Origin of the sequence: Vibrio sp. Vb1755 (genome assembly GCF_033338635.1) — a bacterium.
Lineage (GTDB): Bacteria > Pseudomonadota > Gammaproteobacteria > Enterobacterales > Vibrionaceae > Vibrio > Vibrio alginolyticus.
The window spans coordinates 57,672-115,342 of sequence record NZ_JAWOTA010000010.1 but is presented as its reverse complement, the minus strand read 5'-3'; the positions used below and the strand labels follow the sequence as shown (position 1 = coordinate 115,342).

At 45.6% G+C, this 57,671-nt stretch carries 54 protein-coding genes and 1 riboswitch (2 of these 55 cut by a window edge); of the genes, 26 read left to right on the top strand and 28 right to left on the bottom strand.

Annotated elements, in window-relative coordinates:
- Positions 1-1,024: the 5' portion of a 2',3'-cyclic-nucleotide 2'-phosphodiesterase gene (gene cpdB / locus R7E00_RS11540; protein WP_262606265.1), read on the bottom strand. 938 nt of this gene lie to the left of the window's left edge; the window shows 1,024 of its 1,962 coding nt (coding positions 1-1,024); it begins with the start codon at positions 1,022-1,024; its stop codon lies beyond the left edge, outside the window.
- A gap of 275 nt (positions 1,025-1,299) precedes the next feature.
- On the opposite strand from cpdB, the gene cobA reads away from it, so the two are divergent.
- The 5 genes from cobA (at position 1,300) to cysC (ending at position 7,210) form a co-directional block, all read left to right on the top strand.
- The gene (cobA, locus tag R7E00_RS11535; protein ID WP_031780800.1) at positions 1,300-2,175 is read left to right on the top strand and encodes a uroporphyrinogen-III C-methyltransferase; all 876 of its coding nucleotides are present in this window, start codon (positions 1,300-1,302) and stop codon (positions 2,173-2,175) included.
- A gap of 59 nt (positions 2,176-2,234) precedes the next feature.
- The gene (gene cysD, locus R7E00_RS11530; RefSeq protein WP_005379592.1) at positions 2,235-3,143 is read left to right on the top strand and encodes a sulfate adenylyltransferase subunit CysD; all 909 of its coding nucleotides are present in this window, start codon (positions 2,235-2,237) and stop codon (positions 3,141-3,143) included.
- An 18-nt stretch (positions 3,144-3,161) separates the two neighbouring features.
- The gene (gene cysN / locus R7E00_RS11525) at positions 3,162-4,592 is read left to right on the top strand and encodes a sulfate adenylyltransferase subunit CysN (protein WP_017633444.1); all 1,431 of its coding nucleotides are present in this window, start codon (positions 3,162-3,164) and stop codon (positions 4,590-4,592) included.
- 251 nt (positions 4,593-4,843) lie between these two features.
- Positions 4,844-6,568, top strand: a complete 1,725-nt coding sequence (locus R7E00_RS11520; protein WP_005379596.1) for an SLC13 family permease — start codon at positions 4,844-4,846, stop codon at positions 6,566-6,568.
- A 24-nt stretch (positions 6,569-6,592) separates the two neighbouring features.
- The gene (cysC, locus tag R7E00_RS11515; protein WP_005379598.1) at positions 6,593-7,210 is read left to right on the top strand and encodes an adenylyl-sulfate kinase; all 618 of its coding nucleotides are present in this window, start codon (positions 6,593-6,595) and stop codon (positions 7,208-7,210) included.
- 89 nt (positions 7,211-7,299) lie between these two features.
- Here the strand turns inward: cysC and R7E00_RS11510 are convergent, their stop codons facing one another.
- The 7 genes from R7E00_RS11510 to R7E00_RS11480 form a co-directional block, all read right to left on the bottom strand.
- On the bottom strand, positions 7,300-8,205 hold the full coding sequence (locus R7E00_RS11510; RefSeq protein ID WP_064353580.1) for a TIGR03899 family protein: 906 nt from the start codon (positions 8,203-8,205) through the stop codon (positions 7,300-7,302).
- A 322-nt stretch (positions 8,206-8,527) separates the two neighbouring features.
- Positions 8,528-9,022, bottom strand: a complete 495-nt coding sequence (locus tag R7E00_RS11505; protein ID WP_005379600.1) for a DUF3299 domain-containing protein — start codon at positions 9,020-9,022, stop codon at positions 8,528-8,530.
- A gap of 4 nt (positions 9,023-9,026) precedes the next feature.
- A complete protein-coding gene (locus R7E00_RS11500) occupies positions 9,027-10,286 on the bottom strand; it encodes an ABC transporter permease (RefSeq protein WP_017820287.1) in 1,260 nt (419 codons plus the stop codon).
- Positions 10,283-11,011, bottom strand: a complete 729-nt coding sequence (locus tag R7E00_RS11495) for an ABC transporter ATP-binding protein (protein WP_017820286.1) — start codon at positions 11,009-11,011, stop codon at positions 10,283-10,285. The genes R7E00_RS11500 and R7E00_RS11495 overlap by 4 nt, the downstream gene beginning before the upstream one ends.
- 52 nt (positions 11,012-11,063) lie before the next feature.
- A complete protein-coding gene (gene zrgA / locus R7E00_RS11490) occupies positions 11,064-11,717 on the bottom strand; it encodes a zinc uptake protein ZrgA (protein ID WP_151514464.1) in 654 nt (217 codons plus the stop codon).
- A 133-nt stretch (positions 11,718-11,850) separates the two neighbouring features.
- Positions 11,851-12,150, bottom strand: a complete 300-nt coding sequence (locus tag R7E00_RS11485) for a DUF2607 family protein (RefSeq protein ID WP_005379608.1) — start codon at positions 12,148-12,150, stop codon at positions 11,851-11,853.
- A gap of 226 nt (positions 12,151-12,376) precedes the next feature.
- Positions 12,377-12,928, bottom strand: coding sequence for a YtfJ family protein (locus R7E00_RS11480; protein ID WP_005383122.1), 552 nt, complete (start codon positions 12,926-12,928; stop codon positions 12,377-12,379).
- A 215-nt stretch (positions 12,929-13,143) separates the two neighbouring features.
- On the opposite strand from R7E00_RS11480, the gene R7E00_RS11475 reads away from it, so the two are divergent.
- Positions 13,144-13,344 carry a DUF1107 domain-containing protein gene (locus tag R7E00_RS11475; protein WP_005379612.1) on the top strand — a complete coding sequence of 67 codons (201 nt, stop codon included), beginning with the start codon at positions 13,144-13,146 and terminating at the stop codon, positions 13,342-13,344.
- Between the two features lie 70 nt (positions 13,345-13,414).
- On the opposite strand, the gene msrA is transcribed toward R7E00_RS11475, so the two are convergent.
- Complete coding sequence (gene msrA, locus R7E00_RS11470; RefSeq protein ID WP_005379620.1) at positions 13,415-14,053, bottom strand: peptide-methionine (S)-S-oxide reductase MsrA; 639 nt, start codon at positions 14,051-14,053, stop codon at positions 13,415-13,417.
- A 167-nt stretch (positions 14,054-14,220) separates the two neighbouring features.
- On the opposite strand from msrA, the gene R7E00_RS11465 reads away from it, so the two are divergent.
- The 4 genes from R7E00_RS11465 to R7E00_RS11450 are packed head-to-tail and all read left to right on the top strand — an operon-like array spanning position 14,221 to position 20,498.
- Positions 14,221-15,933, top strand: coding sequence for an autotransporter assembly complex protein TamA (locus tag R7E00_RS11465; protein WP_064353584.1), 1,713 nt, complete (start codon positions 14,221-14,223; stop codon positions 15,931-15,933).
- A complete protein-coding gene (locus R7E00_RS11460; RefSeq protein WP_064353585.1) occupies positions 15,930-19,694 on the top strand; it encodes a translocation/assembly module TamB domain-containing protein in 3,765 nt (1,254 codons plus the stop codon). Before R7E00_RS11465 ends, R7E00_RS11460 begins: the two co-directional genes overlap by 4 nt.
- Before the next feature lie 44 nt (positions 19,695-19,738).
- On the top strand, positions 19,739-20,086 hold the full coding sequence (locus tag R7E00_RS11455; protein ID WP_005379626.1) for a gamma-glutamylcyclotransferase: 348 nt from the start codon (positions 19,739-19,741) through the stop codon (positions 20,084-20,086).
- A gap of 49 nt (positions 20,087-20,135) precedes the next feature.
- Positions 20,136-20,498, top strand: coding sequence for a DUF2799 domain-containing protein (locus R7E00_RS11450; RefSeq protein ID WP_042522443.1), 363 nt, complete (start codon positions 20,136-20,138; stop codon positions 20,496-20,498).
- Between the two features lie 73 nt (positions 20,499-20,571).
- Here the strand turns inward: R7E00_RS11450 and ppa are convergent, their stop codons facing one another.
- Both ppa and fbp read right to left on the bottom strand, forming a co-directional pair.
- Entirely contained in the window at positions 20,572-21,102 is a 531-nt protein-coding gene (ppa, locus tag R7E00_RS11445) for an inorganic diphosphatase (RefSeq protein ID WP_005379635.1), read from the bottom strand.
- 127 nt (positions 21,103-21,229) lie between these two features.
- The gene (gene fbp / locus R7E00_RS11440; protein WP_005383114.1) at positions 21,230-22,246 is read right to left on the bottom strand and encodes a class 1 fructose-bisphosphatase; all 1,017 of its coding nucleotides are present in this window, start codon (positions 22,244-22,246) and stop codon (positions 21,230-21,232) included.
- A 312-nt stretch (positions 22,247-22,558) separates the two neighbouring features.
- Between fbp and mpl the strand changes: the two genes are divergently transcribed.
- From mpl to thiQ, 5 genes are all read left to right on the top strand, one after another.
- On the top strand, positions 22,559-23,917 hold the full coding sequence (gene mpl, locus R7E00_RS11435; protein WP_053303335.1) for a UDP-N-acetylmuramate:L-alanyl-gamma-D-glutamyl-meso-diaminopimelate ligase: 1,359 nt from the start codon (positions 22,559-22,561) through the stop codon (positions 23,915-23,917).
- A 5-nt stretch (positions 23,918-23,922) separates the two neighbouring features.
- Positions 23,923-24,561 (top strand): flavin prenyltransferase UbiX, encoded by a 639-nt coding sequence (locus tag R7E00_RS11430; protein WP_005379640.1) that lies wholly within the window; start codon positions 23,923-23,925, stop codon positions 24,559-24,561.
- Between the two features lie 37 nt (positions 24,562-24,598).
- Positions 24,599-24,735, top strand: a riboswitch (TPP riboswitch).
- Positions 24,736-24,807: 72 nt separating this feature from the next.
- Positions 24,808-25,800 carry a thiamine ABC transporter substrate binding subunit gene (thiB, locus tag R7E00_RS11425; RefSeq protein WP_130544794.1) on the top strand — a complete coding sequence of 331 codons (993 nt, stop codon included), beginning with the start codon at positions 24,808-24,810 and terminating at the stop codon, positions 25,798-25,800.
- Positions 25,801-25,841: 41 nt separating this feature from the next.
- Positions 25,842-27,428, top strand: a complete 1,587-nt coding sequence (thiP, locus tag R7E00_RS11420) for a thiamine/thiamine pyrophosphate ABC transporter permease ThiP (protein ID WP_213907989.1) — start codon at positions 25,842-25,844, stop codon at positions 27,426-27,428.
- Positions 27,428-28,132: a thiamine ABC transporter ATP-binding protein gene (thiQ, locus tag R7E00_RS11415; RefSeq protein ID WP_262606264.1), complete on the top strand. Its 705-nt coding sequence runs from the start codon at positions 27,428-27,430 to the stop codon at positions 28,130-28,132. Before thiP ends, thiQ begins: the two co-directional genes overlap by 1 nt.
- A gap of 18 nt (positions 28,133-28,150) precedes the next feature.
- Here the strand turns inward: thiQ and R7E00_RS11410 are convergent, their stop codons facing one another.
- Positions 28,151-29,098 carry a LysR family transcriptional regulator gene (locus R7E00_RS11410; RefSeq protein ID WP_005379650.1) on the bottom strand — a complete coding sequence of 316 codons (948 nt, stop codon included), beginning with the start codon at positions 29,096-29,098 and terminating at the stop codon, positions 28,151-28,153.
- Between the two features lie 92 nt (positions 29,099-29,190).
- Here R7E00_RS11410 and R7E00_RS11405 point away from each other — a divergent pair, with 92 nt between their 5' ends.
- Positions 29,191-30,267: an alkene reductase gene (locus tag R7E00_RS11405; protein ID WP_054579269.1), complete on the top strand. Its 1,077-nt coding sequence runs from the start codon at positions 29,191-29,193 to the stop codon at positions 30,265-30,267.
- Between the two features lie 63 nt (positions 30,268-30,330).
- Here R7E00_RS11405 and R7E00_RS11400 read toward each other — a convergent pair whose 3' ends face one another.
- The 4 genes from R7E00_RS11400 to argR form a co-directional block, all read right to left on the bottom strand.
- A complete protein-coding gene (locus R7E00_RS11400; protein WP_005379654.1) occupies positions 30,331-30,768 on the bottom strand; it encodes a universal stress protein in 438 nt (145 codons plus the stop codon).
- 45 nt (positions 30,769-30,813) lie between these two features.
- Positions 30,814-33,393, bottom strand: coding sequence for a TRAP transporter permease (locus R7E00_RS11395; RefSeq protein WP_017820274.1), 2,580 nt, complete (start codon positions 33,391-33,393; stop codon positions 30,814-30,816).
- 291 nt (positions 33,394-33,684) lie between these two features.
- Entirely contained in the window at positions 33,685-34,653 is a 969-nt protein-coding gene (locus R7E00_RS11390) for a TAXI family TRAP transporter solute-binding subunit (RefSeq protein ID WP_005379657.1), read from the bottom strand.
- Positions 34,654-35,058: 405 nt separating this feature from the next.
- Positions 35,059-35,529, bottom strand: a complete 471-nt coding sequence (gene argR / locus R7E00_RS11385; protein WP_005379659.1) for a transcriptional regulator ArgR — start codon at positions 35,527-35,529, stop codon at positions 35,059-35,061.
- A 359-nt stretch (positions 35,530-35,888) separates the two neighbouring features.
- Between argR and mdh the strand changes: the two genes are divergently transcribed.
- Both mdh and R7E00_RS11375 read left to right on the top strand, forming a co-directional pair.
- The gene (gene mdh / locus R7E00_RS11380; protein WP_005379660.1) at positions 35,889-36,824 is read left to right on the top strand and encodes a malate dehydrogenase; all 936 of its coding nucleotides are present in this window, start codon (positions 35,889-35,891) and stop codon (positions 36,822-36,824) included.
- 113 nt (positions 36,825-36,937) lie between these two features.
- Positions 36,938-37,129: a hypothetical protein gene (locus R7E00_RS11375; protein ID WP_170960411.1), complete on the top strand. Its 192-nt coding sequence runs from the start codon at positions 36,938-36,940 to the stop codon at positions 37,127-37,129.
- Positions 37,130-37,223: 94 nt separating this feature from the next.
- On the opposite strand, the gene ispB is transcribed toward R7E00_RS11375, so the two are convergent.
- Positions 37,224-38,195, bottom strand: a complete 972-nt coding sequence (gene ispB / locus R7E00_RS11370; protein WP_047101929.1) for an octaprenyl diphosphate synthase — start codon at positions 38,193-38,195, stop codon at positions 37,224-37,226.
- Between the two features lie 256 nt (positions 38,196-38,451).
- On the opposite strand from ispB, the gene rplU reads away from it, so the two are divergent.
- From rplU to folA, 6 genes are all read left to right on the top strand, one after another.
- Positions 38,452-38,763 (top strand): 50S ribosomal protein L21, encoded by a 312-nt coding sequence (rplU, locus tag R7E00_RS11365; RefSeq protein WP_005383096.1) that lies wholly within the window; start codon positions 38,452-38,454, stop codon positions 38,761-38,763.
- A gap of 20 nt (positions 38,764-38,783) precedes the next feature.
- The gene (rpmA, locus tag R7E00_RS11360) at positions 38,784-39,041 is read left to right on the top strand and encodes a 50S ribosomal protein L27 (RefSeq protein ID WP_005383095.1); all 258 of its coding nucleotides are present in this window, start codon (positions 38,784-38,786) and stop codon (positions 39,039-39,041) included.
- 212 nt (positions 39,042-39,253) lie between these two features.
- Positions 39,254-40,429 (top strand): Obg family GTPase CgtA, encoded by a 1,176-nt coding sequence (cgtA, locus tag R7E00_RS11355; RefSeq protein WP_005383091.1) that lies wholly within the window; start codon positions 39,254-39,256, stop codon positions 40,427-40,429.
- Positions 40,430-40,625: 196 nt separating this feature from the next.
- Entirely contained in the window at positions 40,626-41,426 is an 801-nt protein-coding gene (locus R7E00_RS11350) for a threonine/serine exporter family protein (RefSeq protein ID WP_005379664.1), read from the top strand.
- Positions 41,426-41,899 (top strand): threonine/serine exporter family protein, encoded by a 474-nt coding sequence (locus R7E00_RS11345; protein WP_005379665.1) that lies wholly within the window; start codon positions 41,426-41,428, stop codon positions 41,897-41,899. The genes R7E00_RS11350 and R7E00_RS11345 overlap by 1 nt, the downstream gene beginning before the upstream one ends.
- A 9-nt stretch (positions 41,900-41,908) precedes the next feature.
- Positions 41,909-42,388: a type 3 dihydrofolate reductase gene (gene folA / locus R7E00_RS11340; RefSeq protein WP_005379666.1), complete on the top strand. Its 480-nt coding sequence runs from the start codon at positions 41,909-41,911 to the stop codon at positions 42,386-42,388.
- A 269-nt stretch (positions 42,389-42,657) separates the two neighbouring features.
- Here folA and apaH read toward each other — a convergent pair whose 3' ends face one another.
- The 6 genes from apaH to lptD form a co-directional block, all read right to left on the bottom strand.
- On the bottom strand, positions 42,658-43,464 hold the full coding sequence (gene apaH, locus R7E00_RS11335) for a bis(5'-nucleosyl)-tetraphosphatase (symmetrical) ApaH (protein ID WP_005379667.1): 807 nt from the start codon (positions 43,462-43,464) through the stop codon (positions 42,658-42,660).
- 15 nt (positions 43,465-43,479) lie between these two features.
- Complete coding sequence (apaG, locus tag R7E00_RS11330) at positions 43,480-43,860, bottom strand: Co2+/Mg2+ efflux protein ApaG (RefSeq protein ID WP_005379668.1); 381 nt, start codon at positions 43,858-43,860, stop codon at positions 43,480-43,482.
- A 75-nt stretch (positions 43,861-43,935) separates the two neighbouring features.
- Entirely contained in the window at positions 43,936-44,745 is an 810-nt protein-coding gene (rsmA, locus tag R7E00_RS11325; protein WP_005379669.1) for a 16S rRNA (adenine(1518)-N(6)/adenine(1519)-N(6))-dimethyltransferase RsmA, read from the bottom strand.
- Positions 44,742-45,740, bottom strand: coding sequence for a 4-hydroxythreonine-4-phosphate dehydrogenase PdxA (gene pdxA, locus R7E00_RS11320; RefSeq protein WP_005383085.1), 999 nt, complete (start codon positions 45,738-45,740; stop codon positions 44,742-44,744). The genes rsmA and pdxA overlap by 4 nt, the downstream gene beginning before the upstream one ends.
- Complete coding sequence (gene surA, locus R7E00_RS11315; RefSeq protein ID WP_005379672.1) at positions 45,730-47,013, bottom strand: peptidylprolyl isomerase SurA; 1,284 nt, start codon at positions 47,011-47,013, stop codon at positions 45,730-45,732. The genes pdxA and surA overlap by 11 nt, the downstream gene beginning before the upstream one ends.
- A gap of 59 nt (positions 47,014-47,072) precedes the next feature.
- Positions 47,073-49,418: an LPS assembly protein LptD gene (gene lptD, locus R7E00_RS11310; protein ID WP_258482089.1), complete on the bottom strand. Its 2,346-nt coding sequence runs from the start codon at positions 49,416-49,418 to the stop codon at positions 47,073-47,075.
- Between the two features lie 266 nt (positions 49,419-49,684).
- Here lptD and djlA point away from each other — a divergent pair, with 266 nt between their 5' ends.
- Complete coding sequence (djlA, locus tag R7E00_RS11305; RefSeq protein ID WP_203345702.1) at positions 49,685-50,539, top strand: co-chaperone DjlA; 855 nt, start codon at positions 49,685-49,687, stop codon at positions 50,537-50,539.
- 140 nt (positions 50,540-50,679) lie between these two features.
- Here djlA and R7E00_RS11300 read toward each other — a convergent pair whose 3' ends face one another.
- From R7E00_RS11300 to leuA, 5 genes are all read right to left on the bottom strand, one after another.
- Positions 50,680-51,462 carry a DUF547 domain-containing protein gene (locus R7E00_RS11300; protein ID WP_005383074.1) on the bottom strand — a complete coding sequence of 261 codons (783 nt, stop codon included), beginning with the start codon at positions 51,460-51,462 and terminating at the stop codon, positions 50,680-50,682.
- A 335-nt stretch (positions 51,463-51,797) separates the two neighbouring features.
- Positions 51,798-52,400 (bottom strand): 3-isopropylmalate dehydratase small subunit, encoded by a 603-nt coding sequence (gene leuD, locus R7E00_RS11295; protein ID WP_005383071.1) that lies wholly within the window; start codon positions 52,398-52,400, stop codon positions 51,798-51,800.
- Positions 52,401-52,411: 11 nt separating this feature from the next.
- Complete coding sequence (leuC, locus tag R7E00_RS11290) at positions 52,412-53,812, bottom strand: 3-isopropylmalate dehydratase large subunit (protein WP_005383069.1); 1,401 nt, start codon at positions 53,810-53,812, stop codon at positions 52,412-52,414.
- A gap of 194 nt (positions 53,813-54,006) precedes the next feature.
- Positions 54,007-55,098, bottom strand: coding sequence for a 3-isopropylmalate dehydrogenase (gene leuB / locus R7E00_RS11285; RefSeq protein WP_017820268.1), 1,092 nt, complete (start codon positions 55,096-55,098; stop codon positions 54,007-54,009).
- 82 nt (positions 55,099-55,180) lie between these two features.
- Positions 55,181-56,728: a 2-isopropylmalate synthase gene (leuA, locus tag R7E00_RS11280; protein WP_005379685.1), complete on the bottom strand. Its 1,548-nt coding sequence runs from the start codon at positions 56,726-56,728 to the stop codon at positions 55,181-55,183.
- A 517-nt stretch (positions 56,729-57,245) separates the two neighbouring features.
- On the opposite strand from leuA, the gene R7E00_RS11275 reads away from it, so the two are divergent.
- Positions 57,246-57,671, top strand: the 5' portion of a protein-coding gene (locus R7E00_RS11275; RefSeq protein WP_054574255.1) for an SH3 domain-containing protein. 372 nt of this gene lie beyond the right edge of the window; 426 of the gene's 798 nt are visible here — the first part of the coding sequence; its start codon is at positions 57,246-57,248; its stop codon lies off the right edge, out of view.

Sequence of the window (57,671 nt, the reverse complement as noted above, 5' to 3'; positions counted from 1 at the left end):
CTGCATCGGCTTTAGCTAATGACTTCTTATTTACTTTATCGAAGATAGGGCGTGCTTCTGCTTGGCCTTCGACGACTTGCCATCTGCCGTCTTTCTCTTTCAGCATCAAATCCATCACACCTACGTGACTTCCCCAGCGGCCCGGCATCACGGACGTTACACCATTGATGGTCCCTTTATTTATATCAACACCAGGTAGGTTTGCGAAGTCTTTCCCTGGGAAGACGGCGTGAGAGTGACCAAAAGCAATCGCATCAATACCTTCAACTTCTGTGAGGTAGTAAACAGAGTTTTCAGCGCCTAGTTTGTATGGATCAGTAGAAATGCCCGAGTGTGGAATCGCCACAATCACGTCTGCGCCTTCTTTCTTCATTTGAGGAATCAGTTTCTCTGCTGTTTCCTTAATGTCTTTAGCAAAGACTTTGCCTTCTAAGTTCTTCTTATCCCACACCATAATTTGTGGTGGTACAAAGCCGATGTAACCCACTTTTATTTGATGCGCTTCGCCGTTTGTGTCTTTAAATGTGTGAGTTTTGATGAGGTAAGGCTTGAAGTAATGCTCACCGGTTTGTTTATCAAATACGTTTGCATTGATGTAAGGGAAGTTTGCACCCTTCAACGTCGTTTGTAGGAAATCTAAGCCATAGTTGAACTCATGATTGCCAATGTTGCCCACATCGTAGTCTAGCTGGTTCATCGCTTTGTAGACTGGGTGCACGTCGCCAGGATTAATCCCCTTTGCCGCCATGTAATCGCCCATTGGGCTGCCCTGAATTAAATCACCGTTATCTACTAGTACCGTGTTTTCTGTCTCGGACTTAGCTTGTTTCACTATTGTCGCTGCGCGACTTAAACCGATTTGCTGTGATGGTTGGTCTTTGTAGTAATCGTAATCCATCACGTTGGTGTGAATGTCGGTGGTTTCGATAATACGAAGCTTGATGGTATCGGCCATTGTTGGGCCAGCAAGCGTTAGCATGCCACTTAATACTGCGAGGGAAATAGGATGAACTGCCACTTTCATTTGGTGCTCCAATTCAATGATAAGGGGAAATCGTACTGCGTAATGTATCAAACACGGATGCAACTCGATGATAAAGATACAGAAAACTGTGAACATTAATCAGTTTACTGAACCTTATTCATATTAACCGCCGACTTTTTCACGCTTTTGAATGAGACCAAACAAAAACTTCTTAGCAGATTTTTGAATAAAAAATGAAATTTTAGAATTTCAGGTAATATAAACGCCCCGCCATAATGCTTGCATAACGATATCAATGGACGATGAGCAAGCACATGGCAACGAACGATTCAGTCACTTCTTTTCCTAAACCAAAGCCCCGGTTAGTTTCTGACAACCCAGTCGCTGGTGTTACTCGTTTTGCAAAGCAATCGCTACAGCCTGGTGAAGTCGCCTTAGTAGGTGCAGGACCAGGCGATCCTGAACTTCTGACGGTGAAAGCACTGAACTGCTTGCAGCAAGCTGACGTGGTTTTGTACGACTACTTGGTGTCTGAAGAAATCATGGCATTGATTCCAAGCGATACGATTTTGGTGTGCGTTGGGAAGCGAGCTGGGCATCACAGTGTGCCGCAGGAGAAGACGAATCAGCTTTTGGTGGATTTTGCCAAGCAGGGCTACAAAGTAGTGCGCATTAAAGGTGGGGATCCGTTTGTATTTGGTCGTGGTGGTGAAGAGTTAGAAGTGCTTGCTGATGCCGGCGTTCGTTTTCAAGTTGTCCCTGGCATTACCGCAGCAGCTGGCGCAACCGCTTATGCTGGTATTCCACTGACTCATCGTGATTATGCGCAATCGGCCATCTTTGTGACTGGCCACTTGAAAGAAGAAAGTGATGAGATGGATTGGTCCACGTTGGCGCGTGGGAATCAGACTTTAGTGATCTACATGGGGCTGATGAAATCACACTATATTCAGAATCAACTCATTAAGCATGGCCGTTCAGCGTCGACTCCGATTGCCATTATTGAGCGTGGCACGCAGATTCAACAAAAAGTATTTACGGGAGAACTCTCCCAACTCTCTGATTTATCGAAGGAAGCACAATCGCCATCTTTGATTGTTGTCGGAGAGGTAGTGCGGCTGTCTCAAAAGTTAGACTGGTTTTTGTCTAGTACTGAATTCAACAAAAGTGCTATTGCCAACTCCATATAATTTCAGACCAAAGATTAGAGACGTAATGCGCCTTCAAGCTTAAAAAGGAAATACAAAACATGGACCAACAACGTTTAACTCACCTTAAACAACTCGAAGCGGAGAGTATCCACATCATCCGTGAAGTTGCGGCTGAGTTTGATAACCCAGTCATGATGTATTCGATTGGTAAAGACTCATCAGTGATGCTGCACCTTGCGCGTAAAGCTTTTTACCCAGGTAAGATTCCATTTCCATTGCTGCATGTTGACACCGATTGGAAGTTCCGCGAGATGATTGAATTTCGTGATCGCACCGCGGCCAAATACGGTTTTGAGCTTTTGGTACATAAGAATCCAGAAGGTCTAGCCATGGGCTGTAGTCCGTTTGTTCATGGTTCTTCTAAGCACACTGACATCATGAAGACTCAAGGCTTAAAACAAGCGCTGAACAAGTACGGTTTTGATGCGGCCTTTGGTGGTGCGCGCCGCGACGAAGAGAAATCACGGGCGAAAGAGCGCGTGTATTCATTCCGCGATAAGAACCATACATGGGATCCTAAAAACCAACGTCCTGAGCTATGGAAGACGTACAACGGCCAGGTCAATAAGGGTGAGAGCATTCGTGTATTCCCGCTGTCTAACTGGACTGAGCTTGATATCTGGCAATACATCTATTTAGAAAACATCGAGATCGTGCCGCTTTACCTCGCGGACAAACGCCCAGTTGTTGAACGCGATGGCATGCTGATCATGGTTGATGATGATCGTATGGAGCTTCAACCGGGTGAAGTGATTGAAGAGAAGAGTGTGCGCTTCCGTACCCTTGGTTGTTATCCATTGACTGGGGCCATCGAGTCTGAAGCAAACACTTTAACTGGCATTATCGAAGAGATGCTGGTGGCAACGTCGAGTGAGCGCCAAGGCCGAGCGATCGACCACGATCAGTCAGGATCGATGGAGCTTAAGAAACGTCAAGGTTACTTCTAAAGGATCTAAGGAAAGATAATGAACAGTGCAGTTGAAGCTCAATTAGCCGAGCTTGGTATCGAAGGCTATTTAACACAACACCAGTACAAGTCGTTACTTAGATTCTTGACTTGTGGCTCGGTGGATGACGGTAAAAGTACATTAATCGGTCGCTTACTCCATGACTCAAAACAAATTTATGAAGATCAGCTAGCGGCAGTGCACTCAGACAGCCAACGTGTGGGTACCACGGGTGAAAAGCCTGACCTTGCGTTGTTGGTCGATGGCTTACAAGCTGAGCGTGAGCAGGGGATCACGATTGATGTGGCTTACCGCTATTTCTCGACGCAGAAACGTAAATTCATCATTGCAGATACTCCTGGACACGAGCAGTACACACGTAACATGGCTACAGGTGCATCGACATGTGACTTAGCTGTGATTCTGGTTGATGCACGTAAGGGCATTCTCGATCAAACTCGTCGTCACTCTTTCATTTCCAACCTGTTGGGCTTGAAGCACTTTGTTGTGGCGATCAACAAGATGGACTTAGTGGATTACTCCCAAGAGCGCTTTGAAGAGATCCGCGATGAGTATCTGAAGTTCTCTGAGAATCTGACAGGGGATATTGATATTCAAATCATCCCGATCTCAGCGCTTGAAGGGGACAATGTGGTGGATAAAGGCCAAAACCTGACTTGGTTTAAAGGCCCATCATTGCTTGAGCTTCTTGAAACGGTCGATGTGGATCAAGAAAAAGGCGCGGGTGAATTCCGCTTCCCTGTGCAATACGTTAATCGTCCTAACCTCGATTTCCGTGGTTTTGCGGGGACCATTTCTTCTGGTTCGATCAAAGTCGGTGATGCCATTAAAGCATTGCCATCGGGTAAAACGTCAACTGTGGCACGTATTGTGACCTTTGATGGTGATATCGAAGAAGCTCGTGCCGGATTAGCTGTCACTCTGACGCTAAGCGATGAGATCGATATTAGCCGTGGCGATTTGATTGTTCTAGATAATGCTCAAGTGGAAACCACAAACCATTTGCTTGCCGATGTGGTGTGGATGACAGAGCAACCCCTGCAACCGGGTCGTGACTATGACATCAAAATCGCAGGTAAGAAAACCGTAGGTCATGTTGAAGCGATTCGTCATCAATATGACATTAATAATCTCTCGACTCATAGCTCGGCAGAGCTGCCATTGAATGGTATTGGTTTGTGTGAATGGTCTCTTAATGAGTCAGTCGCGCTGGACAATTATCAAGACTGTGCAGATACCGGTGGCTTTATCATTATCGATCGTCTGACGAACGTGACGGTTGGTGCCGGCATGGTTAAAGAGAGCCTCGCCGTAGTTGAGCGCGATTTGACGGACATCTCTGCGTTTGAAGTTGAGCTTAATGCGCTTGTCCGTAAACACTTCCCACACTGGGAAGCAAAAGACGTCAGCCAGTTTCTGAAAAAGTAACTGGCTCACCCAAGTACGATAATTTCAGACACTGTCTGCTGTTGTACTTGGGGCGTCGCTACCTAACTGAATTGCGAAATGTCGTTAGGTATTCTCCTAATACCAGAATGCTTCGGTGGAGCCCAAGAAAACCGAGCATTCTGATGTTCTTTTCGCTTGCGCTGATTTTTGTCTGTTTACTCGTTTGTCGGTGTCTCATGGATAAATGAGTCGTTGTTGTGCCCTTTGGGGCTATTTGGTAAGGAAAGGCTATGTGGGAACAAGGGTTTGTGTTAGCGATTTTGCTTGGCATTATCACTTGCTTGCTTGTCACGAAAATTAAGCCTAGTTACGTCTTTGCGGGTGCCGCTTTTATTGCATTCATGGCTGGGATGATGGATTCAGCCACTATCGCATCCAATTTTACCAACTCTTCATTGTTAACCCTGGTTCTATTGATTCTTGCATCCTGTGCTCTAGAAAAAACACTGCTGATCAGTTGGGTGAGCCGAAGTATCTCTGAGGGCCAGTTAGGCAGCGTGATTGCTAAGCTCGGTGTATCGACAGCCTTGCTCTCTTCATTTACGAATAATACCGCTGTGGTTGTCTCATTGATTGGGGCGATTAAGCGTAATCAGCAGCATGCACCTTCGAAATTACTTATTCCCTTGTCTTATGCCGCCATTTTTGGTGGCACGTTAACTTTGATTGGTACGTCGACTAACTTAATCATCAACAGCTTTGTCGAAGACGCAGGCTTACCGAGCCTGAGCTTTTTTACACCTACGATGATAGGTTTGGCTGTGCTGGTGGGAGGGATGCTGATTCTTATCCCGCTTAGCTACTTGCTACCGAATTATGATGATCAAAACCAAGAAGATTTACCTTACTTTCTTGAGTCTCGCGTTGAGCCAGGCTCACCGCTAGTTGGGCGTACGATCAGCGAGAATAATTTACGTGCGCTGCGCAAACTGTTTCTTGCAGAAGTGGTGCGCGATGGTGTTACTGTTTCTTCTGTGGGACCGGATTTTGTGCTCAATGCAAAAGACCGTCTGTTATTTTGTGGCGATGTTGAGAGCGTCGCTACCCTGCAAGAAATTCCGGGCCTCAAGTTGTTTGGTCAGCAGCACTTAAATGGGCAAAACTTTATCGAAGTTGTGGTGAGCTCGTCGGCGACATTTTGCTACAAAACCCTCAAAGAGAGCCGATTCCGCGACCGATTCGATGCCGTTGTTGTGGCGATTCGCCGAGGCCACGAACGCCTAGAAGGTGGCTTGGGTAGTATTACCTTAGCGCCAGGAGACACGTTAGTTCTGGTTCCAGGAAAGCGTTTTGAGTCTGAACGCCGAGCTCATCGTAAAGAGTTTGTTTTAGTGCATGACTTGGACTCTAGCGCTCGGCTTGATACGAATAAGTCTTCTATTGTATTACTGGGCTTTGCAGCCGTAATTGGATGCGCTCTATTAGAGTTAGTACCGATTATTAAAGGTCTAGCTGCGTACCTTATCGCGCTTATTGCGTTTGGTATTGTGCAGATTTCAGAACTGCGCCGCCGTTTTCCGATCGATATCGTCGTGATTGTCGGTTCCGCTTTGTCTATTGCTCAACTGATGATCTCTTCTGGATTGTCAGAAAGAATGGGAGTGATGTTTATTGAAGCGTTTAATGGCTGGGGAGTATTTGGTGCCTTGGTGGCGACTTATATCATGACATTGGTACTCACTGAATTGGTGACAAACAATGCCGCGGCTGCGCTTTCTTTTCCTATCGGCTATAGCATGGCGGTGGGTTATGGCGTGGATCCGATGCCATTCATCATGGCGGTTTTGTTCGGCGCGAGTGCGAGCTTTATCTCTCCCTACGGTTACCAAACTAACCTGCTGGTGTACAGCGTAGGAAATTACAAATTGACCGACTACGTGAGAATTGGAGTGCCAATTTCGATTGTGTACTCTGTATTAGTACTTACTTTGATCCCGGTCTTTTTCCCGTTTTAATTCCGATATTTACAAGGATATGTTATGACTGCCGAAACGACGGTAAAAGATGAAAACATTGTTTGGCACCAGCATTCGGTTGATAAACAGTTTCGTGCTGAATTAAAGAAGCAAAAACCTGCCGTATTGTGGTTCACTGGTTTATCTGGAGCGGGTAAATCAACCGTAGCGGGGGCGTTGGAAAATCGCCTTGCAGCATTGGGTTACCACACCTATTTATTGGATGGTGACAATGTACGGCATGGTTTGTGTAGCGATTTAGGTTTTTCTGAACAGGACCGTCGCGAGAACATTCGTCGCATTGGTGAACTGGCGAAGTTGATGGCAGATGCGGGTTTAATTGTTCTGTCGGCGTTTATTTCACCGCATCGTGCAGAGCGGAAGTTAGTGCGCGATTTATTGCCAGAAGGCGAGTTTATCGAAGTGTATGTCAATGCATCTCTAGAGGTTTGCGAAGGTCGAGATCCTAAGGGTTTATACCGTAAAGCCCGTGCGGGAGAGATTCCTAATTTCACTGGTATTGATTCGGAATATCAAGCGCCAGAGAACCCTGAAATCGATTTGCCCGCGGGAGAAAAGAGTGTCGATGAGCTGGTAGATTTGTGCTTAATCGATCTTAAACAACGCGGTGTGATCCGATAAAAAAGCATTTAGATCATAGGTGACCTAAAGCTCTTTGAGCTGCTTGAGAAGTATTTGGATCATAGGTGATCAAATGCTTCTCAAGCTGGCTAGACGGTATGATGAACCGTACTTTTAGCTTCACTATGGACACTAAATCTATGATTTAACAGTGCAAGCATTTGATCGTAGTATTCGGCATGTGGTTTGTTTCCGAGCAAGGTACAGAGCTCATTACCTGTGGGTGTGAAGCGGTAATATAAAAGGCGGACACCTTTGCTGTTTACGTTCAGTGACAAGTTTTTACCTTGGTAGGTGAGGGCCAACGGTGTCTCGATACTAATTTCGCCAGATTCAAGTTCGGCACTGTGCAGCAGCCCTAATTCAATTAAGAGCAACAAGCTTGAATACGGCAGTTGAAAACTTCCCATATTTAGGCTGTTGGCGACGTCTCGCTTGCCGAAGCTAAATATTCCTCCTTGCGCTTTGTAACCAATCAGCAGTTTTCTGCTGTGATCCCCTCCAAAACTGCACGCTAAAGAGGCGGCTCTTTGCAGAGTTTGTGCTTCCTTTGGTGACATGTCTTTGAGGGTTTTCAACGCTTTCATGGACGTTGAACCCGGATTGGTCACTTCACGCTTCATCACTTGAGCCCATAGCTTTTGCATCGCGCTGTTATGGATGTCTTGAGCCATCTCAAAAAATCGATGCAACCAATCTTGGTCTGGCTCTCCCGCTGTCTCATCTCGGCATGAACTGTGCGCTAATTTTAAAATCTGTTCTAAGTTTTTTTGTCGCTGTTCTTGGCGTCTTTGCTCTCGCAATTGGGCTCTTTCAAACGCAGATTTGGCTGGCGGTTCGGTTTGCAGTAAGGCGTCAAGACCGTGTATTTGGGCAATGGTTTTTACCTTACTAGCACTGTCTTTTATGTAGCCTTGTTTCTTTTCTTGTTGCGTATTTTTTTTTGTGTCTGACTGATGTTCGATGACAACAGGTTGCTTTGTCGGGTCTGCCATTCGTTTTCCTACCAAGAACTGCGCGGTTCGCACGTTTAAATTTACACCTTATCTGACCAAGCGACCAGACAGGAGTTCTCAGTTTTTGAACGAATAGGGCTATTCAAAATGATAATGAGTTGTTAAAATTGTTATCGTTATTTTGGAGGGGCTATGAAGTTCTCAGAAGCAGGTAAACTCAAAAAGCACCTGTCGATAGCGTTTCTTTTGGTTATTTATGTGGGCGTATTAGCGTATTTATCTCGTTATATCGTGTAGCACAAAGCTAAAAAAGGCGCCAGTGTGACGCCTTAGGTGTAGCGAGGCTTATCGACGACTTAAATTACATATCGTCGTAGGCTTCTATTTCTGAACCCTCAATAACGTAAGCCGTTTCTGCCAGTTCGTGGTTTATCGTCTCGGTTTTCAACGTTCCAACCACATATATAACATCCCACAACTCTTGAACAGGCGCGCCTTTCGGAAACTTCACGTAAATGATCTGGTTTGGAGGCGGTGGTGGCACGTGAATACAAGCTCCAAAATATGGCACCAATAAAAATTCGGTGACGGTATCGGCATCACCTTCAAGTGGGATAACAAACCCCGGAATTTTAACTTGGCTTCCGTTCAGTTCTGGTCGAACGTTACCAATCTTGGACTGCTGGGCTGCACCACCACTGTGATCAGATGCGGGCATGCCTATACTGTCGAACAATTTACGCTCTTTTTCTGGAACAAGGTCAATCCAGTCAAGCTTCAATGGTTCTTCGCTGGCCATAACAGGCGCTGTGAATGCGACGACCAGCAAGCAACTTGCGAGTATTTTTTTCCACATTTTATTAAATCCTTATTGTCATTCCGTCACTCAGTGACTGTCGGTAGGCGCGGAGTGCGGGAATGAAACCAATCACAATACCAGCGCATTGTACGAAACCTAATAGCATCCACTCATAAGTAGATAAGATGCTTAAGGTGAGATGTATTCCATAGTGCTGTTGGATGATCGGCTGCGCGATAGCAAGAATGGCATACAGCCCAGTAACGCCAGTAATAATACCAGCAGCAGTAAGCAAGCTGGCTTCACTAATTAAGAGTGAGAAAACATGACGAGGCCTTGCTCCCATGGCACGCAAAATCGCCATTTCACGGCGGCGTTCCTGTAGGCTAGTTAATAGACTGCTTAACATACCTAACAACCCTGCGATCACGACAAAACCAGATACTGCCATTAGGGCTTGCTCTGCAACCGACATCATTCCCCATAACTCATGCAACGCAACGCCGGGCATAATGGCGCTGAGCGGCTCTTTGGGGTAGGTGTTAATTTGTCTTTGCAGGGCGAAAGTTTGAATACGAGATTTCAAACCAACGAGCATAGCGGTAATTTGTTTGGGCTGAAAGTCTCTGTTTTTGAGATCTTGTGCCTTGGGTGTCGGGCCCAAACGCGCACCACTTTCCCATCCGACGTGAATGGCTTCGATGGCTTCCAATGATACATGGACAGTTTTGTCGACTGGTGTTCCTGTAGGTGCAAGGATACCGACAACTTTAAATGGCAGATTGTCATGACGGCTAAAGCCAACGTCGCTAATGCCGTGGGCAATGATGATTTCGCTACCGATATCATAACCAAGTTGTTTAGCGACATCAGAACCTAGCACGGTTTCAAATAAACCATGGAATTCTCTACCCTTGCTAAATGTTAGTGGTTGCTTACTTCCAAACTTGTAATGCTCAAAGTAACTGTGATTGGTTCCCATAACTCGGAAGCCTTTATGCGAGTCGCCAAGCGAGATTGGAATAGCCCAATCGACTGAACGATGATTGGCAAACTCTTGGTAGCTTTTCCAATCGATGTTGTTGGTCGCATTACCAATACGAAACACAGAATAGAGCAATAGGTTCACTTGCCCAGAGCGTCCACCAATAATGAGGTCAGTGCCTGAAATTGTATTAGCGAAGCTATCCTTGGCTTGAGTTCGGATACGCTCGACGCCCAAGAGGAGTACCACTGAAATCGCAACGGTCATGATGGTTAGAATTGCCGTCGCTTTGCGGTTCATCAAGCTTTTCCAGGCGAGCTTTACAACAGCACTCATGATATGGCTCCTAGGCTAGATACTTGATTAATGTCGGGTAGATTGAGCGTGCGATCGAATAAGGGTTCGAGTGTTGGGTCGTGGCTAACGAATACCAGTGTGGCATTGGCTTGATTCGCTTGCTCCATAAGGAGCTCAATAAATGCTTTGCGATTGTCATAGTCTAAAGCTGAGGTTGGTTCGTCAGCGATCACTAACTCTGGATGTCCTATCAGAGCTCGAGCCGCAGCCACACGTTGTTGTTGACCAATACTCAATTCAGAGACAGGGCGTGTATGAAGCTCGTTTGGCAGGTGCAGTCGTTCTAGTAGGGCCTGAGCCTGTTCATTTAACGTTTGAGATGAGGCACCTAAATGGGCACGGTCACGTCGTATTTTACTGAACTGACATGGCAATAATACGTTTTCAAGTACGTTAAGGTACGGCAATAAATTGAACTGTTGAAAGATGTAGCCAATATGATTGGCGCGAAAGCGGTCTCTCTGACTGGCACTTAAACTAGCAAGGTCAGTATCGAGTACAGATAGAGAGCCTGAAGTTAATGTGTTAATCCCCGTCAACAAAGCGAGCAAGGTCGATTTACCGCAGCCACTTGGACCTTTGATAAACACATGCTCGCCTTGTGTAATGTGTAATTTAGGGATGTGGATGGTTGCGTTGATTGAACCGGGCCAGAAAAATTGGGCATCCTCTAGCTCGACAACATTTGGTGTGGTTTCAGTCATATTAAATCACCAAAGCTTTGGCGTGTAAGTAGGTACTTACACGCCACTCGTGTTATTTGATTACGATTTGGGTGTTATCTTTGCTTAATTTAATTGCTGATTGCATGGTATCAGTGAATATATTGACGCTGATGGACTCTGTAGTTGGGAACTGGTTAAACCAATCGGTTTGGATTTGGCTAAGCTGATTAACTTGTTCGCAACTGAAGCGATATTGCACCGAAAATTCACCGTGACCGCCATGATCGTGCGCCTCATCATGATCGTCATGGTGGTCATGTTTATCATGATGTTCATTATGATCATAGTGTTCGTGCCCTTCATGATCGTGATGTGCATGGTCATCATGGTCGTGCTCACTATGATCATGTTCCTCATGAGTTTCGCTTAGGTTGTGGCTCACGTAAGCTTCTTCAACATTACAATCAGCTTGTGAGTTAATAGCGAACAATGCGTTGCTGTCTTCGAGTGTAGCGACGGCTTGTTTAAGCGCTTGCTCTTGTTGCGCGTTTTCTGGAGCATGTTCGAAACCCACAACATCAGCTCCAGGAGCTGTAATCTCTACTAACAGATCTTTGCCATCTTGGGCGATATTAAACTCGACGTGACCATGCACATGAGCACCATGCTGGCGGTATTCGTTTGCATTCGCTGCTGTCGATAAAGTGAGGCCAATAGCAAGGGCTAAAACGTGTTTTGATGACATTGTATTTTTCCTAATTTTACTGGCATTAACCAAAGGCGGTATTGCTCAGATTCGAGTTTCACTAAGTTATTGTTCCTGACACACTAGGTGCGGAAATGAACTCAATAATTTTGAGTGTGGAATAGTTTGGAAATTAAGCAAAATAAGGAGGGGCACGAGCAGCGCCAAGAACTTCTTCGCCGTACACGAGATGCAAAAAAACATGATGATGCTGGGCGCGCGTAAAAGTCGGTGTAGAGAGGGTAGGTTGTACCTTTGCTATACCGTGCTGAACACCAGAAAATAATTGGCAATGATGATGGGTATGATGGTCGGGCGTCAGATCGACTTGATGAAGTACAACCGCAAAGTTCCAAGCGATCAGCAACGCAACACTGAAAAATAAAGCAGTGCGATACCAATATCTTAGTGTTTTTTGCTGGTGGTGGTACATCTGAGCTCCTCTTACCGACTGTTATAATATAACACCCATAATGAATAAAAGTTCACTCTTTTGTTGGCTAGCAGAAAAATTTAACTCCACACATGCGTGCCGAAAAATATTGGTAATACTCTCTGTGGAAGTGTCGCACTTATAAAGAGCAGAGTTATCACTGCCCATGCTTCTAATCAAATTCATATAGCTCCTTACAACAAGAATAAGGAGCCATTCAATGAAGCTAGATGTTCTGTTTAATAAGCTCAATGACTTTTGTTATCTCATCTTGCTCAAGTGCGCCCTCTTTGACAAACAGAACTTTGCCCGTTTTGTCTTGAACAATAATGGCCGAGCTTTCTTCTTTCAGGTCCCAAGTATTAGCAACTACGCCATTTTCATCAAGAACCATGGATGACCAAGGAAACTCTTTTTTGCTGTCTTGAGCTGAAGACTTCACGAAAGAGCCTGTCCCCCAAATTGCATCATCTTGGTTGATGATAGTCGTCGTCTGGTAGCTTTCTTGTGGAAAATTTGCCGCTGTTATTGCCGACATTAAAGGGGCATTCATCTCTTTTGAACTGCTACGGCCTGCGATGGCTTGAATAACACGAACTTTGCCTTGCATATGTTGAGTTGCCCAGGGTTGGTATGCAACGCCTTCGCCTTGTAAAACAATCTCGCCGTAAGCGGCAACATTGACAGGAGGAACGCTTTTACCCACTGACAAGTTGTGTGCAAAGGTCAAGCTTGGCGTTAAGGCCAGTAGTAGAGGTAGGAGAGTCTTAGTTTTCATATTGTTATATTCCGTACGAGGTTTGGAAGCTTCCAGTATATATCCAGATCTTAGAAATTTGTAGGACCGTTGATAACATTTATTTAACGTATGGAGTGGTGTAATCTTGCGTTATATTTAGAATTTGCTAAAATGATTTCCGTCGCAAATTGCGCATTAAGATTGCAGAGGAAAAATAAGCAATCCGTGTTTTCTCAAAGGAATTGAGGTGAGTTATGCTACGTGAGTTTGCTGTATATCGACCATTACAAGTGGCCCGTTTTGTTAAAACGTTGTTCAAAGGTCAGTTTTTTATTGTTGGGGTTGGCTGTTTTCAGTTCGACAATGGCAAAGTGTTACTACCTGACGTCAACGATCATAAAAGGCTCACCATCTTTAAAGAAGTCAACCAAGTGATAGCATCATTATCGGCTTAGTTAGCTTGGTACCCACTTAGATTTAGAAAAGAGCGACCATATCGGTCGCTCTTTTTGTTGCTGGTTAGGTTTATCCTTGGAGGCTTGGTGGGAAGCAAACTCCCGTTCCTCCGATGCCACAGTAACCATCAGGGTTTTTCGCCAAATATTGCTGGTGGTAGGTTTCCGCAAAGTAATACGGACCTGCTGGTTGTATTTCGGTGGTGATGTTCGCGCGCTGCTCTTCTTGCAGTGCTTGCTGATACAAGAGTTTCGATTTCTCTGCGCTCTCGAGTTGCTCCGTCGAATAAGTGTAAATTGCAGAACGATATTGAGTACCTAAGTCGTTACCTTGACGCATTCCCTGAGTTGGGTCGTGTTTTTCCCAAAAAACAGCCAGTAGCTTTTCTAATGAGATGACGCGTTCATCGAAAACGACTCGTACGACTTCTGTATGACCCGTTTTACCCGTACAGACTTCTTCATACGTGGGATTGGGTGTGTAACCCCCAGCGTAACCGACTGAAGTAGATACAACGCCGTCGAGTTGCCAAAATACGCGCTCAGCGCCCCAAAAACAGCCCATTCCGAGCAAAATCTGCTGTTGGTGTGACGCAAGAGGCGCCTTTAGGTTAGATTTATTTACAAAATGATGATCGTCAATCTGCATTGGTTGATCTCTACCTGGCAAGGCATCTTCTATACTGATCAATGTTTGTTTGTTGAGCATGGTATTTGTCCTTCAATACGTGTCTTAAATTTGCGAACTTTTTCATTTCGTCTGTATCTGATGCTGTGATGACATAGACCGCGTTAAACCTATTAATATTACAGACTTAGAATCTAATTGGCGTTATCATTATTTACGTTTACTTAACCTCATTCAGCCATAAAAGCATGATAAAAAAAGCTCTCCCCACCATTGTTGGCCTGTTTGCCTTTTCTCATGGTGCCTATGCCGATGTTTCTTTGACTTTGAAAGGCATTGATGGCGCTTTAGAAGAGAATGTCAGTGCGTATCTATCATCTATTCCAGAGAAGGATTACTCCACTTCTCTGCGTTTTCAAGCGAGATTAGATCAAAGTATCACTGAAGCGCTTAACGCGCTTGGGTATTATCATGCAAAAATTTCATACTCTATTCCTGAAGCGAATGATGAGTTAATTGTGCTCATCAAGCCGGGCTTGCCAGTGAAAGTGAAAGTCATGGATGTGGTCATCACTGGAGAGGCCAAGGACGATGAAGAGTTTGCAAAACTTATTGAGCGCTCTCCGCTCAAAGTTGGTCAAGTTTTGAATCAAGGCCAATACGACAGCCTTAAGTCAGGCATTCGTAACTTGGCGCTTCAGCGTGGTTACTTCAATGGTGAGTTTACGCTAAGTCGATTAGAGGTTATCCCTGATCTGAACGAAGCTAATGTCCGTTTGCACTACAGCAGTGGAATACGTTTCAATTTTGGCGACGTTTCTTTTATTGGCAACCACATCTGGGAAGACCGTGTCGCATCACTACAACCTTTTAAAGAAGGGGACCCATACAACGTTTCGAAGCTGGGCGAGTTTAACCAGAAGCTATCAAATACGGAGTGGTTTTCCTCAGTTTTTGTTGAGCCTGAATTGGATAGGCTTGATGATGGCCGAGACTTGCCAATTAAAGTGTCTTTATCTCCTGCTTCGAAGAATCAGATCGAGACGGGTATTGGTTACTCAACGGATGTCGGCGTTCGAGGAACGTTGAAGTGGAAGAAACCTTGGGTGAGCTCCCGAGGACACAGTTTCAACACTGCTTTATCCCTATCTAAGCCAGAGCAAACCGTGACTGCTTCTTACAAAATTCCTTTAGAAGATGTCGCTAACGATTATTATCAAGTTCAATATGGGCTTAAAAACCTAGACAACCGTGACACGCAGAGTATCGAGTCTAACCTTGCAGTGGAACGTCATTGGTTAGCAGACGGTGGTTGGCATAATACCGTTTATGTTCGTCATTTGTACGAGAGCTTTACGCAAGGTTTACAAGATGATGAATTCAACTTCGTACTTCCAGGTGCGACATTTTCTCGGACTAGGGTTCGAGGGGGCAATATGCCAATGTGGGGAGACAAGCAAAGCATCACTGTTGAGTATGGTGATACCGCTATGCTTTCTGAAACTAGAGTGCTCCGCTTAATTGGCTCGACTTCTTGGATTCGTGGTATTGGAGAGAATCATCGTGGTTTGTTCCGCTTAGAAGGTGGTGCGAATATTACCGATGAACTTGAAAAGCTATCACCGTCGCTGCGTTTCTTCGCAGGTGGTGACAATAATATTCGTGGTTACGGCTATGAATCTATTTCACCTGTGGATGAGAGTGGTGCTTTGACGGGTGGTAAATACATTGTTAGCAGTACATTAGAATACCAATATCGTGTTTATGGAAACTGGTGGGCTGCAACGTTTTACGATATTGGTGATGCGTTTAATGAAACACCAGATTGGAAATCAGGTGCTGGTGTTGGTATCCGCTGGGCGTCTCCGGTGGGCCCTGTTAGTTTTGATTTTGCATGGGGGTTGGATGCAAAACCAGAACGAGAGTTTCGTATCCACTTCTCATTGGGGCCTGAGCTATGATCAAAATGATGTTTAAGTGGACCAAATGGCTGTCGCTCAGTTTGATTGGTCTATTGCTGTTGCTCATCATTATTGTCGCGACAGTTTTATTTACCCACCCAGGCCTCAAATTTGCCTTGTGGGGAGCCGAAAAAGCACTACCACAATTGCAGATTGAAAAAGTGCAGGGTTCATTGTTTCCTCGCTTCGAACTGCATAACGTCAGTTTTGTCGATGAGTCTTTGAATATCGATGCCAAAGTCGAGCGTTTAGCTTTGGCAGTGAACTTCCGCTGTTTCTTTGACCCTAAGGTTTGTGTCGATGAGTTAAGACTGCAGGGGCTTGACTTTAAGATGCCTGAGCTACCGCCAGCAAGCGAGGAGCAAGAGGAAACACCACCACTGCGTTCTATCAGTACGCCAGTGCCAATTTTTGTTAATAAAGTCAGCTTTAATGATATCAATGTCAATGTGCTGGGCAATCAAATTGATTGGCAAACATTCTCGACCGCTTTGTCGATGCAAGGCGATCGTTTGGTGATCGCACCTACCGCGTTGAAAGACATTAATGTGGCTTTAGCACCAAGTGAAGCTGAACCTGAAGCGGTTGTTGAAGAGCCGAAAGAAGCCGATGCTACGCCGCAAGATATTGTGTTACCCGAAGTATGGATTCCGCTGACGGTGGAAGCGCGTCGTCTTGATATTCACAATTTCAAACTGGCAGGTGAAACGCCAGTGATCGTCAATCATCTTGGTTTGGTTGCAAGAGCAGGCGGTGAGCGTGTTGATGTCAAAACATTAGAGCTCGACATGCCAGAAGTGGAAGGCAAGTTGAGCACACAAGTGACGCTTTCTTCTGATTACCCTATCAAAGCGCAACTGGACGCGTTAGTGAAGCAAGCGGATGCGAAGGGACAAAAACTGTCGCTTTTGGTCTCGGGTTCGGTTGGTGATTTGTCACTAAATGCTACGCTTTCTGAGCTTGTACAAGCGGAGATCAAAGGTGATATTCAACTGCTTAAAACGCAGTTACCGTTTGATGTCGCGATTAAAAATGTACAGGCGCAATGGCCGCTATTTGGACAAAGCGATTACCAGGTTTCTGTACCAAGCTTGGCGGCAAAAGGCTCACTTGATGGCTACGAAGTCGCATTAGAAACCAAAGCGTCAGGCAAAGATATTCCCGCCGTTGATGTCGCACTAAACGGCAAAGGTACGTTAGAGCAAATTGACCTCGAAAGCCTTGTAGTGAAAACCCTGGGAGGCGAACTCTCTGGGAAAGTCATGGCCAATTGGGCTGCGCCAATCAACTGGCAAGCTGACTTAAACCTGAAAAACATTCAACCAGGTTTACAATGGAAAGAAGCTGAAGGGGATATCAGCGGTAACCTTTCGACTTCGGGGTCGTTAACAGAACAAGGCGGTTGGCAAGTCAGTTTGCCTAAGTTAGACATTGACGGCATTTTGCGAGGGTATCCGCTGAATGTTGAAGGGCAACTTGAAGCGTCTGATAAAAACGGCAAAGGCGAAGACATCCAACTTACCACTCAGGGTTTAGCGCTTTCTCATGGTCCAAACCAACTCAGTGCAAAGGGTAAGATCGATAAGCAAATTCTGATGGATGTTGAGGTTAACTTCCCTGATTTTGCGAAAAGTGTTCCGGATCTTGCAGGTAAAATGCAAGGTAAAGTCGCACTACGTGGTAGCTTGAAAGAACCAGACATCAATCTTGATCTCGCTTTAAATCAGATAAACTGGCAGCAACAGGCGAACGTAGAAACGATCACCTTAAAGGGTGATGTGAAGCCTCTGCCAGCACCAAAAGCGAACATAAGCCTAATTGCGAACAACATTACCTATGACGACATAAAAGTTGATAGTGCTGACCTTGAAGTCTCTGGGGATGAAAAACTGCATCAACTGACGCTCGATGTAGTGTCTGACCTGGTGTCGACCAGTTTAGAAATTGAAGGGACATTCCAGCAGAAACCAGAAATGATTTGGAATGGGGCGCTGCGCCGCTTGACGCTGAGCTCGCAACAAGGCCCGTGGGCGTTGCAAAAATCGACCGCGGTGAAGGTCAATATCGACAAACAGATCGCGAACGTTCAAGCGCATTGTTGGTTGCAAGCGGAGTCGAGCGTATGTCTAACCGAAGACATTAGTGTCGGTAAGAGTGGCCAGGCGAAGTTAGCTATCAATGATTTTGATTTTGACCAAATCAAACAATTCCTGCCGCCAGAAACCAAGCTGCAAGGCTCGGTTAATGCACAGGCTTTTGCTAAATGGGCACCAGAGAAAAAGCCTGAAGTAACCTTAAGTGTCAATATGCCAAAAGGCCAAGTTGAACAAGCGCTTGAACAGCCAATTAAAGTCGGTTGGGAAAGCTTCAACTTTAAAGCAGCATTAGCGAAAGACAAGCTTGATGCCGAGTGGCTATTTGATGTGAAAGATAACGGTGACTTGTCTGGTAAGGTTTCTTTACTGAATGTCTCGTCTGAAAAGCCCACTATTGATGGTAAGGTTTCACTCTCTACGTTCCACTTGGATTTCTTGGCACCGTTGATTGGTGAGTACAGCTTGTTTAAAGCAAACATGAATACTGACCTAGCGATATCAGGTGACGTCATGCATCCGAAGGTGAACGGCCAGTTCTTGATTGACCAAATGAAGCTACAGGGTGAAGTCACACCGATAGATATAAACTCAGGGCAGGTCGTCATCAACTTTAAAGGCCATCAAGCGGACTTGGATGCCGGAATTTTAACCCCGGATGGTGAGTTGAACGTTACCGGTGATGCCGACTGGCAGGACTTACAGAACTGGCGCACTAAAGCGCGTGTATTTGCTAAAGAGCTCAATGTTGATTTGCCTCCAATGGTAAAAATCAAAGTGGAGCCTGACATGACAATAGATGTGACCCCTCAGCTTGCGAAAATTGAGGGTGATATTAATTTGCCATGGGGCAGAATTGTCGTCGAAGAGCTTCCACCAAGTGCGGTAGGCGTATCGAGTGATACCGTTATTCTCGATAAAAACTTGCAGCCAGTGGACGATGTGGCTGCGATGCCGTTTGATGTGGAAACGAACATCAACATTAAAATTGGTGATGACTTCCAACTTGCCGCTTTTGGTTTAAAAGGTGGGTTGAAAGGGAACCTAAACGTGACACAAAAAGACAAAGGTCCTTTCATCGTTGGTGAAGTGAATGTTGTCGACGGTTCTTATCGTTCGTTTGGTCAGGACTTATTGATTAAAGAAGGTAAGATTCTGATGAATGGTCCACCAGATCAACCTTACTTGTCTATCAAAGCGATTCGTAATCCAGACAATACCCAAGATGATGTCATTGCGGGGGTACAAGTGTCAGGCCCAGCATCTGATCCGAGTATAGAAATTTTCTCAGAGCCCGCGATGAACCAAGCCAATGCACTTTCTTATCTACTTCGTGGTCAAGATATTGATGGTGAAGCCGGTGGTAATGCAATGACAACTACCTTAATTGGTTTAAGCTTGGCGAAGAGTGGTCGTGTGGTTGGTGAAATCGGTGAAGCCTTTGGCGTACAGGATTTACAGCTGGACACTGCTGGGTCGGGCGATGACTCGCAAGTGACGGTGAGTGGTTATATTCTGCCAGGTTTGCAGGTGAAATATGGTGTCGGCATCTTTAACTCCCTAGGTGAGTTCACTGTGCGTTACCGATTGATGCAAGACTTGTATTTAGAAGCGGTATCTGGTGTAGATAGCGCCGTTGACCTACTCTATCAGTTTGAGTTCGATTAAAGTGCTTTAACCTAAGCATACACAGTCATGACTAAGGAGTGGTTATGCAGCATTTGATTTTTGTCTACGGCACGTTACGCAAGGGAGAGTACAACCATCAGTATTTGCGCTCGGCGCAGTTTCTTGGTTTACATGAAACGGATGCTCAATTTGCAATGTATGACTTAGGCCCTTATCCAGCGTTGTCTGATGGGCAACGCTCGATTCAAGGTGAAGTGTACCTGATTGACAGTGAAACCTTATCTGAGCTAGATAGGTTAGAAGATGTGCCAGTGGAATATCGCCGAGAGAGCATCGTTACGCCTTTTGGCCAAGCTTGGATCTACTTATATCAAGATACTGAGCAATTAACCGAAGAAATCGCTTCCGGAGATTGGTGTCAAAAGGTGTGAGCTATACTGACATTATCAATAGCAACGAGCTAAACACTAAGGAGTCACGATGAAAGCATTCGTAATTGGAGTAATGGCGTTGCTTCTTGCTGCATGCGCACAAACAACACTACCGACTTCGAATAATGTGACCGATTGGCAAGTGTTTGGTAGGCAGTCAGCTTTAGATGGATTACGGGAGTTATCTGAGGAGCGAATTGCGAAGCTGGATGATGTTAACCATGCGACGCCAGAACTGATAATGGCTTATCAAGCGGGTTACCAGCAAGGCAAACAAGAGTATTGTGAGCAAAGTGCTTATATGCTCGGTGTTATCGGGCGGCCGTATTTTGGCATTTGTGATGATGTTGACCCCTTCTTTCAACATGACTACGACGCTGGACGAATGTCTTCAGCAGGCGCACCTATCTAGTTGACACAGGTAAGATGAAAGCAAAAGAGCTGCCCTAGAGCAGCTCTTTTTAATTTTGTATCAGCAGTGATGCTTATTTTTTCTGAGCTCGTTCGTAAGATTCTAGGATTTCAGCTTTGGCGGCAGCAACATCTGCCCAACCATCCACTTTCACCCATTTGCCTGCTTCAAGCTCTTTGTAACGCTCAAAGAATTGCGTGATCTGCGCTTTCAATAGTTCTGGGATATCGTCCACATCTTGGATGTGCTCGTACTCTTTCGAGATTTTTGAGTGGGGAACCGCAAACACTTTTGCATCTTCACCCGATTCATCTGTCATCTTCAAAACGCCAACAGGACGGCAGCGAATGACTGAACCTGGCATGAGTGGGTATGGTGTTGGTACCAATACGTCGACTGGGTCGCCATCAAGAGACAGGGTATTGTTCACGTAGCCATAGTTGCATGGGTAGAACATTGGTGCAGACATGAAACGGTCGACAAATACAGCACCAGAGTCTTTATCTACTTCGTACTTGATTGGATCTGCATTTGCAGGAATTTCGATCACGACATAGATATCTTCAGGCAGCGACTTGCCTGCTGGTACATGGTTTAAGCTCATTAGAATATTCCTTTTCATTAACGATGAGTCACACAAAAGCGGCTTCATCTGATGATAAATTCGCGTTTCACTTTAGCGACAAAAACGCGGCAGGTAAACACCTGCCGCGTTGGACAAAGGTCTGAAATTATTCTTCGTCGCGGTGCAGTTCAAGGAACTCTTCAACTTTGCGAACCATGTTCTTCGAACCCACAAAGAAAGGTACACGCTGGTGCAACTCAGTAGGCTTGATGTCCATAATGCGATTCACGCCGTCCGATGCAATGCCGCCAGCTTGCTCAATGAGGAATGCCATAGGGTTACATTCGTAAAGCAGGCGTAGCTTGCCTTGTGGGTGGCTTTGTGTGCTTGGGTAAAGGTAGATACCGCCTTTCAGTAGGTTGCGGTGGAAATCAGCAACCAGCGAGCCAATGTAGCGAGAAGTGTATGGGCGACCGTCTTCTGGCACGTTTTCTTGGCAGTACTTGATGTACTTCTTCACCCCTTGAGGGAAACGAATGTAATTACCTTCGTTGATGGAGTAGATCTTACCATCATCAGGAATCATCATGTTTTCATGAGAAAGACAGAAGCTGCCGATAGATGGGTCGTAAGTAAAGCCGTTTACGCCGTTACCAGTTGTGTATACCAACATGGTGGAGGAGCCGTAAATTACGTAGCCCGCAGCCACTTGTTTGTGACCAGGTTGTAGGAAGTCTTCTTCAGTTGGTGGAGTACCGATTGGAGAAACACGACGGTAAATCGAGAAGATAGTACCAACAGAGACGTTCACATCGATGTTAGAAGAGCCATCAAGTGGGTCCATCAGTACTACATATTTGGCGTTTTGGTTGAGTTCTTTATTGAACGCAACTGCTTCGTCTTCTTCTTCACTGGCAACGCCACACACTTGATCACGAGCTTCGAGCGCGGCTTTGAACTTATCGTTCGCGTAAACATCGAGCTTTTGCTGATCTTCACCTTGGACATTTTCCGTACCTACAGCACCAGTGATATCACCGAGACCCGCTGCGTTGATTTCGCGGTTAACGATTTTTGCAGCTAAACGAATGGAGGCTAAAAGGGATGATAGATCACCGCTAGCGTGGGGGAAATCCGCTTGTTTTTCGACAATGAACTCGCCTAGGGTGCGCAGTCCTGACATGGTTAATCCTTACATTTTCATTTCATTGGGGGTAGTGCGCAAGTGAGCATCTCTTTATGGATGTTAAACGATTGCGCTGGATGTAAGTTTAAGTCGCAGATCTTTTTAATGGTAATGAAGTAACTGTTTGAGATCTCAATTTATTTGTAGACTTGTTTGAGGGATTCATCAGTAAGCAAGAGGTTGTACAGTCTGTGTTCAACCTTGTCATATTTGTGAAAGGGACTGCAAGAAGAAGGCTAAAGTCACTCGCTTTTCAGGCGGTAATCGCGATAATGAAAGCATTAAAAAACGCATTACAAGGTTTAGTTTATGCACATTCATATCTTGGGTATCTGTGGCACATTTATGGGCGGCGCAGCGATTCTAGCGCGCCAATTAGGACATAAAGTCACTGGTTCTGATGCCAACGTTTATCCGCCAATGAGCACACTGCTTGAGTCTCAAGGTATTGAAATTATTGAAGGCTTTGACCCGTCTCAACTCGACCCTCAACCAGATCTTGTGGTGATTGGTAATGCGATGAGCCGTGGCAACCCTTGTGTCGAGCATGTGCTCAACACTAACATGCGCTACACCTCTGGTCCGCAGTGGCTCAACGAGTTTTTGCTGCATGATCGGTGGGTATTGGCGGTATCGGGTACACATGGGAAAACGACCACGTCGAGCATGCTTGCCTGGATACTTGAAGATTGTGGTTATCAACCGGGTTTCTTAGTCGGTGGGGTACTCGGTAACTTCGGAGTGTCTGCTCGTTTGGGTGAAAGCATGTTTTTTGTCGTTGAAGCGGACGAATATGACAGTGCTTTTTTCGATAAGCGTTCTAAGTTTGTGCATTACCATCCTCGCACTTTAATCATGAATAACCTTGAGTTCGATCATGCTGATATCTTCGATGATCTAGAGGCGATCAAGCGCCAATTCCATCATTTAGTGCGAACGGTTCCCGGCAATGGCTTAATCTTAGCTCCGAAGCAAGACCAAGCTTTGGCGGATGTATTAGAGCGTGGTTGCTGGACAGAAAAACAGTTCTCTGGTGAGAATGGTGACTGGCAAGCGCACAAATTAGTGCTTGATGGCTCAAAATTTGACGTTGCGTTGAAAGGCGAGAAGGTTGGTACCGTCGAATGGAATTTGGTGGGTGACCACAATGTGGATAATGCGCTGATGGCAATCGCTGCTGCACGACATGTTGGAGTCACTCCGGATCTTGCTTGCCAGGCATTAGGGCGTTTCATCAATACCAAGCGCCGTTTAGAGCTGAAAGGTGAAGAACAAGGTGTGACGGTTTACGATGATTTTGCGCATCACCCAACGGCAATTGAACTTACTGTCGGTGGTTTGCGTAACAAGGTAGGTGAAAAACGCATCCTAGCTGTGTTAGAGCCGCGTTCTGCCACCATGAAGCGTGGCGTACACAAAAACACACTTGCAGAGTCACTACACAGTGCAGATGAAGTCTTCTTGTTCCAGCCAGATAATATCGAGTGGTCTGTGCAAGACATTGCCGACCAATGCACACAGCCAGCGTTTGTCGATGCGGATATAGATAACTTTGTAGCCAAGATCGTCGAACGTGCGCGACCAGGTGACCAAATTCTAGTCATGAGCAACGGTGGCTTTGGTGGTATTCACGGAAAACTTCTTGAGCAGTTAAAACAAAAAGCCTGATTGATATGCAAAACAAAACACAACCCTCTCATAAAAAAGCCATCACGTTGGCATTAACGGGCGCTTCTGGTGCTCCCTACGGCCTTCGTCTTTTAGAATGCTTGGTTGCGGCGGATTATCATGTCTACGTTCTGATTTCTTCGGCAGCTCGTGTTGTGATGGCAACCGAGCATAATCTTAAGCTGCCAAGTGGTCCAGAAGCAGCGCAGCAAGCATTGGTAGAGCACCTGAACTGCAATCGAAATAACATCACCGTTTGCGGTAAAGACGATTGGTTCTCGCCGGTTGCCTCTGGTTCTGCTGCACCCAAGCAAATGGTGGTTTGCCCATGCTCTGCGGGAAGCGTTGCAGCCATAGCACATGGTATGTCGGACAACTTGATCGAACGGGCCGCTGATGTAGTAATGAAAGAGCGCGGGCAGTTGTTGCTCGTGGTTCGCGAAACACCATTTTCAACGCTACATCTGGAGAACATGCACAAACTGTCGCAAATGGGCGTCACCATCATGCCAGCAGCTCCAGGCTTCTATCATCAGCCAAAGAGTATTGAAGACTTAGTGGATTTTATGGTGGCGAGAATTCTTGACCACTTAGGTATTGAGCAAGGTTTGGTGCCTCGTTGGGGTTATGACCAGCGCTCGTGAGCTGATTGTGTAACCACTCAAATACCTTTACAATCCATCCAACTCATCGGGGAGCAAACCCATTTAGCATTGAGTCAATCAATGCATTGGGGCGCTGAGACCTAAGTGTTTAACTAGGGACCCGTATTACCTGAACCAGATAATGCTGGCGTAGGAATTGAGTCTGGATATTGGAAGTCCTTAATAGCCGCCTCAAACCCTGTGCCGCTCAACTTATTTCTCTGAAATACTCATGGAGAGCGAGCAGTGAAACCTACTCTAAATCTGATTGCCCTAGCTGCAATCACCTCTACTTCAGCGTTTGCCGCTGAAAACACATTAACCATCTATACCTACGACTCTTTTGCCGCAGATTGGGGGCCGGGTCCTAAAATCGAGCAAGCTTTTGAAGCAAAATGTGGCTGTGACGTTAACTTCGTAGCGTTGGACGATGGTGTGTCGATTCTGAATCGTCTTCGTCTTGAAGGCGGTAATAGCAAAGCGGACATCGTATTAGGTTTGGATAACAATCTGATGGCAGAAGCGAAGAAAACCGGTCTGCTTGCCGAGCACAATGTGGATACGGCTAACACAGTGTTACCAAACGGTTGGAGTGACACGACGTTTGTACCGTACGATTACGGCTACTTCGCGTTTGTGTACAACAAAGAGAAACTGGCTAATCCGCCGAAAAGCATGAAAGAGCTGGTGGAAACGCGCGACGATCTGAAAGTGATTTACCAAGATCCGCGGACTTCAACGCCGGGCCAAGGCTTAATGCTATGGATGAAATCTATTTATGGCGACGATGTGACGCAAGCGTGGCAGAAGCTAGCGAGCAAAACCGTAACGGTCACGAAAGGTTGGTCTGAGGCGTATTCTATGTTCCTCAATGGTGAGTCCGATTTAGTGCTTTCTTACACCACTTCACCTGCGTACCACTTAATTGCGGAAAACGATTCGAAGTTTGCTACGGCGAATTTTGCTGAAGGCCACTACATGCAAGTTGAAGTAGCCGCCAAAGTGAAAGGGGCAAAAAATTCAGAACTTGCTGATCAATTTATGAGTTTCATTTTAAGTGATGAGTTCCAATCGGCGATGCCAACGGGTAACTGGATGTACCCAGTCACTGACGTTGAGTTACCTAAAGGTTTTGAAACTTTGAGTGTTCCAAGCAAGTCGTTGAGCTTTAGTGCTGATGAAGTGGCAAAAATGCGTAAGTCTTGGATTCGCGAATGGCAAAGCGCATTGACGTTTTAGCTGACGTTTCCATCCTCATCTGAATGAGATAGGTTTTACCTTTGAATTCTGTTCCAAAAATAGGTTTAGGGGTCGCGATGATCATCGCGACCTTTGTTATTTCTGCCCTAGGTGCTTTGATTGTTCAAGCCCCTTCACTTGATGTGTCTGTGGTATGGGGCGACCCGTACTATCAACATGTCACCAAGTTCAGTTTCTACCAAGCGTTTCTTTCCACATTGCTCAGTGTTGGCTTTGCCATTCCAGTAGCGCACGCACTTTCGCGTCGCCAATTTATTGGTAAATCATTACTGCTTAAGCTATTTGCATCGACACTGGTTTTGCCGGTTTTGGTTGGTGTTTTTGGGCTGTTAGCGATTTATGGCAACAGTGGTTTGTTGGAGCAGTGGTTGCAAAGTTTCGACACTAAACTGCCATTCTCTATTTACGGTTTGAACGGCATTTTACTCGCCCATGTGTTCTTTAATTTACCTTACGCGGCACGATTGCTTCTGCAAGCCTTGGAGTCTATTCCTGCCGAGCAGCATAAGCTTTGCGCGCATCTTGGGATGAGCCATTGGGATAAGTTTCGCTGGGTAGAATGGCCGCGTTTAAGGCAGCAGCTTCCCCACGTTTGTGGGTTGGTGTTTATGTTGTGCTTTACCAGTTTTGCCACTGTAATGGCGTTGGGGGGCGGGCCAAAATCCACCACCATTGAATTGGCCATTTACCAAGCGATTAAGTTTGATTTTGATTTACAAGCTGGGGCGTTATTGGCGCTGTGGCAGATGCTGTTATGTGGACTGCTTGCTATTGGAGTGCAGAAGTTAACAAGGCCTGTTTCTATCAGTGCTGGAAGCACATCGGTACAGCAATATTTAACGAAGGATCATGGGTGGTCAAAAGCTTGGGATAGCTTTTGGATCATAGGTGCCTTTTTACTGGTAATACCGCCGTTATTGATGGTGTTACTGAGTGGCATCAACCAACAAGTTTGGACAGTATTAACCGATGAGCGTTTTTGGTCTGCGCTATTGAACTCCCTCAAAGTCGCCTGTGTCGCTAGCGCGCTTGCGGTCGCTGCTGGGGTGTCCATACTATTGACCAGTCGCCGTTGGCGGTTGCAGTACAAAAACACGCGAGCCGATCAGATTGAGTTAATCGGCACCGTTATTTTGGTGACTCCAGGTCTGGTGATTAGCACCGGTTTATTCTTACTACTGCGCGCATTTACCGATGTTTTTAGCTTGGCATTTTTTGTCGTGATTTTGGTGAACGGTTTGATGGCTTTGCCTTACGTGATCAAAACGCTAGCGCAGCCAATGCTGCACATTGAACAACAGTATCAGTATGTATGTGCCAGCTTAGGCATGCGTGGCTGGCAACGGTTTAAAGTGGTGGAGTGGCAGGCGCTACGCAAGCCGTTTGCACATGCGTTTGCGATCAGCTTTATGTTTGCGATTGGCGATTTAAGTGCTATTGCGTTGTTTGGCGGGCAAGAGTTCCGCACTTTACCTCTGTATTTATTCCAGCTGCTTGGCAGCTATCAGATGGACGCGGCTGCGGTGGTATCGGTGACCTTATTGTTGTTGAGTGTGGGCTGTTTTGCCTTGATTGAGAAAGTATTGAAAACGAAGGAGAGAGCGTAATGTTAGTGTTGGATGATGTGCAGTACACCTACCAACGTGAACTGTTTCGTTTTGACTTAACGATTGAGCAAGGACAGATTGTGTCGCTGATGGGACCAAGTGGGGCAGGGAAGTCAACCTTGCTGGCGTTGGTGGCAGGATTCATCCATCCTGACCGTGGTGATATTTGTGTTGATGGTGAGTCCATTGTGCGTAAAGAGCCTTATCTGCGTCCGTTCTCTATGTTGTTCCAAGAGCACAATTTGTTTGCTCACTTATCGGTGCGTGACAACATCGGTTTGGGCTTACACTCAGGGCTAAAGCTTACGGTGGACCAAAATCGTCAGATTGAACAAGCCGCGCAGCAAGTTGGTGTTGCAGAGTACCTCGACCGTTTGCCAGAGCATCTTTCTGGTGGCCAGCGTCAACGTGTTGCCTTAGCGCGTTGTTTTGTTCAGCCTCATCCCATGTGGCTATTGGATGAGCCGTTCTCGGCGCTTGATCCGGTGTTGCGTGAAGAGATGCTGAGCTTGGTAAAAAAACTCGCAGCAGAGCGGGGAATAACCGTATTGATGGTCACGCACCATTTAAGCGATGCCAAAGCGATTGCCAGCCACTTTGTGTTTGTGGCAGATGGTAAAGTGGAAGCCGCGGGTGATATGTCTGCATTGAGTGAACAGCATGCTAGTGAGAAGCTTGCGGCATTTATCCGAGCCGCATGCTAGTGCCTGATAGTTGCTAGGTTATGCTTCTCCGCAACACAAACCATGCCTAGGGCCAAATTCAAATTGAGATCTTAAGCTCATGATATGGTCAATCATTGCTTGTACGCGCCGTGGGCGGTTTGCTCCAGGACGATAGACTAGATAAATAGGCATTGGTACCGTGTGCCATTGCGGCAACACTCTGACTAAGGTGCCACTTTCTAGCTCTTGCGTCATGTTTTGCACAGGTAAGTTAGCGATGCCTAGTCCTTTAAGTGCACCTTTCAATATTGCTTCTACAGTTGTACTTGAGAAGTTACTGGTTATTGAAACATTGACGGTATTATCGTGTGAGATCAGCGTCCAAGGCCCTATTTCTGAAACATATTGATACCTCAAACAGTTGTGTTTTGTCAGATCTTCTGGCGTTTCAGGTACGCCGAACTCAGCTAAATACTCAGGGCTAGCAGCCAGAACTCGAGTGGTATAGCCTAATTTTTTTGCGATCAATCGATCATCAACTATCTGACCGACTCGAATTGCCATATCAAAGCCGTGTGAAAAGAGATCAACAAAATCGTTCGATGCTTCTAACGCAATTTGTACTTTTGGCCATTGTTTTAAAAATGGCAAAAAGATGTGCTCCGCCATATACGCATCCAACGCTGGTGGCGCGGAAATACGCAGCCGGCCTTGGATCTGTTGTTCCATCTCCTGAACGTCATGGCCAATTGAGTGGAATTCCTCAACTAAGCTTGCAGCACGCTCTAAAACCATTTGGCCAGCTTCGGTGATCACTAACTTTCGGGTTGTGCGCTCTAGCAGTTTGGCTTCAAAGTGTTGTTCGAGTTTGGTTATGGCTTTGCTAACAGTAGATTTTGGTAGGTTTAACTCCAGCGCGCACTTGGTTAAGCTCAGTAGTCGACAGCTTGTGACAAAGATAGAAAGCGTTCTAAAGTCAATTGTTTCTAAATTGCGAACAATCACTTTCAATTATCCATATTGTTTCAATATTAATCTGATTATAGTCTGGCACCTCATCCTTAGCCATCAAGTTATTGTCATTTGAGGTAAACAACATGTCCAACTCTGTAGACTTATTTTCTCCTATCGAACTCGGTCAATTAGCATTAGATAACCGTGCCATTATGGCGCCTTTAACGCGAGCTCGTGCTGGCGCGGACCATATTCCTAATGACCTTATGGTTGAATACTACGCTCAACGTGCGAGTGCCGGACTTATCATTGCTGAATGCACCATGGTGATGGAAGGTACGTCTGCTTTCATGGCTGAGCCGGGCATTTACAGCGAAGAGCAAATCGCAGCTTGGAAAAAGGTAACGGATGCGGTTCATGAGAGAGGCGGTAAGATTGTACTGCAAATTTGGCATGCGGGACGAGCTTGTCATCCTGATCTGAATGAAGGAAAAACACCTGTAGCGGCGAGCGCATTGGCCATTCGTGATGAATTAGTCCATACCCCTTCGGGTAAGCAAGCATATACGGTACCACGAGCACTCGAAGTGGATGAGATAGCTTCCATTGTTGCGGCGTTTAAACAAGGTGCAGAAAACGCCAAGAAAGCCGGCTTTGATGGGGTCGAGATACATGGCGCCAATGGTTATCTTATTGATAACTTCCTTCGTGACGGTTCAAATTTACGTACCGATGAATACGGTGGTTCGGTTGAAAATCGTGCTCGATTTTTACTTGAGATAGTGAAAGAAGTCGTTGAGGTGTGGGGACCTGGAAGAGTCGGTCTGCGCACATCTCCGCTAAATGGATTTAATGACATGAAAGACAGTGATCCAGTTGGCTTGGTGCGTTACTTAGCAGAGCAACTTAATTCTTTCGATCTTGCTTATTGGCACGTGATGCGTGCGGATCTGAAAGGCGTACAAAAAGCAGATGTTCTCAAGCCAGCACGCGAAAACTATAAAGGTCACTTAATGGCGAACGTGGGCTACAGTGCACAAGAAGCGGCAACAGCAATTGCAGAAAACAAAGTTGATGTGGTCGCATTTGGCGTTCCCTTTATCGCAAACCCAGATTTAGTCGAGCGATTTAAGAAAAATGCACCTCTTAATGAGGCGAAACCAGAACACTTTTATTTGGGTGGAGCAGAAGGTTATACCGATTACCCAGTGATGGCATAACCCTTACTTGTTTAATATAAAAAGGACGCTAATGTTAGCGTCCTTTTTCGTTTTTGTATTTACTTAGCCTTGCGGTTTTACGACCATCACATTGATTGGAGAATATTCCACAACCTTACTCGCGACGGAGCCAAGCATTACTTTATTGATTTTAGAGCGCTTGTGACTTGGCATAATGATGAGATCAGCGCCTAAGCGTTCTGCATAATCAAGAATGGTCGCGTAGGCCTTGCCTTCAGCAACATGCACTTGGTAAACCACATCTTCAGCAATATGCTCATTAGCGAAAGTTTTTAGTTGCTGCTTCACGTCTTGCTTCATTTTGGCCGCAGCATCTTTCGGAAAGTATGTGGCAACCATCGACATGTGAATACCAGGTAGTACCGTCAGAAGATGGATTTGAGCATTTGCTTGCTTTGCCTGCCAAACCGCTAGTTCAACCGCTCGGTCTGAAAAGCCTTGGTCATTTAGATCAACCGGAACAAGAATTTGTTTGTACATTCAATGTCTCTCATTAAGGCCCCTTTATCCTCGGGGCCAAATCGGTTATGCGCTCAATTGTTCCTTACGAGCACGACGTTTTTGGTTCATTGCAAGCACCAGCAAAATCATTAAGCATGGTACAAACACCCACTCTTTCATCGGACGGTCTGCATCCTGGATAACCCACTTGATTTCCCAATCAAAGTCGATACCTGCGGACTCTGCTGGACTACCAAATTCAACCATATCGACAATCATTTTGTTGTCACTTTCGGTCAGCATCAGACCCATAGATGAAATACGTGCGTCTGCTGTTGTCGCACTGTCTTCGAATGGAAGACGAACCGTTTTCTCAATGTAGTCGCCCTCAAGGTTTTCACCGGCAACACGTAACTCCAATGATTCTCCTACATTTAGTGTTTCCGTGATTTGAGCTACCTCAACGCCAGGAGAAAGAACTTTCGCTGGGTACAGCATGTCCCACCAAAAACCTGGACGGAAAAACGAAAATGTCAGTACTAATAATAGGACTGTTTCCCACCACTTGTTACGCGTGAACCACCACCCTTGAGTTGCCGCAGAGAATATCAGCATTGCAATGATCGATGAGATGACCGTGAGTGCCAAATGCCACCAAGAGTCGATCCCCATTAACAATAGCTGGGTATTGAACACAAACATGAACGGCAAAATAGCGGTTCGAATATCGTAAGTAAAACCTTGGATACCGGTACGAATTGGATCTGATTTCGCAATTGCGGCTGCTGCAAAAGCCGCAAGACCTACAGGTGGGGTATCGTCGGCCAAAATACCAAAGTAGAAAACGAACAAGTGCACCGCTATCAACGGAATAATCAAGCCATGCGCTGCGCCGAGCGTAACAATGACCGGCGCCATTAGCGTAGAGACCACGATGTAGTTCGCCGTTGTTGGCAGACCCATCCCCAGAACCAAGCTAATGATGGCGGTAAACAGCAGCATAAGAATGATGCTGCCACCAGAGATAAACTCGACGAAGTCGGTCATCACTAGGCCGATACCCGTTAGTGTAACAACACCAACAACGGTGCCCGCTGCCGCGGTTGCAACGCCGATACCAATCATATTGCGCGCACCAGAAACTAAGCTCTCGGCAAGATCGACAAAGCCATCTTTGGTTTGCTGAAGCATATCACCTTGCTTTGACAGCAGTGCAATCAACGGACGTTGAGTAAGCAAAATGAAAATCATGAACACCGTTGCCCAGAATGCCGAAAGACCAGGTGAGAAACGTTCGACAGTCAAACACCAAACCAATACGACGATAGGGAGTAGGTAGTGCAAGCCTGACTTAACGGTTGGGCCAGGATCAGGTACTTCTGTTAATTCTGCATCAATCTCAATTGCGCCATCTTGCACGTGATTTGCTGAGACTTTCACCAACCCAACGTACGCGATTAATAGTGCGACGGTAACAATTGGTGTCGCGGCATCACCAAAGACGTCCTTTGTCCAACCCACTCCGTAGTAAACCAATGCGCTGATCACACACAATCCTAAGATTGTGCCAGTAAAGGACAGCAGACTTTGTACTAGTGTTGGGTTGTGGCGACGAGGAAGCCCTGTCATGCCTGCTTTACACGCTTCAAGGTGAACAATGTAAATTAAAGCAATATAAGAGATTAGCGCTGGAAGTAGGGCGGCTTTAATCACCTCAACGTAGGAGATACCGACGTATTCCACCATCAAAAATGCTGCTGCACCCATGATTGGCGGTGTTAACTGACCATTGGTTGAAGCCGCTACCTCTACCGCACCCGCTTTTGTGCCGGGAAAGCCAACACGCTTCATCAGTGGAATCGTAAAGGTGCCAGTTGTTACTACGTTTGCGATTGAAGAACCAGAAACCAGACCAGATAAACCTGATGCAACAACGGCCGCTTTAGCTGGACCACCTTTCATATGGCCAAGTAACGAGAAGGCAACTTTAATGAAGTAAGCACCAGCACCAGCGCGTTCCAGCATTGCTCCAAACAATACAAACAAGAAGACAAAAGAGGTAGAAACACCTAGCGCAACCCCAAATACGCCTTCTGTTGTTAGCCACAAGTGAGACATGGCCTTGTTCAAGCTTGCCCCTTTGTGCGCGATAACGTCAGGCATGTAAGGGCCTGCAAAGGTGTAAGTAAGGAAAACAGCAGCCACGACCATTAATGGTGGACCAAGTGCTCGGCGTGTTGCTTCTAAAAGGAGGAGCATACCGATAACAGCAACAACGATATCAACCGTTGTCGGTGCGCCTGAGCGTCCTGCTAGCTCGGTATAAAAAAGGTATATATAGGCTGCTGAAAAGCTGCCAGCCAACGCGAGTATCCAATCAACAAGAGGGATATGATCGCGAGGAGAATTCTTCATCGCTGGATAAGCAGTGAAAGCCAAAAAGATCGCGAAAGTAAGGTGGATAGATCGCGCTTCCGTGTCGTTCAGTACGCCAAAATTGAAAATAAATGGTAACGGGGATGCGTACCATAATTGAAATAGTGACCAACACAGAGGAACAAACCAAAGGATTCGTCCTTGCATTCCCGAAGGGCTACGTGCACCTGTGTCTGCCTGAGCCACCATTTCTTGCACATCTTGTGACGGAGCTTGATTCGTCGCCATGTACTTTTTCCTTATTATTGATGGTCCTGTCTGATTTTTATCGAGAACCACACTTCGCCTCTATCAGTGTAGTGAATGGAGCGAAGTTTGCTTTCGAGTATTTTGCTGCCTGAACTCAAAGTGTTGATTGTTGGGTACTCTGTTAGGCGGCGTTTAAGTTTTCTTGGGTATGAGCTCGCAGTTTTCAGAAGAAAACTGGCGAATGAAGCATACAGTTAGAACGTGCTACAACCTGTATACTCAAACAGGCAGAAAATATTCTTTCCTGCCTGTATGTAGAGTCTGAGGAAATTACTTAATTAGACCCATTTCTTTGTAGTATTTTTCTGCACCTGGGTGAAGAGGAATAGAAAGACCAGCTTTCACCATGTCTTCTTTCTTCAAGTTTGCGAATGCAGGGTGTAGACGTTTGAAGGTATCAAAGTTTTCAAACACAGCTTTTGCCACGTTGTAAGCGACATCGTCTGAAACATCAGAGGTCGTTACCATTGTTGCTGCAACACCAAAGCTGTTTACGTCTTTGTCTGTACCGCGGTACATACCAGCCGGTACTGAGCTAAAGGCGTAGTATGGGTTGTCGGCAACAATTTTATCGATTTTAGGGCCTGTTGCTGAAACTAGCTTCGCATCACATGATGTGGTTGCTTCTTTGATTGAACCGTTCGGGTGGCCGACCATGTAAATGAAGGCGTCAATTTTGTTATCACAAAGTGCCTGAGAGCGTTCAGAGCCTTTTAGCTCAGACGCCAATTTGAAGCTGTCGTTTGTCCAACCCATCGCTTCCATGACAACGCCCATCGTTGCACGGTCACCAGAGCCTGGATTACCGATGTTTACGCGCTTACCTTTCAGGTCTTCAACGTTTTCAATACCTGAATCTGCACGCGCAATGATGTTGAAAGGTTCTGTATGAAGAGAGAACATTGCGCGTAGCTTCTTGTACGGGCCTTGTTCTTCAAACTTGCTCGTACCGTTGTAGCCGTGGTACTGCCAATCCGATTGCACGATACCAAAATCTAATTCGCCTGCACGGATAGTGTTAACGTTGTAAATTGAGCCACCAGTCGATTCTACTGAACAACGGATGTTGTGGTCTTTACGACCTTTATTTACCAACTTACAGATAGCACCACCAGTTGGGTAGTAAACACCTGTCACAGAGCCAGTACCGATGGTAATAAACTCTTGAGCGTTAACTGCGCCTGCGCCCATTACGGCTGCAGCGATAGCGCCTACTTTGAGAAGTTTGTTAAATGCCATGAATTTCCCTTCCTTATATTCATTATTTACCCGGAAATAACCATAAATCACTTCTGGAGTTTCCTATTTGGAAACGGCACCTTTTTCAATCCAATCGTTTGAAAAAGCGAGCGAATCATAACAAAAAATTGGCAGAAAATTATACAATTGTTAAATGTTATAGTTGATAAGTCTGAATTTTGTATCAGGGGATAGGATTCAATTTTTGATTTAATTCTTTTTATAACAATTACTTAATTAACGTTTAGTGACTGAAATGAAAAAGATCAATTGCGTGATGTTAATCACAAAATGGGTGGTTAAAGAACGAGCGGAGTAAGCAAAAAATTTACATAAATTATGGGCTACAAAATGAGACTTCTTTTATAACCCACAATGAGTTAGCTGATTGAAGCTTTATAGAACTTAACCAGTATATTCGAACAGCTCGCACACTGATTTGAAGAGTTGCTCAGTCGTAATTGCCATGGTTGGCGTAATGAAAATGGTATCGTCACCTGCGACAACACCAAGAATACCTTCGGATTTACCTAGTGAATCAAGCAAGCGAGCAATCAACTGTGCTGCACCTGGGCCAGTGTGAATTACCACTAACGCTGCGTTACGATCGATGTCTAGTACTAGTTCACGCAGAGAGCTGCTGACTGTTGGGACACCTAGCTCAGCAGGAAGACAGTAAACCATTTCCATTTTTGCATTGCGCGTACGGACAGCGCCAAATTTAGTCAGCATACGTGAGACTTTAGATTGGTTGATACTCTCAAATCCTTGCTGTTTGAGTGCGTCAACAATCTCGCCCTGTGAGCCAAAGCTTTCTTCTTTTAACAGGGCTTTAAAGGCGCGAACTAAGTTGTCTTGTTTTTCTGAATTGCGCATAGTCATTACAAATCTCTTATTACGGGTCAGCAATTTTGCATATTCTCGCATATATATTCAGGCGGTGCCAAAGAGTCCCAGGATTATGTTAGATGCGTCACTGTAAACTATATACCACATAGAATTCTTTAGCGCGCTGAAGTAGGGCTGTATCTGTTTTGTTGAATTCCTTGTCATTTCAACAGAATAAAAGAATAATCCAAGCCCCATTTGTAGCACGGTAACAGCGAGTTGCGCGAGGTCGCAAAGCTAGCGTTAATTGATTGTAATCAAGTTGTGATTCCGATAGCTTTATTTAAGTTGGTTACAAACTACCCTACGAATACGTTTATAAGAGAAATACTCTCAAGGAGAACTACATGAAAGTAGCCGTTATTGGTGCCGCTGGTGGCATCGGTCAAGCCCTGGCCCTTCTACTTAAGAACCGTCTTCCTGCTGGTTCTGATCTAGCCCTATATGATATTGCTCCAGTAACTCCTGGTGTGGCCGCTGATCTTAGCCACATCCCTACGCCAGTTTCTATCAAAGGTTACGCTGGTGAAGATCCTACTCCAGCACTAGAAGGCGCGGATGTTGTGCTAATTTCTGCTGGTGTTGCGCGTAAGCCAGGTATGGATCGTGCGGATCTATTTAATGTAAACGCTGGTATCGTTAAATCGCTAGCGGAGAAGATTGCGGTTGTTTGTCCGAAAGCTTGTGTTGGTATCATCACAAACCCTGTAAATACAACAGTGCCAATTGCTGCTGAAGTTCTTAAAAAAGCGGGTGTTTATGATAAGCGTCGTCTATTTGGTGTAACAACGTTGGATGTTATCCGTTCAGAAACGTTTGTTGCTGAGCTAAAAGACAAAGATCCAGGTGACGTTCGCGTGCCAGTAATTGGTGGTCACTCTGGCGTAACGATCTTACCTCTACTGTCTCAAGTGGAAGGTGTTGAGTTTACAGCTGAAGAAGTAGAAGCATTAACGAAACGTATTCAAAATGCAGGTACTGAAGTTGTAGAAGCGAAAGCGGGTGGTGGTAGTGCAACACTATCAATGGGCCAAGCTGCATGTCGCTTTGGTCTGTCTCTGGTTCGTGCTCTTCAAGGTGAAGAAGGCGTAGTTGAGTGCGCTTACGTTGAAGGCGACGGCGAACACGCGACTTACTTTGCGCAACCTGTGAAACTGGGTAAAGAAGGCGTTGAAGAAGTACTAAGCTACGGCAAACTCAGCGATTACGAAAAGTCTGCATTAGACGGTATGCTAGAAACACTAAATGGCGACATCAACATTGGTGTTGAATTCGCAAAGTAATCTAGAAAGCCTATATAAGAAGAAAGCCGATCATTTTGATCGGCTTTTTTGATCCTTGATTTCTCAACTTCGTAAAAATGGTCGAATAAAACCACGTAGTGAAGGAGAAGATGATGGAAGCGAGTCGAATCCGTAAAGGCATGGTTGTTGAGTGCCAACAAGGCGTCGGTACGATATTAGTGGTCGACCATGAAGCAGAGACGGTATTGTTGTCCAAACAAGGGACTGAACAGCAACTCGCCGTTAGCTTTGATGAAATAGAAGATGATCCACAACTGCATGGCAGTAGTGACAGATATTACTAGCGCCTCGGGGCGTCGTCATTAGGTATCAAACGTAAAAAAGGAAGAGCGTGCTCTTCCTTTTTGCTATAAGTCTTGCGTTATGGGTAGCTATTGATTACTTCGTGCGTTGTACTGCGACATGAGCCAGAGTAACAAGCGCTTGTTTGTATTCAGACTCTGGCAACACTGATAGTTCTGCGATTGCTTTGTCTGCTTCTTCTAGAGCTTTTTGCGTTGTGTATTCCAGAGAGCCTGCTTTTTTCATGACCGCAAGAATTTCTTCTAAGCGATCCATGCCATTCGCTTTCTCAATTGCTTCACGAATCATGATGGCGTTTTCTGGTGTGGTATTACGCATAGCATGGAGTAGAGGTAAAGTTGGCTTGCCTTCGGCCAAGTCATCACCCACATTTTTACCCATGTCTTCGCCATCAGAAGTGTAATCCATGACGTCATCAATGAGCTGAAACGCAGTGCCTAGATACTTACCGTAATTTTGCATTGCAATTTCCACATGCTCAGGAGCGTCATTTAAGATCGCACCGATTTGAGTTGCGGATTCAAATAAGCGCGCAGTCTTAGAGTAGATGACTTGCATGTAGCTTTCTTCTGTCGTGTCAGGGTCGTTACAGTTCATCAACTGCTGTACTTCACCTTCGGCGATCACGTTTACGGCATTGCTCATTAGTTTAAGGATCTTCATGGATCCTAGTTCCGTCATCATCTGAAATGAGCGTGTATAGATAAAGTCCCCAACTAATACGCTAGCCGCATTGCCAAATGCTGCATTCGCAGTGGCTTTACCACGGCGCATGTCTGATTCATCTACCACGTCATCATGCAGCAAAGTCGCTGTATGGATGAACTCAATAAACGCAGCTGCCATTGTATGACCATTGCCTTGGTAACCAAGTGCACGGGCTGACAGTATCGCTAAAAGCGGTCTTAGACGTTTGCCTCCACCACTCACGATATAAAAACCGAGCTGGTTGATTAAAGAGACATCAGAATTAAGTTGGGCTTGAATTGTTTCATTCACTTTTGCCATGTCATCGGCAGTAAGCGCTTGGATAGTTTTAAAATCCATCGTATATCCGGCTGAAGTTAGACCCTGCAAGGCTTATTCGATTTATATAATTGTCGAATAATACACTAAAAAACGTTGATTAATACATTACTAAAGGGCATGATTGCCGCACTTTTCTTTGGCGATTAGCTTTTCGCCAATTTTTTCAAAATATGGCTTGTCATAGGAGCATCTATTCTGTAGAATCTGCGCCCTATTGATGATTAGTTTAGCGCACACCCTCAAGAAAGGCTGTGCGGAAAAAGCGGAGTAAAATATGTACGCTGTTTTCCAATCTGGTGGTAAACAACACCGTGTAAGCGAAGGTCAAACTCTTCGTTTAGAGAAATTAGACGTTGAAACTGGTGCAACTGTAGAATTTGATAAAGTTCTTCTTGTTGCTAACGGCGAAGACATCAAAGTTGGTGCTCCTCTTGTAGAGGGCGGCAAAATTGTTGCTGAAGTTGTACAACACGGTCGTGGCGATAAAGTTAAAATCGTTAAGTTCCGTCGTCGTAAGCACTCTCGTAAGCAACAGGGTCACCGTCAGTGGTTCACTGAAGTGAAGATCACTGGTATCAACGCTTAATCTATTAGGAGAGTTTAACAATGGCACACAAAAAAGCTGGTGGTTCTACTCGTAACGGCCGCGATTCAGAAAGCAAACGTCTAGGTGTTAAGCGTTTCGGTGGTGAATCTGTACTTGCAGGTAACATCATCGTTCGTCAACGTGGTACTAAGTTCCACGCTGGTAACAACGTAGGTATCGGTAAAGACCACACTCTATTCGCTCTTACTGAAGGTAAAGTGAAGTTCGAAGTGAAAGGTCCTAAGAACCGTAAGTTTGTAAGCATCGAAGCTGAGTAATTAGGTTTTTAACCAAATTACTTAATAGCTTTAAGCTGAATTCAAAAGCCCTGCCGAATCGGCGGGGTTTTTTATTTGTGGCAGTCGACATATCGAAGTTTCTCGCTAAGATCCTAAGCGATTTGAATCTGGGAGCTTAGATCTGTCATCTGCTAAAATTGTCGGATGACATAGTAAGATTTAATCCACGCACGAAGTAGTCGGAGTAAAAGATGAAGTTCGTAGATGAAGCGGTAGTAAAAGTTCAGGCTGGTGATGGCGGTAGTGGCGTTGTCAGTTTCTGGCGTGAAAAATTCATCACTAAAGGTGGCCCTGATGGCGGTGATGGCGGTGACGGTGGTGATGTTTATATCCAAGCCGATGAAAACCTAAATACCCTGATTGATTACCGTTTCCAGCGCTTCTACGAAGCTGAGCGTGGTGAAAACGGTCGCGGTGGTAACTGTACCGGTAAGCGTGGTAAAGACATCGTTCTTCGTGTACCTGTGGGTACGCGCGCTGTGGATATCCACACAAATGAAATCGTGGCGGAAGTTGCTGAACACGGTAAGAAAGTGATGATCGCGAAAGGCGGTTGGCACGGTCTAGGTAACACGCGTTTCAAATCTTCAGTAAACCGCGCGCCTCGTCAGAGAACATTGGGTACAAAGGGTGAAGTACGCGAAATTCGCCTTGAGCTATTGCTTCTTGCTGATGTGGGTATGCTTGGTCTACCTAATGCTGGTAAATCAACCTTTATCCGCGCAGTATCAGCAGCAAAACCGAAAGTCGCTGATTACCCATTCACGACTTTGATCCCAAGCTTGGGTGTCGTAAGTGTCGTACCAGAGAAAAGTTTTGTTGTTGCAGACATCCCTGGTTTGATCGAGGGTGCAGCAGATGGCGCTGGCCTTGGTATTCGATTCTTGAAGCACTTAGAGCGTTGTCGAGTGTTGCTGCACATGATCGATATTATGCCAATTGATCAGTCCGATCCGGTGCAAAATGCATTGACGATCATTGATGAACTAGAACAATACAGCGAAAAACTGGCAAGTAAGCCGCGTTGGTTAGTGTTCAACAAAGTTGATCTAATGCCTGAAGAAGAAGCGAATGAGAAGATCCAAGAAATCTTAGACGCACTAGGTTGGGAAGACGAGTACTTTAAGATCTCGGCGATCAATCGTAACGGTACTAAAGAGCTTTGTTACAAACTGGCTGACTTTATGGATAACCTACCTCGCGAAGAGGAAGAAGTGGCTGAAGAAGATAAAGTTAACTTCATGTGGGATGATTACCATAAAGATGCGATGGCGGGTAAAGACGTTATCACTGAAGATGACGACGACGATTGGGATGACTGGGACGATGAAGAAGATGACGGTCACGTTGTCTACGTTCGTGACTAATCAGAACGGTCAAACAATGCCTGTTTGCCTATAATTCATTAAGCCGCAATTATCTATTGCGGCTTTTTTTGTATCTAAATCATATTTAGGTGATGTGATTTACGGCACAATAACTGATACGTCGTGTTTTTTTGAGGGTTAGTTTGGCCCTCGCGCGTATGAATGAGTAACACCCTAAAAGGAATTAGACTTATTTATGACTCTAGAAACCATACCGCCTAGAGAGTTGGCGGTATCTACTCAACGATCGATTTCTCGTCTTGTCGCCCAAGCCGGACAAATGCTACTTGCTCATGGTGCTGAAAGTACTCTTGTGAGCGATATTATGCGTCGTATTGGCCTTGCTTGTGGGGTGAATGAAGTTGCGGTAGCACTATCAGCTAATGCATTGGTTGTGACGACGGTAATGGATGGGCATTGCATCACCACCACCCGAAGCTGCGCTGATCGTGGCATCAATATGCGCGTTATTACGCAAATTCAACGAATCTGTATCATGATGGAACGTGGTTTGCTCGATTCAACCATGGCGCAGAAAAAGCTGAACGCTATCAGTCCAGAGCGTTATAACCGCTGGTTGGTGGTGTTTATGATTGGCTTGTCTTGTGCGGCATTCAGTCATCTAGCTGGTGGTGATTGGGGAGTATTCATTATGACCTTTTTAGCTTCAGCTGGTGGCATGATCGTTCGCCAAGAAATTGGTCATCGTCATTTCAACCCTCTATTGAACTTTGCTGCGACCGCTTTTGTGACCACCTTAATTTCAGCACAGGCGGAAATTTACCAAATCGGTAATCTACCTACCGTAGCAATGGCATCGTCAGTATTAATGCTTGTACCTGGTTTCCCACTCATTAACTCTGTCGCAGATATGTTGAAAGGCCACATTAATATGGGGATTGCTCGATTTGTGATGGCTAGTTTACTAACGTTGGCGACATGTTTGGGGATCGTTGCTGCGATGAGTGTAACTGGAATTTGGGGGTGGGCTATCTAATGAGTTTATTTGATTTGATGTTTGGCCTTTTGAATGACATGTTTTTTGCGGCGATTCCCGCTGTAGGATTTGCATTGGTTTTTAACGTACCACAAAGAGCTTTAGTGTATTGCGCTGTTGGTGGCGCGATTGGTCATGGTAGCCGCTACTTGATGATGCAGTTTGGCATTCCTATTGAGTGGGCAACCTTTTTTGCTGCGACGTTAGTTGGGATGATTGGTGTGTACTGGTCTCACCGTTTTCTCGCGCATCCAAAAGTGTTTACTGTGGCTGCTTTGATCCCGATGGTGCCGGGTGTGTTTGCGTACAAAGCAATGATCGCTATGGTAGAAATCAATCATGTTGGCTACTCACCCGAGCTTGTCGCAACCTGTATGGAAAACTTTCTTAAGGCCATGTTTATTATTGCAGGTTTAGCTGTTGGTCTTGCGGTTCCAGGGCTGTTATTCTATCGCCGCAGACCAATTGTATAAGGACCTAACATGATCATTAGTATGATTGCCGCTATGGCCGACAATCGCATCATTGGCAAAGACAATCAAATGCCTTGGCATCTTCCCGCCGATTTCGCTTGGTTTAAGCGTTGTACCATGGGAAAACCGGTTGTGATGGGACGCAAAACCTATGAGTCTATTGGTCGCCCTTTACCAGGTCGCTTGAATATTGTTATTAGCCGTGATGAGACACTAAAGATCGAAGGCGTCACTACCGTAACATCGATTGAGCAGGCTCTGGAAGTCGCAGGTGATGTGGAAGAAGTGATGATCATTGGTGGTGGTGCGATTTACACCACTTGTCTGCCTATGGCCAATAAACTGTATGTAACACACATTGAAGCGGCCATTGATGGTGATACTCAGTTCCCAGATTGGGGAGACGAGTTTAAGGAAACTTACTCAGAAATGTATCAAGCCGATGAGAAGAACGCCTACAACATGCGCTTTACTGTGTTAGAAAAGTAATTCGAGATTAACACCGCGTAGTTAATACGGTAATGCCGTTCGTGTAACAGCGAGCGGCCATCCCAACCTACCGTCATCCTGAAAAGCGACGAAAGAGCGAGATTCAGGAGCCTCTATACGAGTACCTTGTTGTCAAAGGTATTTCTATCTATTCGCAGCGCGAGGATATTAGATTCCTAGTCTCGTTAAGGCTCGTTGGAATGACCCTACAGGGGGTGTTAAGTGACAAGTATTCTTCCTACTATGGATTATCGACTGTTATTCAGTGTTTAACTTAACGCATCCTGAGTAAAAATTTTCTTATCTTCCCAACGGATCATGGTTAGGCTTCCGCCCCAAACGCAGCCAGTATCTAGCCCGATGACTTCGTTGTTCATATAGCCTTGTAGTGCAGCCCAGTGCCCAAAGAGCACCGCTTTGTTTAAGTGGATACGTTTAGGCACATCAAACCATGGAATAAGTTCGTTACCGGAAACTTGTTGCGGTGGCAATTTACAATCCATATCCAAACGACCATCAGGGAAACAAAAGCGCATCCGCGTAAAAGCATTGATAATATAACGGTATCGGTCCAAACCCTGTAGAGAGTCATCCCAGGAATCAGGTTGATTGCTGTACATGTTTTTTAATAGCCAAGGCAGCTCTTCACTTTGGATGATGCGCTCAACTTCACGGGCACACTTTCTCGCTGTTTTTAGATTCCACTGCGGTGATATGCCAGCGTGACACATCACGAACTCGTCATGCTCGGCCAATAGAGGTCGCTGAGCTAGCCATGTCAGTAGTTCCTCTTTGTCAGGGGCCGTGAAAATAGGTGCGGTTCTATCTTTGTCTTTGACCTTTTTTATCCCGTGAGCCACTGCAAGAAGGTGAAGGTCGTGATTACCAAGCACGACGATTGCGCTTGTGCCAAGTGACTTCACAAAGCGTAACGTTTCTAGTGATTTAGGCCCTCTGGCGACCAAATCACCAGCAAGCCAAAGTTGGTCTTTTTTCGCAGAGAAAGATACTTTTTCTAGTAGTCGCTGCAATTCATCAAAACAGCCTTGGATGTCACCAACAATATAGGTAGCCACTGAATCTCCAATTTACTAATTTAAAACATTTGGAACAGCCAAGCGAAATGGTTCAATTTCGGTGATGAACTCTTGCCCTTTCTCATCCAGCATTTTGTAGTGTCCTTGCATAACGCCGACAGGGGTTTCTAACGCGGTTCCGCTACTGTACGTGTATTCATCATTGCTTGGAATAAAGGGCTGCTGGCCTACCACTCCGTCACCTTCAACCGTCATTTGCTTGCCGTTCGAGTCTGTGATTAGCCAGCGGCGGCTCACTAACTGTACGGTTTGTTGGCTAAGGTTTTTGATGGTGATGATATAAGCGAAAACGTAGCGTTGTAGCTCTGGGTTGGACTGTTCTTCGATGTATTTGGTGTGAACTTGAATTTTGATGCAAGGTTGAATGACGTCCATGTGCACTCCTCAGAAACGTAATATCCCAATAATAATAAGCCAAACCTACAAGGGTTTGGCTTATTGTTTGAGTTCTTAGTGCTGCGGGTTATCCGCAAGCCAGTTCGCCATTGCGACGAATTGTTCTAGCGTCAGGTTCTCTGGACGCATGCTTGGATTAACACCTAGCTCTTCTAGTACTTCTGTGCTTAACAACGATTTGTAGCAGTTACGAACTGTTTTACGACGTTGGTTAAAGCCTTCACGACAAACGCGATCGAGCAAACGCAGATCTTTCGCCGGGCATGGCAGCTCTTCGTAAGGCACTAAACGAACAACGGCAGAATCCACTTTCGGTGGTGGAACGAATGCCGTTGGCGGTACTTCCAGTACCGGTACCACTTTACAGTAGTACTGAGCCATTACCGTTAAACGGCCGTAAGCTTTGCTGCCAGGGCCGGCGGCTAAGCGGTTTACCACTTCTTTTTGCAGCATAAAGTGCATGTCTTGAATGTCTTTATGGAACTCAAAAAGGTGGAACATCAATGGTGTAGAGATGTTGTATGGTAAGTTACCAAAAATGCGCAGCTTGTTGTTTGGCTTCACTAGTTGAGTGAAGTCAAAACGCATAGCGTCACCCTCATGGATGGTCAACTTATCTGCCAGTTCAGGGTGAGTACGTAGGCGTTCCGCCAGATCGCGGTCTAATTCGATAACTGTGAACTTATCCACTTCACGACCTACTGGCTCAGTGATTGCACCAAGACCAGGACCGATTTCAACCAGGTTTTGACCTGGTTTTGGGTTAATCGCTGATACGATTCCATCAATAATGTATGGATCGTTCAGGAAGTTTTGACCAAAACGTTTACGCGCTTTGTGCCCTAAATGGACATCATTTCTCATTGTTTCTTCTCTACCAAATCTATCGCATGCGTGAGCGCTGTTCGGAAACTCCCTGTATCCGCTTGACCTGTCCCTGCCAGATCTAATGCAGTACCGTGGTCCACCGATGTTCTAATAAAAGGTAGACCAAGAGTAATATTTACTGAACGACCAAAGCCTTTGTATTTTAATACTGGCAATACTTGATCATGGTACATGCCTAAAACAGCATCAGCATCATTTAAATATTTTTCATTGAAAATGGTATCAGCCGGCAGAGGGCCGATCAGGTTGATACCTTTTTCTTGTCGAATTTTTTCCAGTGTCGGAGTGATGGTCTCGATCTCTTCACGACCTAAGCAGCCATCTTCGCCAGCATGAGGGTTAAGCCCGCAAACGTAGATGTTTGGTTGTGCGATAGCAAACTTTTCTACAAGGTCTTTATGAAGAATATCGATGATTTTTTCTAATCGCTCTTCGGTGACAGCTTTGGACACATAAGCTAAAGGAATATGTGTTGTAACCAGCGCCACGCGTAGTCCTTCCGTTGCTAGCATCATTACGACTAGCGGCGTTTGTGACTTCTCGGCGAAAAATTCAGTATGACCACTGAATGCAACACCTGCGCGATTAATCACCCCCTTATGAACAGGGCCGGTGACAATAGCATCAAATTCATCATTCATACAGCCTAAAGCTGCTCTTTCTAGCGTTTTTAGTACATAGTGGCCATTCGCTTCATTGAGCTCGCCTGCGACCGCAGGTTCCGATATTTGGATATGGTCAACGATAAGCGTGCCCGCTTTTTGTGCTTTAGGTGCTTCTTCTGGATTGTAATCAGACAGTTGGACTTCGATGCCAAGCTGCTTGGCTCGCTCCGTCAGCATATTCTTATCGGCACAGACGACAATTTGGTGCGCCCAATCTTCTTTCGATAGGGCAAGCACTAAGTCTGGGCCGATACCCGCAGGTTCCCCTGCGGTTACGACAATTCTACGAATTGTATTAGTTGTCATTGTTGTCATCCACGATTTCAACAAACGCACTTGCGCGTAGCTCTTGCATCCATGCGCCCGCTTCTTCATTAAATTTACGGTTAAATAGAATACGGTAAGCTTTGTTCTTCATCGCTGAGTCAGTACGGTCCACTTGGCGACGATCCAACACTTCAACGATATGCCAGCCGTGAACGGTTTTGAACGGTTCGCTGATTGAGCCAACTGGCAGAGTTTCTACTTGGTGCTTGAATTCTGGCACGTAAAGATCTGGTGTTTGATAACCTAGTTCACCGTCTTGTGCTGCCGAGCCAGGATCTTGACTGTATTGTGTTGCCAATTGAGCGAACGTTGCTTCACCGGCTTTGATGCGGCGTACAAATTCATTCAGTTGCTTCTTCGCCCCTTCGTCGCTCAGAATCACTGTTGGTTTAATCAAAATATGACGCGCATTTACTTCCGTTACCGCAACCGTTTCTAGGCCTTTTACATCCTCTATTTTTAGGATGTGGAAACCAACGCCACTACGGAATGGACCAATAATGCTGCCTTTGTTTTGCATCTTGATCTGATCAGCAAAGATGGTTGGCATCTCTTCTTTACGCATCCATCCCCAATCACCACCCTGTAAAGCTTTAGGACCTTTTGAGTAGGTGTAGGCCATCTCCGTAAAGTCTGCACCTTCGTTTAGCTTTTTCGCGAGCGCTTTAGCTTCTGCTTCTACAGCTGACTTTTCTTTATCGTCAGAGAAGCGCAGTTGAATGTGTCCAATTTTGTATTGAACAGTCGCATTGGTTTCTTGTGATAGTTGCTCAGCAAGGCTATCGACCTCTGCTGGAAGGATATTAATACGGCGACGAACCAGTGCATTGCGAGCTTCTGATGCGGCGATTTCCTTACGAATTTGTTCGCGGAATTCTGGGTAACTTAAACCTTCACTTTCTACAGAAGCAGCGAGTTGTTCTACCGATTGCTCATTATTACGTGCGATCTCTGCAATCGCTTGGTTTAAACGGTTGTCGTCAATACGCACACCAATACGGTCTGCTTCTTGGCCTTGCAACGTATCAATGATAAGTTTTTCAACGACTTGTTCTTTTAACACGCTGGTAGAAGGTAAGCTCTTTCCACTTTGACGAGCGTTGGCTTGCAGCGTTTTCATCGCTGTTTCGATGTCGCTTTGTAGAACTACACCGTCATTCACGATGACCGCAACCTTATCGATCTCTACTGGTGCTGCAACCGCTCCGCAAGAGAGTAGGGTCGTGAATAAGATTGATTTCCAAATTTTCATTTAAAATTCCGTCAGTATTTTTGAATAGGCGTCTTATTCATTTAAGACGCCTATTTTGATTAATTGTTCAGATAGAATGGGCGGCCGTACTTAATCGCGTTGTCAGAACCATCCAGTTCTTTGACAGCAGTGTCTTCACGCTGGTTAGTCGCAAAGCCTTGAATACCGAAGTTAACGCTGAAGTTATTTTCGTATTCAGGTGATGCCCCGGTGCTGCCGATAGCTTGGTCTTCCCAACCAAGCAATTGGTTTGAGTAAGTGACGCCAATGTACCAACAGTCAGATTGGTAACGTAGGCTCGCTAACCATTCTAGGTCCGCATTTTCATTGAGGTCGTAGTAGTATTGACCACTCGCAGACCAGTTCGGGTTGAACTCGTAGGCCGCTACAATACCTGCTTGAGAAATACCTTTACGAGTAATTGTGTCTAGGTTTTCGAGAATGATCGTATCTTCGATGTATTCACGCGTAACGTAGCGATAGTTACCCTGAATAAAGCCGCCGTTGAATTGGTATTCCAAGGTACTGTTTGCCAACTGCATGGAGCTCAAATCAATATCGTATTGAATTCCACCGTGATAGAACAAGTAATCGTTGTAGTTGAAATCAGCTTCAATCGCCCATGATGAGTAATTGGTTGTCTCATCCGGAAGATTTGGGCTGTTGCTCAGTTTGGTCTTTTTATCGAAGTAGTAAATCTGACCAAATGAAACGTTAAGACGCTCTTTATAGTCATCATCAAAGAAGCGAGTACTCGCACCGTAGCTTAACTGGTTCGCCGAGGCGATTTTATCAATGCCACTGTACTTACGACTGCGGAATAGCCCGTAGTAGTCGGTTTGTAGCAAGGTGGTATCGTAGTTGTAGATGTTGGTTTGATCTTCTTCAGGTACGTACAAGTACTGCAGCTGAGGCTCCAGTGTTTGTGTGTAGCCCTTGATCCAGCTTGTATCTCGCTCTAAGTAAAGTTGCGCATGCGTACGGAACTCAGGAATAACACGAGAAACTTCATCATCCAACTGGTTTTGCAAGTTTACATCAGTCAAACCCGTTAAGTCTTGAGAGTAATACGTAGAGAGCACACGCGCTTCTGTTGTCCACGTTGCCCATGAGTTTGAGAGTGGCAATGTAAGCCCTGGTTCAATGTGAACACGGGTCGCATTTGGTCGCGCAGCATCGCTGGTATCGAAGCGGCTGATTTGGCTCTTCACGTCAAAGTTAAGGTAGTCTCCCCACAATGGCGTGTAGTAGTTCAAGTCTAACTGAGGAAGCAGGCGATAAGGGCGGTTCTCTTCTTTCAATAAGATTTGGAAGTCACGAACGGTTAACGAGGCATCCCAGAAGTCAGAACGATATTGTACTTGTCCTTCTTGAACCAGTTGACCATCTTCACGGTTACCAATGTCGGAGTCGAGATCGAGGAAGTAATCAATATCACTCACTTTTGAGTAATCGACTTTGACTATCCACTGTTTATTGATGATACCGTCGTGTTTAACTTGGTAGCCCCAACGAGACTCGTCCTGATATTTGCGATCACTATTGAGGTATTCGCCTTTGATTTCTCCATTTCCCCAACCATCTGTTAGGTAGCGGAAGTCAGTATCGAGTTTTGTACCACGTTGCTGCATATAGAGCGTGGTGAGTGTCATGTCATATTGAGGCGCGATGTTCCAATAGAATGGCACCTCGACTTCCATACCATCACTAGAACCGTACGATAAAGAAGGGAAGAGGAAACCCGTTTTACGCGTATCTCCAATTGGCATGGTTAGATACGGCACATAGAAAACAGGCACATTTAACACTTCAAATCGAGGATGGTGCAGCGTCGCTGTCTCTTCATCTTGGTCAACATCGATGCCTGACGCAACCAATCGCCATGAATTATCGCCTTGAGGGCACGATGTGATAGAGCCATCTTCGAGTTCATAAACCGACTGACCTGTGCGAGCGATATAGGCTGCAGTGCCTCGGCCTTGTTGGCAAAGGAACTGATAATCGGTGTTCTCAAGTGAAAACGTATCTTGATTAATGTCGTTAGTAACACGATCAGATCGAGCTTTGACTTGGCCGTCATTGAAAGTCACGTTGCCTTCGGCAACCACGACGTTGTCTTGTTGGTGCAGCGTTACGCTATCTGCGGTAATTTTCTTCTGGCCTTGGGTGACTTGTACATTACCTGAGTACTGAGCTTTGTCACCATTGATGGCTTGCAGGGTGTCAGCTTCTACCACTACTGGGGTATTAAGAGCGTCCTCCTCGCCACTTGTATCGACCAAACATTGATCTGTGGCGGGCATTTCCTGCACACTATCATGGATATTCGCTTCAGCTTGAGTGGTGGGTACAAACAAGGCGGTGCTGATAGAGGCCGCTAAAAATGTGCGGGAGAAATGTTGCATTGAATTGAACTTTCCTGTGTCACTACTACTCGATGGCTATAGGGCTTGTTGTACCCTAGCGTAATAGCCAAATGAATCAACTATAGTCGCATTTATCCCAGCGTATTGATTCACTGTGGCATAATGACGACAAAATAGCTGCAAAGATAAGCAGGCGAAATGGCCTAGCCGAAATAAAACTAATTCCATTATCATAAAGGAAATCGTTGCATCCGGCACTATAAGACCGCCGTCGTCGATAAAAATTCATTGATAGAGAACACATAATGCATATTTTTGGCAAAATTCTGGGTGCCTTTTTTGGCTTGTTACTTGGCGGGCCACTAGGTTTACTCTTTGGCTTATTTATTGGCCATCAATTCGATAAAGCACGTCGCTTGAGTCAAGCCGGGTTCTCTACTGGCGGCTTTGGAAAAGGGCCAAGTCAAGCTCAGCGCCAAGAAGAGTTTTTTAAAGCGGCGTTTGCGGTAATGGGACATGTGGCAAAAGCGAAAGGCCAAGTCACCAAAGAGGAAATCCAACTGGCTTCAGCCATGATGGACCGCATGAATTTGCATGGCGAACAGCGTCGCGCAGCGCAAGACGCGTTTCGTGAAGGTAAAGACAGCGACTTTCCGTTAGAAGATGTTCTTGTTCGTGTGAAAATTTCGACAGCTGGTCGCTTTGACTTGTTGCAATTTTTCTTAGAGCTGCAAATCTCGGCGGCCTTTGCCGATGGATCGATCCACCCGAGTGAACGAAATGTACTACACAAGATTGCACGTGGTTTGGATTTCTCTTCTGAGCAATTAGAGCGTCGTTTGCAAATGCAAGAAGCCGCATTTCGTTTCCAAAGCCAGGGCGGTTTTCATGGTCAGCACCAAGGCCAATCTTCAGGTGGTAGCTGGCAACAAGCTTCACAAGCGGATCAGTTGGCCGACGCGTACAAAATTCTGGATGTGTCTTCAGATGCAGACAGTAAAACCGTCAAGCGTGCTTATCGTAAATTGATGAACGAGCATCACCCGGACAAATTGATGGCTAAAGGTTTACCACCAGAGATGATGAACGTCGCGAAAGAGAAATCTCAAGAGATTCAAAACGCTTACGATCTTATTAAGAAGGTTAAAGGCTTTAAGTAGTCGGACGTTTTCTATCAAACATTTGGATGTAAAAAAGGGCACTCAGTGCCCTTTTTCATGTCTTAGTCTTTGAGTTGCCTGTGTCTTTAGCTTTTGGCCTATCATGTCCCTAATGCTAATTGACCTCACATCCCCCCAGTTTAGTTGGCTTGATTCAAGTCCCAATCGTATTCGTATTTCACTTTGCCAGAGAAGTTTTTGTATTGCGGAGCATACTTTGCGATGTGTTTGAAGATTTGTTTTTCTCCACCAAAGTCCGTTGCAAACCAATCATAAATAGAAGACAGCTGTGCCGTGTTACCTTGGATAGATACGCCTTTGCTGCTGTTGATAAATGTTTTGGCGGCACTATCCAGTAGAGCTTGCGTGTTGTCAGCAGTGAATGCTTGAGATTGCAGATTAGGGCATCCTAGGCTGGCACAGTTAACCGCGTAATGCGTTCTTGGGTCATTCCAAATTGGACGCAAAATTCGATGTTCAATATCGTTTAAAGTTAGATCCTTCCCATTGACCACGACCACATCGTCTCCCCAAGGACCAAAGCTAAATAAACCACCTAGCTTGGTGATTGATTCGACTGGATAGTTATCCAAAATAAGATCTACCGTGATGGCGTTGTAAAGGTTTACCCAATAGGCATATTGCTCTGCTTGGTTGTATTGTAGAGGGTCTAGTTTTGCCAAACGCTGGATGTATTGTTTCAGCTTAGTTTTATCGACAGAGGAGACTTGGCTATAACGAAACAAGGTATTCTCGCCTTGTTCAACTAAATAAGTATCGAGCAGTTGTTGCCATTCTTGATGAGAAATTTGGGTTTGGTTGGCTTGATTCGATTGTTTCCAATATGGCCATAAGTCGGATTTAGGCGCGGACAATGTCGAGAAAGAAACCAGAGCACACAACAGCAATAACAGACGCTTCATAGAGATACCTTTGAATGAGATATTGTTGATAGTGTAGACCAGTTTAGTGCTTGTTTTCTTTCAGTAATCAGTGGCCTTTATTCGCTGTCATTCCGAGGAGCATAAGCGATATCAGGAATCTAATACCCACAAACTCTTGAGTAAAGACAGTATGAATCTGTACAGTGCGCTCTGGTAGTCGATCCTGAATCACGCTCCTTCGTCGCTGTTCAGGATGACGAATTTCAACAGAGGCGTTCGGTATTCTGTAAGCAAAGCGATATGAGATCAGTCACCCAAAACAAATCAAGGGCCGACAATTGCCAGCCCTTGATTTGTGTATTTACTAACGCGTCTTAACGCAAGAAGCTTGGAATATTCGCTTCGTACTCAGCAATCTTATCTTCGTGTTGAAGGGTTAGGCCAATGTTGTCCAAACCGTTTAGCAAGCAATGACGACGGAACGAATCGATTTCAAAACCATATTCTTTGCCGTTGGCACGAACGACATTCGCTTCTAGGTCGACCTCGACTTCTGCACCTTCATTTGCCTCAACAAACTGGAAGATTTCATCCACTTCTTGTTCAGTCAAACGAACTGGCACCATTTGGTTGTTGATCGAGTTGCCGTAAAAAATATCGGCAAAGCTTGGTGCGATCATCGCTTTGATGCCGTAATCCGCTAGTGCCCACGGTGCGTGCTCACGAGATGAGCCACAGCCGAAGTTTTCACGAGCCAGCAAGATAGACGCGCCTTGGTAGCGAGGTGCGTTCATCACGAACTCTGGATTTGGCTGTTCGCCAGCATCGTCTAGGAAGCGCCAGTCATGGAATAGGTGCTTACCAAACCCTAGGCGGGAGACCTTTTGTAGGAACTGCTTTGGAATGATGGCATCAGTATCAACGTTCGCTGCATCTAGAGGAACAACTAAGCCTGTGTGTTGTTTAAAGCCTGACATTGGTTTGCTCCTTAGTCTAGTTCACGAATATCTACAAAGTGACCAGCAATTGCTGCTGCCGCTGCCATCGCAGGGCTCACTAGGTGGGTACGGCCATCACGACCTTGGCGGCCTTCAAAGTTACGGTTTGAAGTAGACGCACAACGTTCATGTGGGCCCAAACGGTCATTGTTCATTGCTAGACACATCGAGCAACCTGGTAGGCGCCACTCAAAGCCCGCTTCTTTAAAGATAACGTCCAAGCCTTCCGCTTCTGCTTGCGCTTTTACTTGCTCAGAGCCAGGAACGATTAGCGCTTGAACGTGAGGCGCGACTTTGCGACCTTTCGCTACTTCAGCGGCTGCGCGCATGTCTTCGATACGTGAGTTAGTACAAGAACCAACGAAGACTTTATCAACGTTGTAATCAGACAATGACTTGCCTGCCTCTAGGCCCATGTAAGCCAAAGCTTTTTCTGCCGATGCTTTTTCTACTGGGTCGGCAAAGCTTTCTGGTGCTGGGATAGGTTGATCTACTGCGATCACTTGGCCTGGGTTAGTACCCCAAGTGACTTGTGGTCTGATATCCGCTGCGTTTAGTGTCACGACTGCATCAAACTGAGCATCATCGTCAGTTTTTAATGTCTTCCAGTATTCTACTGCTGCATCAAAGTCGGCACCTTGAGGTGAGAATTTACGGCCTTTGATGTATTCGAACGTGGTTTCATCTGGCGCAATCAAACCGGCTTTCGCACCTAGCTCTATCGCCATGTTACATACGGTCATGCGGCCTTCCATTGAAAGGTCAGTGATCGCTTCACCACAGAATTCAACTACGTAGCCTGTACCGCCTGCTGCTGTCGTTTCACCGATGATGGCTAGCACAATGTCTTTCGCAGTAATGCCCGGAGCCACTTTGCCTTTTACTTCGATCTTCATCGTTTTGGCGCGCGCTTGTTTTAGCGTTTGAGTTGCTAATACGTGCTCAACTTCTGATGTACCAATACCAAAAGCGAGAGAGCCGAATGCACCGTGTGTAGCCGTGTGCGAGTCACCACAAACAATGGTCATGCCCGGTAGGGTAATACCAAGCTCTGGGCCCATAACATGCACAATACCTTGGTATTTATGGTTGATGTCGTAAAGCGTAACGCCAAACTCTTCACAGTTTTTCGATAGCGTTTCCATCTGGATACGAGCCATCTCACCCGATGCGTTGATGTCTTTGGTGGTTGTCGAAACGTTGTGGTCCATGGTGGCAAAAGTTTTGCTGACCTGACGCACTTTACGACCTTTTTCACGCAAGCCGTCAAATGCTTGCGGAGACGTCACTTCGTGTACCAAGTGACGGTCGATGTACAAGATTGGGTTTTCCCCTTCTGCTGCGACGGCAACGTGTGCGTCGTAGACTTTTTCGTATAATGTTTTGCCCATTGTTTGCTTCCTTTCCTCATCGCCGTTGCCGCAATAACTGCGTTAGCGACACCCGTTTATCCAGTTATTTAGCTTATTTAGCGAACTAAACGCCTTAATATAAATGGGCTTGCTGCCTTGCTATTGCACCAATGACTTAGAGGAAAGCCATTGGTTGACCGAGGATTTAGTATTTATTATGAATCTGTTTTGTATTAAGAGTTTAAGACGTACTCAGCGATCTTATCGCCCATCTCAGACGTCGAAAGTGCTGGGTTGTCACCAGCAAGGTCACCCGTTAGTTCCCCCGCTGATAGCGCTTTTGAAACTGCCGTTTCGATGTCTTGTGCCGCCGTTTCCTCACCTAGGCTATAACGTAGCATCAGTGCCGCAGACAGGATTTGTGCCACAGGGTTAGCGATGTTCTTACCTGCGATATCTGGTGCACTGCCACCTGCTGGCTCGTACAGACCGAATTTGCTTTCGTTTAGACTTGCTGATGGCAACATACCCATAGAGCCTGTGATCATCGCACATTCATCAGAAATGATGTCGCCGAAGATGTTTGAACACAGCATTACGTCGAACTGAGCAGGGTCTTTGATAAGCTGCATAGTCGCGTTATCAATGTACATGTGTGACAACTCGACATCTGGGTAGTCTTTTGCGATTTCTTCGACTACTTCACGCCATAAGATAGAGCTTTGTAGAACGTTCGCTTTGTCGATAGAGCACACTTTCTTGCGACGTAGACGAGCAGAGTCAAAAGCGATTTTTGCAATACGTTCGATCTCAAAGCGGTGGTACACCTCAGTATCAAATGCTTTTTCTGTTGCGCCTTCACCTTCACGACCTTTCGGTTGGCCGAAGTAGATACCACCCGTCAGTTCACGGACTACCACGATGTCAAAGCCGCGACCCGAGATGTCTGCACGTAGCGGTGAGAAAGCTTCAAGACCTGAGTGAATTTGCGCTGGACGTAAGTTACAGAACAGTTGGAAGTGTTTGCGTAGTGGAAGTAGGGCACCACGTTCAGGTTGGTCGTTTGGTGGTAAGTGCTCCCACTTAGGGCCGCCAACCGAGCCGAATAGGACTGCATCAGACTCTTCACATGCTTTTATTGTGCTCTCTGGAAGTGGGCAACCGTGGTTGTCGATCGCGATACCACCGACATCATGCTCGTCACGCTCAAACGCAATACCATGTTTCTTTTCGATTGCATCCAATACTTTATGTGCCTGCGCCATTACTTCCGGGCCAATGCCGTCACCGGGTAGGACGGCAATTTTGTACGATTTGTCTGTCATGTTAATCCTTTAAGTTTTCTAATTTTGAGCTTAATTAATTCAACGAGCGTGTTCTTTCCTGAGCCGTGTAGCCCGGTTGTTATTACACAGTCGCAATCTTTTTCTGCTTCATTTCTTCGATTTTATCTGCACGATGAATGCTGTTAATAACGTGCAATAATGCTTGGCCGGAAGCCTCAACGATGTCGGTGGAAACACCCGTACCGTGGTATTTGCGACCTTTGTAGTTGGCAATGATGTCTGCTTGACCCAAACCATCTTCACCTTCACCTTTCGCGGTTAGGTCGAATTTATCCAGAACGATGTCGTAGCCTGTCACGCGGTAGATACATTGGTATAGCGCATCAACTGGGCCATTACCGACCGCTGCTTCACACATTTCTTCATCACCGCATTGCATTTTGATGCTGGTGGTAGCCATTACGCTGCCAGACTGCACGCTTAGGTAGCTCAATTTGTAGAAGTCATCTTCTTCACGCAAGTTCGAGAAGTGCATTAGGGCTTCTAGGTCGTAATCGAACACTTGGCCTTTGCGATCAGCAAGTTTCAAGAAATCCGCATACAGCGCGTCTAGGTTGTACTCGTCTTCGTTGTAACCCATGGTATCCATATGGCTCTTCACGGCAGCGCGACCGCTGCGGCTGGTTAGGTTCAGAGCTTGGTTTTTTAGGCCAATAGACTCAGGGGTCATGATTTCGTAGGTATTCTTATTCTTCAACATGCCATCTTGGTGGATGCCTGAAGAGTGGCTAAACGCATTTGCACCCACAATTGCTTTGTTGCTTTGAATAGGCATATTGCATAGCTGGCTAACCAACTTACTGGTGCGGTGAATTTCATCATGCTTAATGCCAGTGTGAACGCCCAAAAACTCTTGACGAGTCTTGATGATCATTGCGATCTCTTCAAGTGAACAGTTACCCGCTCGCTCTCCAATGCCATTGATCGTGCCTTCTATCTGACGTGCGCCAGCTTGAACGGCGGCAATAGAGTTGGCAACTGACATCCCCAAATCGTCGTGACAGTGAACGGAGATGATCGCTTTATCAATGTTCGGAACGCGGTTAAATAGGGTTTCAATAATCCCACCAAACTCACTTGGTACGGTGTAGCCAACGGTATCTGGAATGTTGATTGTACTCGCACCTGCATTGATGGCGGCTTCTACCATGCGACATAGGTTGTCGATTGGAGTACGACCAGCATCTTCACAAGAAAACTCGACATCATCAGTGTAGTTACGTGCATGTTTAACGGCGTTGACTGCCATTTCTAGTACATCGTCGTAGCTGCGGCGTAGTTTGTCTTCTACGTGAATGGTGGAAGTGGCTAAAAACGTGTGAATACGGAATTGGTCAGCCACTTTTAATGCTTCAGCGGCAGCATCAATGTCTTTCGCAACGGCACGCGAAAGGGCACAAACTCGACTGTTTTTTATGTTTTTTGCGATGGTTTGTACAGACTCGAAATCACCTGGTGAAGAGATTGGGAAGCCAGCTTCGATAACATCAACGCCGAGTCTTTCCAGCGCATAGGCAATCTGCAGTTTTTCTTTAACCGTCAAGCTTGCTGACAACGCTTGCTCGCCATCACGCAATGTGGTGTCGAATATAATGACCTGATCGTTCATGTTTGCTTCCTTCCTGATTTCTGCACTTTTGCGCAAGTGAATCGTTTACTTCCAGTATTTAGATATAAAAAAACCCGCATTCTCATGCGGGTTCTTAGAAATTGGTGTGGTTATTTTTCTTCCACAGCCTACCCGCGCGAACTGGTCACGATCAGGAGGAGGCTAAGCAGGATAGAAAAATGCGCTGACATAGTTGTTAAGCTTTCCACATAATTAAGTTAACAAATTAGTACCGCACTCCATGAAGCGCGTCAACCCTAAAGTCGATTTTTTATTCATATCGGATGAGTCTTTTCGTTTGCTTGAAAAAAATGATGCACTAAGTGAAACGACATGATGCGATAGAAACGTGCTAGAAGAAGTAAGTTCTCATCAAGTTTGCGACGTTTCATTACCAAAACAAGCATCGGGATTGCGACTTGTCACACAAAGGTCCGAATTGTTTGGCAAAAGTTTTGAATGACCATTTATAGTAGTGCAGTTGCACTAGGTAAAAGAAATAAGGGTTAGGGAAAGAATGAGGTTAACAAAACAATTTGGACGTTCAGCCATAGTATTTACTCTGGTCAGCTTGTCGGGTTGTCAGCTGTTTCAATCGCAGACCTATGTGGAAGTGGCTTCCCCCGTTGTTATGAATGATCACTCGCAGAGCGTCATGGTTATCAATGATCAAATGGATCGATTTTTGAGTTATGAGGGACGCGAATCGTTCTTGAATCAGATGCTTGTTGCCCTTGAGTCTGACAGCCGAAATAAGTTCAAAGGTAAAGATCCGGAAACGTATTCTTGGTGGAAGATCCGCGTTCAACCTAGTGAGAAACAGCAAGCGGAAGTTTTCCGACCAACCACTGAAGGTGTCGATACTTCAAACCCAGTAGAGTTTATGGATGTTTCTTACCGCTCTAAGACCACATTAAACCTACGCTCCAAACCGAGTCTTGAA

Coding starts and splice junctions, on each gene's coding strand:
- cobA (WP_031780800.1), top strand. CDS start 1,300: ATGGCAACGAACGATTCAGTCACTTCTTTTCCTAAACCAAAGCCCCGG.
- cysD (WP_005379592.1), top strand. CDS start 2,235: ATGGACCAACAACGTTTAACTCACCTTAAACAACTCGAAGCGGAGAGT.
- cysN (WP_017633444.1), top strand. CDS start 3,162: ATGAACAGTGCAGTTGAAGCTCAATTAGCCGAGCTTGGTATCGAAGGC.
- R7E00_RS11520 (WP_005379596.1), top strand. CDS start 4,844: ATGTGGGAACAAGGGTTTGTGTTAGCGATTTTGCTTGGCATTATCACT.
- cysC (WP_005379598.1), top strand. CDS start 6,593: ATGACTGCCGAAACGACGGTAAAAGATGAAAACATTGTTTGGCACCAG.
- R7E00_RS11510 (WP_064353580.1), bottom strand. CDS start 8,205: ATGGCAGACCCGACAAAGCAACCTGTTGTCATCGAACATCAGTCAGAC.
- R7E00_RS11505 (WP_005379600.1), bottom strand. CDS start 9,022: ATGTGGAAAAAAATACTCGCAAGTTGCTTGCTGGTCGTCGCATTCACA.
- R7E00_RS11500 (WP_017820287.1), bottom strand. CDS start 10,286: ATGAGTGCTGTTGTAAAGCTCGCCTGGAAAAGCTTGATGAACCGCAAA.
- R7E00_RS11495 (WP_017820286.1), bottom strand. CDS start 11,011: ATGACTGAAACCACACCAAATGTTGTCGAGCTAGAGGATGCCCAATTT.
- zrgA (WP_151514464.1), bottom strand. CDS start 11,717: ATGTCATCAAAACACGTTTTAGCCCTTGCTATTGGCCTCACTTTATCG.
- R7E00_RS11485 (WP_005379608.1), bottom strand. CDS start 12,150: ATGTACCACCACCAGCAAAAAACACTAAGATATTGGTATCGCACTGCT.
- R7E00_RS11480 (WP_005383122.1), bottom strand. CDS start 12,928: ATGAAAACTAAGACTCTCCTACCTCTACTACTGGCCTTAACGCCAAGC.
- R7E00_RS11475 (WP_005379612.1), top strand. CDS start 13,144: ATGCTACGTGAGTTTGCTGTATATCGACCATTACAAGTGGCCCGTTTT.
- msrA (WP_005379620.1), bottom strand. CDS start 14,053: ATGCTCAACAAACAAACATTGATCAGTATAGAAGATGCCTTGCCAGGT.
- R7E00_RS11465 (WP_064353584.1), top strand. CDS start 14,221: ATGATAAAAAAAGCTCTCCCCACCATTGTTGGCCTGTTTGCCTTTTCT.
- R7E00_RS11460 (WP_064353585.1), top strand. CDS start 15,930: ATGATCAAAATGATGTTTAAGTGGACCAAATGGCTGTCGCTCAGTTTG.
- R7E00_RS11455 (WP_005379626.1), top strand. CDS start 19,739: ATGCAGCATTTGATTTTTGTCTACGGCACGTTACGCAAGGGAGAGTAC.
- R7E00_RS11450 (WP_042522443.1), top strand. CDS start 20,136: ATGAAAGCATTCGTAATTGGAGTAATGGCGTTGCTTCTTGCTGCATGC.
- ppa (WP_005379635.1), bottom strand. CDS start 21,102: ATGAGCTTAAACCATGTACCAGCAGGCAAGTCGCTGCCTGAAGATATC.
- fbp (WP_005383114.1), bottom strand. CDS start 22,246: ATGTCAGGACTGCGCACCCTAGGCGAGTTCATTGTCGAAAAACAAGCG.
- mpl (WP_053303335.1), top strand. CDS start 22,559: ATGCACATTCATATCTTGGGTATCTGTGGCACATTTATGGGCGGCGCA.
- R7E00_RS11430 (WP_005379640.1), top strand. CDS start 23,923: ATGCAAAACAAAACACAACCCTCTCATAAAAAAGCCATCACGTTGGCA.
- thiQ (WP_262606264.1), top strand. CDS start 27,428: ATGTTAGTGTTGGATGATGTGCAGTACACCTACCAACGTGAACTGTTT.
- R7E00_RS11405 (WP_054579269.1), top strand. CDS start 29,191: ATGTCCAACTCTGTAGACTTATTTTCTCCTATCGAACTCGGTCAATTA.
- R7E00_RS11400 (WP_005379654.1), bottom strand. CDS start 30,768: ATGTACAAACAAATTCTTGTTCCGGTTGATCTAAATGACCAAGGCTTT.
- R7E00_RS11395 (WP_017820274.1), bottom strand. CDS start 33,393: ATGGCGACGAATCAAGCTCCGTCACAAGATGTGCAAGAAATGGTGGCT.
- R7E00_RS11390 (WP_005379657.1), bottom strand. CDS start 34,653: ATGGCATTTAACAAACTTCTCAAAGTAGGCGCTATCGCTGCAGCCGTA.
- argR (WP_005379659.1), bottom strand. CDS start 35,529: ATGCGCAATTCAGAAAAACAAGACAACTTAGTTCGCGCCTTTAAAGCC.
- mdh (WP_005379660.1), top strand. CDS start 35,889: ATGAAAGTAGCCGTTATTGGTGCCGCTGGTGGCATCGGTCAAGCCCTG.
- R7E00_RS11375 (WP_170960411.1), top strand. CDS start 36,938: ATGGAAGCGAGTCGAATCCGTAAAGGCATGGTTGTTGAGTGCCAACAA.
- ispB (WP_047101929.1), bottom strand. CDS start 38,195: ATGGATTTTAAAACTATCCAAGCGCTTACTGCCGATGACATGGCAAAA.
- rplU (WP_005383096.1), top strand. CDS start 38,452: ATGTACGCTGTTTTCCAATCTGGTGGTAAACAACACCGTGTAAGCGAA.
- rpmA (WP_005383095.1), top strand. CDS start 38,784: ATGGCACACAAAAAAGCTGGTGGTTCTACTCGTAACGGCCGCGATTCA.
- cgtA (WP_005383091.1), top strand. CDS start 39,254: ATGAAGTTCGTAGATGAAGCGGTAGTAAAAGTTCAGGCTGGTGATGGC.
- R7E00_RS11350 (WP_005379664.1), top strand. CDS start 40,626: ATGACTCTAGAAACCATACCGCCTAGAGAGTTGGCGGTATCTACTCAA.
- R7E00_RS11345 (WP_005379665.1), top strand. CDS start 41,426: ATGAGTTTATTTGATTTGATGTTTGGCCTTTTGAATGACATGTTTTTT.
- folA (WP_005379666.1), top strand. CDS start 41,909: ATGATCATTAGTATGATTGCCGCTATGGCCGACAATCGCATCATTGGC.
- apaG (WP_005379668.1), bottom strand. CDS start 43,860: ATGGACGTCATTCAACCTTGCATCAAAATTCAAGTTCACACCAAATAC.
- rsmA (WP_005379669.1), bottom strand. CDS start 44,745: ATGAGAAATGATGTCCATTTAGGGCACAAAGCGCGTAAACGTTTTGGT.
- pdxA (WP_005383085.1), bottom strand. CDS start 45,740: ATGACAACTAATACAATTCGTAGAATTGTCGTAACCGCAGGGGAACCT.
- surA (WP_005379672.1), bottom strand. CDS start 47,013: ATGAAAATTTGGAAATCAATCTTATTCACGACCCTACTCTCTTGCGGA.
- lptD (WP_258482089.1), bottom strand. CDS start 49,418: ATGCAACATTTCTCCCGCACATTTTTAGCGGCCTCTATCAGCACCGCC.
- djlA (WP_203345702.1), top strand. CDS start 49,685: ATGCATATTTTTGGCAAAATTCTGGGTGCCTTTTTTGGCTTGTTACTT.
- R7E00_RS11300 (WP_005383074.1), bottom strand. CDS start 51,462: ATGAAGCGTCTGTTATTGCTGTTGTGTGCTCTGGTTTCTTTCTCGACA.
- leuD (WP_005383071.1), bottom strand. CDS start 52,400: ATGTCAGGCTTTAAACAACACACAGGCTTAGTTGTTCCTCTAGATGCA.
- leuC (WP_005383069.1), bottom strand. CDS start 53,812: ATGGGCAAAACATTATACGAAAAAGTCTACGACGCACACGTTGCCGTC.
- leuB (WP_017820268.1), bottom strand. CDS start 55,098: ATGACAGACAAATCGTACAAAATTGCCGTCCTACCCGGTGACGGCATT.
- leuA (WP_005379685.1), bottom strand. CDS start 56,728: ATGAACGATCAGGTCATTATATTCGACACCACATTGCGTGATGGCGAG.